The 49,765-nt window shown below is 69.3% G+C and carries 49 protein-coding genes and 1 pseudogene; 20 read left to right on the top strand and 30 right to left on the bottom strand.

All coding sequences use genetic code 11. The features are described from left to right. The 5 genes from ACFVDI_RS20560 to ACFVDI_RS20540 all read left to right on the top strand — a co-directional run. On the top strand, positions 1-1,233 hold a 1,233-nt coding region (locus tag ACFVDI_RS20560), incomplete at its 5' end, for an ATP-binding protein (protein WP_378909258.1). Further along, positions 1,223-1,609 carry a roadblock/LC7 domain-containing protein gene (locus tag ACFVDI_RS20555; RefSeq protein ID WP_008357073.1) on the top strand — a complete coding sequence of 129 codons (387 nt, stop codon included), beginning with the start codon at positions 1,223-1,225 and terminating at the stop codon, positions 1,607-1,609. The genes ACFVDI_RS20560 and ACFVDI_RS20555, both read left to right, overlap by 11 nt. Before the next feature lie 4 nt (positions 1,610-1,613). Further along, complete coding sequence (locus tag ACFVDI_RS20550; protein ID WP_378909254.1) at positions 1,614-1,973, top strand: DUF742 domain-containing protein; 360 nt, start codon at positions 1,614-1,616, stop codon at positions 1,971-1,973. Next, positions 1,954-2,538 carry an ATP/GTP-binding protein gene (locus ACFVDI_RS20545; protein ID WP_378909253.1) on the top strand — a complete coding sequence of 195 codons (585 nt, stop codon included), beginning with the start codon at positions 1,954-1,956 and terminating at the stop codon, positions 2,536-2,538. Before ACFVDI_RS20550 ends, ACFVDI_RS20545 begins: the two co-directional genes overlap by 20 nt. A gap of 32 nt (positions 2,539-2,570) precedes the next feature. Continuing rightward, positions 2,571-3,803 carry a hypothetical protein gene (locus ACFVDI_RS20540; protein ID WP_378909252.1) on the top strand — a complete coding sequence of 411 codons (1,233 nt, stop codon included), beginning with the start codon at positions 2,571-2,573 and terminating at the stop codon, positions 3,801-3,803. A gap of 13 nt (positions 3,804-3,816) precedes the next feature. On the opposite strand, the gene ACFVDI_RS20535 is transcribed toward ACFVDI_RS20540, so the two are convergent. Further along, the gene (locus tag ACFVDI_RS20535; protein ID WP_378909249.1) at positions 3,817-5,415 is read right to left on the bottom strand and encodes an ABC-F family ATP-binding cassette domain-containing protein; all 1,599 of its coding nucleotides are present in this window, start codon (positions 5,413-5,415) and stop codon (positions 3,817-3,819) included. 223 nt (positions 5,416-5,638) lie between these two features. Here ACFVDI_RS20535 and ACFVDI_RS20530 point away from each other — a divergent pair, with 223 nt between their 5' ends. Then, a complete protein-coding gene (locus ACFVDI_RS20530) occupies positions 5,639-6,589 on the top strand; it encodes a neutral zinc metallopeptidase (RefSeq protein WP_378909246.1) in 951 nt (316 codons plus the stop codon). A gap of 9 nt (positions 6,590-6,598) precedes the next feature. Here the strand turns inward: ACFVDI_RS20530 and ACFVDI_RS20525 are convergent, their stop codons facing one another. Then, entirely contained in the window at positions 6,599-7,510 is a 912-nt protein-coding gene (locus ACFVDI_RS20525; RefSeq protein ID WP_378909243.1) for a phosphotransferase, read from the bottom strand. A gap of 90 nt (positions 7,511-7,600) precedes the next feature. On the opposite strand from ACFVDI_RS20525, the gene ACFVDI_RS20520 reads away from it, so the two are divergent. Then, on the top strand, positions 7,601-8,029 hold the full coding sequence (locus ACFVDI_RS20520) for a hypothetical protein (protein WP_378909241.1): 429 nt from the start codon (positions 7,601-7,603) through the stop codon (positions 8,027-8,029). 10 nt (positions 8,030-8,039) lie between these two features. On the opposite strand, the gene ACFVDI_RS20515 is transcribed toward ACFVDI_RS20520, so the two are convergent. Genes ACFVDI_RS20515 through ACFVDI_RS20495 form a run of 5 tightly spaced genes read right to left on the bottom strand, consistent with a single transcriptional unit; the run spans position 8,040 to position 11,127 of the window. Continuing rightward, a complete protein-coding gene (locus tag ACFVDI_RS20515; protein WP_378909238.1) occupies positions 8,040-8,654 on the bottom strand; it encodes an acVLRF1 family peptidyl-tRNA hydrolase in 615 nt (204 codons plus the stop codon). Positions 8,655-8,663: 9 nt separating this feature from the next. After that, entirely contained in the window at positions 8,664-9,026 is a 363-nt protein-coding gene (locus ACFVDI_RS20510) for an MmcQ/YjbR family DNA-binding protein (RefSeq protein WP_378909235.1), read from the bottom strand. 10 nt (positions 9,027-9,036) lie between these two features. Beyond that, entirely contained in the window at positions 9,037-9,585 is a 549-nt protein-coding gene (locus tag ACFVDI_RS20505; protein ID WP_378909232.1) for an ASCH domain-containing protein, read from the bottom strand. A 26-nt stretch (positions 9,586-9,611) separates the two neighbouring features. Then, positions 9,612-10,463, bottom strand: a complete 852-nt coding sequence (locus tag ACFVDI_RS20500; protein ID WP_378909228.1) for a GNAT family N-acetyltransferase — start codon at positions 10,461-10,463, stop codon at positions 9,612-9,614. Between the two features lie 25 nt (positions 10,464-10,488). Next, a complete protein-coding gene (locus ACFVDI_RS20495) occupies positions 10,489-11,127 on the bottom strand; it encodes a maleylpyruvate isomerase family mycothiol-dependent enzyme (protein ID WP_378909226.1) in 639 nt (212 codons plus the stop codon). Positions 11,128-11,361: 234 nt separating this feature from the next. Between ACFVDI_RS20495 and ACFVDI_RS20490 the strand changes: the two genes are divergently transcribed. Next, the gene (locus ACFVDI_RS20490) at positions 11,362-11,703 is read left to right on the top strand and encodes a WhiB family transcriptional regulator (protein WP_378909223.1); all 342 of its coding nucleotides are present in this window, start codon (positions 11,362-11,364) and stop codon (positions 11,701-11,703) included. Positions 11,704-11,766: 63 nt separating this feature from the next. Here ACFVDI_RS20490 and ACFVDI_RS20485 read toward each other — a convergent pair whose 3' ends face one another. From ACFVDI_RS20485 to ACFVDI_RS20450, 8 genes are all read right to left on the bottom strand, one after another. Next, a complete protein-coding gene (locus ACFVDI_RS20485) occupies positions 11,767-12,102 on the bottom strand; it encodes a metal-sulfur cluster assembly factor (RefSeq protein WP_050800687.1) in 336 nt (111 codons plus the stop codon). A gap of 143 nt (positions 12,103-12,245) precedes the next feature. Beyond that, entirely contained in the window at positions 12,246-12,713 is a 468-nt protein-coding gene (sufU, locus tag ACFVDI_RS20480; protein WP_378909219.1) for a Fe-S cluster assembly sulfur transfer protein SufU, read from the bottom strand. Then, on the bottom strand, positions 12,713-13,966 hold the full coding sequence (locus ACFVDI_RS20475) for an aminotransferase class V-fold PLP-dependent enzyme (RefSeq protein ID WP_378909215.1): 1,254 nt from the start codon (positions 13,964-13,966) through the stop codon (positions 12,713-12,715). Before ACFVDI_RS20475 ends, sufU begins: the two co-directional genes overlap by 1 nt. 1 nt (position 13,967) lies before the next feature. After that, positions 13,968-14,726 carry a Fe-S cluster assembly ATPase SufC gene (sufC, locus tag ACFVDI_RS20470; protein WP_328530081.1) on the bottom strand — a complete coding sequence of 253 codons (759 nt, stop codon included), beginning with the start codon at positions 14,724-14,726 and terminating at the stop codon, positions 13,968-13,970. Then, positions 14,723-15,901: a Fe-S cluster assembly protein SufD gene (gene sufD / locus ACFVDI_RS20465; protein ID WP_378909211.1), complete on the bottom strand. Its 1,179-nt coding sequence runs from the start codon at positions 15,899-15,901 to the stop codon at positions 14,723-14,725. The genes sufC and sufD overlap by 4 nt, the downstream gene beginning before the upstream one ends. Beyond that, positions 15,901-17,319, bottom strand: coding sequence for a Fe-S cluster assembly protein SufB (sufB, locus tag ACFVDI_RS20460; protein WP_378909209.1), 1,419 nt, complete (start codon positions 17,317-17,319; stop codon positions 15,901-15,903). Before sufB ends, sufD begins: the two co-directional genes overlap by 1 nt. Further along, entirely contained in the window at positions 17,316-18,047 is a 732-nt protein-coding gene (locus tag ACFVDI_RS20455) for a helix-turn-helix transcriptional regulator (RefSeq protein ID WP_378909205.1), read from the bottom strand. Before ACFVDI_RS20455 ends, sufB begins: the two co-directional genes overlap by 4 nt. 101 nt (positions 18,048-18,148) lie before the next feature. Then, positions 18,149-18,532: a hypothetical protein gene (locus ACFVDI_RS20450; protein WP_378909201.1), complete on the bottom strand. Its 384-nt coding sequence runs from the start codon at positions 18,530-18,532 to the stop codon at positions 18,149-18,151. Positions 18,533-18,601: 69 nt separating this feature from the next. Between ACFVDI_RS20450 and ACFVDI_RS20445 the strand changes: the two genes are divergently transcribed. Next, a complete protein-coding gene (locus ACFVDI_RS20445) occupies positions 18,602-19,207 on the top strand; it encodes a methyltransferase domain-containing protein (protein ID WP_378909198.1) in 606 nt (201 codons plus the stop codon). Between the two features lie 84 nt (positions 19,208-19,291). On the opposite strand, the pseudogene ACFVDI_RS20440 reads toward ACFVDI_RS20445, so the two are convergent. The 3 genes and pseudogenes from ACFVDI_RS20440 to ACFVDI_RS20430 form a co-directional block, all read right to left on the bottom strand. Further along, positions 19,292-19,495, bottom strand: a pseudogene (locus ACFVDI_RS20440) (RtcB family protein); the annotation flags it as partial. 488 nt (positions 19,496-19,983) lie between these two features. Continuing rightward, complete coding sequence (locus tag ACFVDI_RS20435) at positions 19,984-20,454, bottom strand: PPOX class F420-dependent oxidoreductase (RefSeq protein WP_378909194.1); 471 nt, start codon at positions 20,452-20,454, stop codon at positions 19,984-19,986. After that, positions 20,420-21,061: a glyoxalase gene (locus ACFVDI_RS20430; protein ID WP_378909189.1), complete on the bottom strand. Its 642-nt coding sequence runs from the start codon at positions 21,059-21,061 to the stop codon at positions 20,420-20,422. Before ACFVDI_RS20430 ends, ACFVDI_RS20435 begins: the two co-directional genes overlap by 35 nt. A gap of 294 nt (positions 21,062-21,355) precedes the next feature. Here ACFVDI_RS20430 and ACFVDI_RS20425 point away from each other — a divergent pair, with 294 nt between their 5' ends. The 3 genes from ACFVDI_RS20425 to ACFVDI_RS20415 are packed head-to-tail and all read left to right on the top strand — an operon-like array spanning position 21,356 to position 23,950. Beyond that, entirely contained in the window at positions 21,356-22,267 is a 912-nt protein-coding gene (locus ACFVDI_RS20425) for an ABC transporter ATP-binding protein (RefSeq protein ID WP_378909261.1), read from the top strand. Beyond that, a complete protein-coding gene (locus tag ACFVDI_RS20420; RefSeq protein WP_378909186.1) occupies positions 22,260-23,051 on the top strand; it encodes an ABC transporter permease in 792 nt (263 codons plus the stop codon). Before ACFVDI_RS20425 ends, ACFVDI_RS20420 begins: the two co-directional genes overlap by 8 nt. Next, positions 23,048-23,950 carry a heme A synthase gene (locus ACFVDI_RS20415; RefSeq protein WP_378909183.1) on the top strand — a complete coding sequence of 301 codons (903 nt, stop codon included), beginning with the start codon at positions 23,048-23,050 and terminating at the stop codon, positions 23,948-23,950. Before ACFVDI_RS20420 ends, ACFVDI_RS20415 begins: the two co-directional genes overlap by 4 nt. A gap of 39 nt (positions 23,951-23,989) precedes the next feature. Here the strand turns inward: ACFVDI_RS20415 and ACFVDI_RS20410 are convergent, their stop codons facing one another. Further along, positions 23,990-24,538 (bottom strand): hypothetical protein, encoded by a 549-nt coding sequence (locus ACFVDI_RS20410; RefSeq protein ID WP_378909180.1) that lies wholly within the window; start codon positions 24,536-24,538, stop codon positions 23,990-23,992. Positions 24,539-24,661: 123 nt separating this feature from the next. Further along, positions 24,662-25,600: a heme o synthase gene (locus ACFVDI_RS20405; protein WP_378909177.1), complete on the bottom strand. Its 939-nt coding sequence runs from the start codon at positions 25,598-25,600 to the stop codon at positions 24,662-24,664. Between the two features lie 170 nt (positions 25,601-25,770). Here ACFVDI_RS20405 and tkt point away from each other — a divergent pair, with 170 nt between their 5' ends. The 6 genes from tkt (at position 25,771) to ACFVDI_RS20375 (ending at position 33,874) form a co-directional block, all read left to right on the top strand. Beyond that, entirely contained in the window at positions 25,771-27,897 is a 2,127-nt protein-coding gene (tkt, locus tag ACFVDI_RS20400; protein ID WP_378909172.1) for a transketolase, read from the top strand. Positions 27,898-27,900: 3 nt separating this feature from the next. Then, a complete protein-coding gene (tal, locus tag ACFVDI_RS20395; RefSeq protein WP_378909170.1) occupies positions 27,901-29,004 on the top strand; it encodes a transaldolase in 1,104 nt (367 codons plus the stop codon). After that, positions 29,004-30,659: a glucose-6-phosphate isomerase gene (gene pgi, locus ACFVDI_RS20390; protein ID WP_378909167.1), complete on the top strand. Its 1,656-nt coding sequence runs from the start codon at positions 29,004-29,006 to the stop codon at positions 30,657-30,659. Before tal ends, pgi begins: the two co-directional genes overlap by 1 nt. Beyond that, positions 30,656-31,399, top strand: coding sequence for a 6-phosphogluconolactonase (gene pgl, locus ACFVDI_RS20385; protein ID WP_378909164.1), 744 nt, complete (start codon positions 30,656-30,658; stop codon positions 31,397-31,399). Before pgi ends, pgl begins: the two co-directional genes overlap by 4 nt. Positions 31,400-31,547: 148 nt before the next feature. Next, the gene (locus tag ACFVDI_RS20380) at positions 31,548-32,732 is read left to right on the top strand and encodes an endonuclease (RefSeq protein WP_378909160.1); all 1,185 of its coding nucleotides are present in this window, start codon (positions 31,548-31,550) and stop codon (positions 32,730-32,732) included. A 173-nt stretch (positions 32,733-32,905) separates the two neighbouring features. Then, on the top strand, positions 32,906-33,874 hold the full coding sequence (locus tag ACFVDI_RS20375) for a type IV toxin-antitoxin system AbiEi family antitoxin domain-containing protein (protein ID WP_378909154.1): 969 nt from the start codon (positions 32,906-32,908) through the stop codon (positions 33,872-33,874). A 128-nt stretch (positions 33,875-34,002) separates the two neighbouring features. Here the strand turns inward: ACFVDI_RS20375 and ACFVDI_RS20370 are convergent, their stop codons facing one another. The 10 genes from ACFVDI_RS20370 to ACFVDI_RS20325 all read right to left on the bottom strand — a co-directional run bounded on the left by ACFVDI_RS20370 (position 34,003) and on the right by ACFVDI_RS20325 (position 47,153). Beyond that, on the bottom strand, positions 34,003-34,362 hold the full coding sequence (locus ACFVDI_RS20370; RefSeq protein WP_008357153.1) for an RNA polymerase-binding protein RbpA: 360 nt from the start codon (positions 34,360-34,362) through the stop codon (positions 34,003-34,005). 131 nt (positions 34,363-34,493) lie between these two features. Beyond that, positions 34,494-34,724 (bottom strand): preprotein translocase subunit SecG, encoded by a 231-nt coding sequence (gene secG / locus ACFVDI_RS20365; protein ID WP_008357155.1) that lies wholly within the window; start codon positions 34,722-34,724, stop codon positions 34,494-34,496. Between the two features lie 30 nt (positions 34,725-34,754). Then, complete coding sequence (tpiA, locus tag ACFVDI_RS20360) at positions 34,755-35,564, bottom strand: triose-phosphate isomerase (protein ID WP_378909149.1); 810 nt, start codon at positions 35,562-35,564, stop codon at positions 34,755-34,757. Further along, on the bottom strand, positions 35,564-36,787 hold the full coding sequence (locus ACFVDI_RS20355; RefSeq protein WP_378909146.1) for a phosphoglycerate kinase: 1,224 nt from the start codon (positions 36,785-36,787) through the stop codon (positions 35,564-35,566). Before ACFVDI_RS20355 ends, tpiA begins: the two co-directional genes overlap by 1 nt. Positions 36,788-36,825: 38 nt before the next feature. Further along, positions 36,826-37,824 (bottom strand): type I glyceraldehyde-3-phosphate dehydrogenase, encoded by a 999-nt coding sequence (gap, locus tag ACFVDI_RS20350; protein ID WP_378909143.1) that lies wholly within the window; start codon positions 37,822-37,824, stop codon positions 36,826-36,828. A 272-nt stretch (positions 37,825-38,096) separates the two neighbouring features. Beyond that, positions 38,097-39,083 (bottom strand): DNA-binding protein WhiA, encoded by a 987-nt coding sequence (gene whiA, locus ACFVDI_RS20345; protein ID WP_165111064.1) that lies wholly within the window; start codon positions 39,081-39,083, stop codon positions 38,097-38,099. Positions 39,084-39,143: 60 nt separating this feature from the next. Next, the gene (yvcK, locus tag ACFVDI_RS20340) at positions 39,144-40,124 is read right to left on the bottom strand and encodes a uridine diphosphate-N-acetylglucosamine-binding protein YvcK (RefSeq protein WP_378909132.1); all 981 of its coding nucleotides are present in this window, start codon (positions 40,122-40,124) and stop codon (positions 39,144-39,146) included. Between the two features lie 2 nt (positions 40,125-40,126). Next, entirely contained in the window at positions 40,127-40,993 is an 867-nt protein-coding gene (rapZ, locus tag ACFVDI_RS20335; RefSeq protein WP_378909129.1) for an RNase adapter RapZ, read from the bottom strand. Between the two features lie 3 nt (positions 40,994-40,996). Continuing rightward, positions 40,997-43,066, bottom strand: a complete 2,070-nt coding sequence (gene uvrC / locus ACFVDI_RS20330) for an excinuclease ABC subunit UvrC (protein WP_378909125.1) — start codon at positions 43,064-43,066, stop codon at positions 40,997-40,999. Positions 43,067-43,169: 103 nt separating this feature from the next. Continuing rightward, positions 43,170-47,153 (bottom strand): GH92 family glycosyl hydrolase, encoded by a 3,984-nt coding sequence (locus tag ACFVDI_RS20325; RefSeq protein WP_378909122.1) that lies wholly within the window; start codon positions 47,151-47,153, stop codon positions 43,170-43,172. A gap of 177 nt (positions 47,154-47,330) precedes the next feature. Between ACFVDI_RS20325 and ACFVDI_RS20320 the strand changes: the two genes are divergently transcribed. Then, on the top strand, positions 47,331-48,365 hold the full coding sequence (locus ACFVDI_RS20320; protein ID WP_378909118.1) for a LacI family DNA-binding transcriptional regulator: 1,035 nt from the start codon (positions 47,331-47,333) through the stop codon (positions 48,363-48,365). A gap of 60 nt (positions 48,366-48,425) precedes the next feature. Next, positions 48,426-49,709: a pyridine nucleotide-disulfide oxidoreductase gene (locus tag ACFVDI_RS20315; protein WP_378909113.1), complete on the top strand. Its 1,284-nt coding sequence runs from the start codon at positions 48,426-48,428 to the stop codon at positions 49,707-49,709. The last annotated feature ends 56 nt before the right edge of the window (positions 49,710-49,765 follow it).

Here is a 49,765-nt window from a genome sequence, read left to right as displayed (position 1 = left end):
GCGGACGCGTCCGCGGGGTGGCCCGAGGGGGCACCGACTGACGTCTCGGCCGACGCGAGTGACGTCTCGGCCGACGTAGGTGACACCTCGATCGACCCCAGTGACGTCTCGGCCGACGTACGTGACGTCTCGGCTGGAGCGGCCGGACGGGGTGGCGAGGCCGGGATGCGGGTGGCGGTGCTGTCGCTGTCGCGCAAGGTGCAGGCGTCCGCGCACCGGATCCAGGAGGAGTCGACGCGGATGGTGGCCAAGTTCCCGGCCGAGCCGGACGTGCTCGAGGCGGGGATGCGGGTCGACCACGCGGCGGCGCAGCAGGCGCGGCTGGCGCAGAGCATCGCCACGCTGTGCGGGGAGCAGCCCGGGCAGCACTGGCGTGACCCGCTGGCGATCGCGGACGTCGTCCGCGGCGCTGCGGGAAGGATCACGGCCTACCGGCGGGTGCGGGTGGAGGGCGACCCTCCGGTGGCGGTCCAGGGCGCGTACGTCGAGCCGCTGATCCATCTCGTCGCCGAGCTGCTCGCCAACGCGACCCAGTCCTCGCCGCCGGCGACCGAGGTACTGGTCACGATCCGTTCCGTACGCCGCGGGGCGGCCCTCGAGATCGACGACGCGGGCGTCGGCATGGACGAGACCAACCTCGCCTGGATGCGCGAGATCGCCTCGGGCACCCGTCAGGTGCGCCTGCACGACCTCGGCGAGATCCCGCAGACCGGCCTCGCGGTCGTCGGCACCTACGTGCGCCGCCACGGCTTCCGGGTCGATCTGACCGAGTCGGTCCACGGCGGCCTGCGGGTCGCCGTGCTCGTTCCCGAGTCGATGACCACCCCGCTGAGCCCCACGGCCGTCGAGCCGGAGCCGCGTACCCCGGCCTCCGCTCCCGCGTCACAGACGCCGGCCTGGCCGGTCTACGCTGCCGCGAAGGCGCCCGATCCCCTTGCCGGCCAGGAGAAGCAGGAACCGTCGCTGTTCACCTCCGACGGGCTGCCCCAGCGCCGCTCGAAGCGCGGCCAGCGCTTCGCGACCGGACAGCAACCGGTGAGCCGGGTCGTCCCACCACGCCCCGAGCCGACCGCCGAGCAGGCGGGCGCGTGGATGAGCAGCTTCCTCAGCACTCCGGCCACGCCCGCTGCCAGCAGGCCCATCCCACACCAGGCCGTCGATCCCAAGGACGGCAGCATCGCCGCGGAGACCGATTCCGCACCCGAGAACCACTGGAGGAACCATGACCGATGAGAACAGCTGGATGCTGGAGCTGGTCGCGGGAGTACGCGGCGTACGTCATGTCGTGGTCCTCTCCGCCGACGGGCTCGTCCGGGTCCGCACGAGCCACACCCCGCGCGAGGAGGCCGACAAGCTGGCCGCGGCGTGCGCCGGGCTGACCTCGCTCGGTCACGGGATCAGCCGTCAGTTCGGCGTCGACGCCCACCCCCGTCAGGTGATGGTCGAGTTCAACGGCGGCTTCCTGTTCATCCGTGGCGCCGGCGACGGATCCCGGCTCGCGGTGGTCACCGAGATGAGCATCGACCCGGCGCTGGTCGCCCAGCAGATGCAGGCGACCGTCCTGATGATCGGGGAGCGCGCGATGAGCACCCCGAGACGTTCGATCTGAGCCGATGCCCGACGCGCCTGACGACTACGTCGACCACCCGATCCGGTCCTACGTCCGGACCGGCGGTCGCGTCCGCCCGACCCACCGGCTCACCCCGGCGACGCTCCTGGTCGGCCACACCAGCCCGTCGGCCACCCCTGCATCGGTGGGCCGCCAGGAGCGCGAGGTCCTCTCCCAGTGCCTCGGCGTGATCTCGATGGCGGAGATGGCCGTCCATCTCGGCCAGCCGGTCAGCGTGCTCGCGGTGATCGCCTCGGACATGATCGACGCCGGCCTGATCGGCGTGCGCCCCGACAGCGACACCGCCGCCGGCCCCTCCCGCGAAACCCTCCAGAAGGTGCTGCATGCTCTCAACCACCTCTGACAACCACTACCTGGCACCGACGGTCGTCGAGTCGGTCAAGATCCTCGTGGTCGGCTCCTTCGGGGTCGGCAAGACCACCCTGATCGGCTCGGTCAGCGAGATCGAGCCGCTCAGCACCGAGGAGTCGATCACCCAGGCCAGCGAGGGGATCGACGAGGTCGAGGCCACACCGGAGAAGTCGACGACCACCGTCGCGATGGACTTCGGCCGGATCACGCTGACCGACGAGATCGCGCTCTACCTGTTCGGCACCCCCGGGCAGCGCCGCTTCTGGGACCTGTGGTCCGGCCTCGCCGAGGGAGCCGCCGGCGCCCTGGTCCTGGTCGACACCCGCCGCGTCGAAGACTCCTTCGAGGTGCTGGACCAGCTCGAGACGCGTACGTCCCTGCCGTTCGTCGTCGCGATCAACCAGTTCCCGGGCGCGCCGAACTACGAGCCCGACCAGATCCGCGCGGCGCTCGACCTCGACGACGAGACCCCGATCGTGGTGTGCAACGCCAAGAACCGCAACGCCTGCGTCCGAGCGCTCGCCGCTCTCGTGCGCCACGCTCTCAAGACCCACTGACCCGCAACCAGACCCAGACGACAGGCCCCGCGATGAGCGCCACCCGCACCGTACGTCTCGCCGACCTCACCGACCTCGTCCAGGCGCCCGACACCGTCGGGCCACGGGCGCGGGAGGTGCACGAGCAGCTCCGGGCCGAGTGGGGTCCGGTGGCTCCGGGCGAGCTCTCCCCCGGCGTACGTCTCTGGTTCGCGATGGGCTACGCCGAGTTCAGCGAGGTCATCCGTAACGAGGAGGTCTTCTCCCGCAACGGCGACACCTGGAGCGCGGTGCAGGAGGGCAAGATCCTGCCGGACATGCCGATCTACCCCTTCGTGACGACCCGACAGAACTCCTTCCACAACGACGGCGAGCTGCGCCGGCGGCTGCGCTCACCGGTCGACCGTGCCCTCTCCCGGGTCGACGAGCACGGCTACGCCGCGCAGGTACGCGGCATCTGCAACGACCTCGTCGACGACATGCTCGAGCGCGGCGAGGCCGACCTGGTCCAGGACTACGCCGTCCTGATCCCGCTCCTCTCGGTCGCCGCGATGTTCGGCATGGGCCCGGAGGTCGGCGACTCGATGCGCAAGGCCGCGCACAAGGTCCTCGGGGGCGGGCAGCTCGCCCAGGAGGGCGTCATCGAGCTCGCCGTCGAGATCGTGGACCACATCGCCAGGCGCCGGATGGATCCTCGCGACGACCTCACCTCGCACCTCATCGACGACCCCGGTCTGTGGGACGACAACGAGGTCATGGAGGCGATGATCGTGATGATCATCGCCGGCAACGAGCTGACCATCGCGACGATCACCCAGACGCTCCTGCTGATGCTCTCCGACGAGCGCTTCGCGGGCCGCCTGCGCGGCGGTCGCCTCGGCGTCGACCAGGCGATCGAGGAGGTGATGTGGCGCGACCCGCCCTGCTACAACATCACCCCGCGCTTCGCGCTGCGCGACGTCGAGCTCGGCGGTCAGCTGATCCGCAAGGGCGACGCGGTGGTGCCGTGCATCGCCGCGGCCAACCTCGACCCGCTGATGACCGGCGGCGACCCGTGGGTCGAGATCGGCAACCGGGCCCACATGTCGTGGAGCGCCGGCCCGCACTCCTGCCCCGCCCAGCGGCCCGGCACGATCATCGTCCAGGCAGCCGTACGCACCGTGCTGGAGCGCCTTCCCGAGGTCTCCCTCGCGGTGCCGGCCGACCAGGTCGAGCGCAACACCGACTCGCTCTCCTACCGCTACCCGACCTCGATGCCGGTGACGTTCGTCCGCACCCTCGCCTGATGCCGACTCGGCCTCAGGCGAGCGAGACCAGGTCGGCGTACTCCTCGTTCCACAGGTCCTCGACGCCGTCGGGGAGGATGAGCACCTTGTCGGGCTCCAACGCGTGCACGGCGCCCTCGTCGTGGGTGACCAGCACGATCGCGCCCTCGTAGCGGCGGATCGCGTTGAGCACCTCCTCACGGGAGGCCGGGTCGAGGTTGTTGGTGGGCTCGTCGAGCAGGAGCACGTTGGCCGCGGAGACGACCAGGGAGGCCAGCGCCAGCCGGGTCTTCTCCCCGCCGGAGAGCACCCCGGCGGGCTTGTGCACGTCGTCACCGGTGAAGAGGAACGCACCCAGCACGGTGCGGGCCTCGGTGTCGGTGAGCTGAGGCGCCGCGGACTGCATGTTCTCCAGCACCGACCGCTTGGTGTCGAGCGTCTCGTGCTCCTGGGCGTAGTAGCCGACCTTGAGGCCATGACCGGGCACCACGCGACCGGTGTCGGGCTCGTCGACCCCGGCCAGGATGCGCAGCATCGTGGTCTTCCCGGCGCCGTTGAGCCCGAGGATGACCACCCGGGTCCCCCGGTCGATCGCCAGATCGACGGCCGTGAAGACCTCGAGGGCGCCGTAGGACTTCGACAGGTCGTTGGCGGTGAGCGGGGTCTTGCCGGACGGCGCGGGCGAGGGGAACTTGATCGCCGCGACCTTCTCCTGCTGACGCTCGCCCTCGACGCCCTCCATCAGCTTCTCGGCGCGCTTGAGCATCTGCTGGGCCGCGGTCGCCTTGGTGGCCTTGGCCCGCATCTTGTTGGCCTGGTCGGTGAGCGTCTTGGCCTTGTTCTGCGCGTTCATCAGCTCGCGCTTGCGCCGGGCCTCGTCGGTCTCCCGCTGGGTCAGGTACTGCTTCCACGGCATGTTGTAGATGTCGATCACCTCGCGGTTGGCGTCGAGGTGGAAGACCTTGTTGACCGTCTGGGCGAGCAGGTCGTTGTCGTGGGAGATCACGATGAAGCCGCCCTTGTAGGACTTCATCCAGTCGCGCAGCCAGATGATCGAGTCGGCGTCGAGGTGGTTGGTCGGCTCGTCGAGGATCAGCACCTCGGCGCTGGAGAACAGGATCCGCGCGAGCTCCACCCGGCGGCGCTGACCACCGGAGAGCGTCTTGAGGGGCTGGGTCATGATCCGGTCGGGGATGCCCAGCGACTGGGCGATCTGCAGGGCCTCGGTCTCGGCCGCGTAGCCACCGCCCGCGTCGAGCTCGTCGTGAGCGCGCTGGTAGCGCTTCATCGCCTTCTCGCGCAGGTTCGGATCCTCGGAGCCCATCTCCTCCTCGGCGATGCGCATGCGGCGTACGGCATCGTCGAGCCCGCGCGCGGACAGGATGCGGTCCTTGGCGATCACCTCGGGGTCGCCGACCCGCGGGTCCTGGGGCAGGTAGCCGATCTCGCCGGTGTTGGACACCGTTCCGGAGGCAGGCAGATGGTCGCCGGCGAGCACCTTCGTCAGGGTCGTCTTCCCAGCGCCGTTACGGCCCACGAGCCCGACCTTGTCGCCGGGTCCGACTCGGAAAGTGACGTTCTCCATCAAAAGTCTGGCGCCGACGCGGACTTCTAGGTCATGGGCAGTGATCATCGCAGTCGTGGTCTGTCTCGTGAGGGGCTCGGTGCTAGGCGTGTTCAGGGTGTATGGCTCGCAAGGCGGCGACGCGACGGCATACCGGGCTGTCTTCCGAGCGGCGCCAACGCAGCGAGGCGTGCGCCATGGGCGCGCGTAGCGCGCAGCCCCTCACGAGACAGACCACTAGTGTATGGGCGGGGCACTCGGCTCCACACATCAGCACCTCCAGGGGGACAAGATGCGGTTCAACCCGAAGGCCAGACTCGACACCAGCCGGACCTCCGGCGGCGGTGGCGGTGGCGGGTTCGGTGGCGGGGGTGCCAGGATCCCGATTCCCGGAGGCAAGGCCGGCGGTGGCATCGGCACGGTCATCGTGCTGCTGGTCTTCTTCCTCATCACCCAGTGCACCGGCGTCGGCCCGCAGGTGCTCGGCGACGGCGGCTCGACCTCGGTCGGCACCGGCACCTTCGGCGGGCTCGAGGCGGCCGAGGGCGGCGACACCGGCGACTTCGGGTCCTGCCGGACCGGCGAGGACGCCAACACCGACGAGAACTGCGCCTTCGTGGCTCTGGAGAACTCGATGACGGGCTACTGGGACTCCCAGCCCGACCTCACCTCCCGGTTCCGCCCCGAGCAGTCCGTGGTGATCTTCGCCGACCAGGTCCAGACCGGCGGCTGCGGCGCGGCCTCGAGCTCCGTCGGCCCGTTCTACTGCCCGGCCGACGAGACCATCTACCTCGACCCGACGTTCTTCGACTCGATCTTCGAGCAGCTCGGTGGTCAGGACACCACCTTCGTACGCGCCTACGTGCTCGCCCACGAGTACGGCCACCACATCCAGAACCTGCTCGGCACCATGGGCCAGGTCCGCACCCAGCAGGGCCCCGACTCCGACGCGGTCCGCCTGGAGCTCCAGGCCGACTGCTACGCCGGCATGTGGACGGCCGCCGCCGAGAACGACGGATTCGTCGAAGACATCACCGACCAGGACATCACCGAGGGCATCGATGCCGCCAAGACCGTCGGCGACGACCACATCCAGTCCCGGACCACCGGCCGCGTGGACACCTCGCAGTACACCCACGGCTCCTCCGAGCAGCGGATCGCGTGGTTCCGGAAGGGCATGACCACGCCCGACTCGATCGCCGGGTGCGACACGTTCAAGGCGCGGGATCTCGACAGGCCGTAGGCCCCGCCCTCACATCTCGAGCAGCGCCTCCACCAGCGGCGCCTGCTTCTGCAGCGTACGCAGATGGGGTGCGACCGCCGGGTGACGGAACTTCGCGAGCAGCGGACCCTCGCCCGGCGTGACCCTGCTCAGCGCCCACTCGGCGCGGCTGAGCGCGGTGTAGACCGCGCTGATCCGGGCGCCGAGGGTCACCTCGTCGCGGGTCGCGATGCCGGGCGGCAGCCCGAGGACGTACGCCTCCAGCAACGGTTCGAACGACTCCCGGGCGTGCAGCAGGTAGAGCCCGAGATCTCCACCGACGGGGCCGCGACCGAGGCTCGACCAGTCGATCGCGACCAACCGCTCGCCGTCGTCGGTGCGGCCGAGGAGGTTCTGGGGCGCGGGGTCGCCGTGCTGGGCGACCTGGGGAAGCTCGTCGAGGAGGTCGGTGAAGCGACCGCGCCGCTCCCAGAGGGTGTGGGCGATGTCCGCAGCGGTCGTACGCATCATGGTCGGCCAGCCGCCGTTGTACTCCACCCGGGCCATCCGGTCACGGAACTGGTCACGCGCCAGCCAGCGCACCTCGCCGAGGTCCGCGCCGGCGAAGCGTCCCATCGAGAGCGCCGCGAAGAGGCCGGAGTTGGCGGCGTCCTCGACCCATTCGGTGGTCAGGGTGACGCCCTCGTCGTCCTCGGCCACGCTCGTGCGGGCGCAGATCATGCCCGGGGTGTCGTCGACCAGCCCCGAGACCGCGACGTCGGCCGCGCGGCGCCAATAGGCGAAGTGCCGGCGGCGACTCAGCTCGACCGGGTCGTACGTCCCCGGGCGACCGACCCGCTTGACCACGACCGGCTCCTCGCCCACGGCGGTGCGCCAGACCCCCAGTGTGGAGGGTCCGGTGCCTCCGGGGAGGAGGTGCCACCCGGGGTCGGGCTGCCACATGCTTGCCAAAGTAGCGCATCCTCGCAGGTCGTGACCGCATTCACCGCCGGGATGCCACGACGGCGTGATCGGGCCGATATCGTTGAGCCGATGTCCGAGACTGACTACTGCGAGCTGTGTGACCTGCCGAAGTCACAGTGCATCCACGGCCGGCCCCCGGCCCCGCCCGCTCCGGCCCCGGTGAAGAAACCGGCGACCCGGGTGCGCAAGACCACGACGAGCTCGACGGCCTCCGCCCCGAAGGTCGTCACCAAGTCCGCTCCCCGCAAGTGGACCCCACCGGCCGCCTTCGCGCCGCTCATCCTCGAGATCCTCGAGACGGCCGGCGGCTCGATGACCGCCGACGCCGTGCTCGACGAGCTCGAGACCCAGCTGGCCGACCAGCTCCTGCCCGGCGATTTCGAGACCACCCCGGAGGGCGAGCTCCGCTGGCGCTACGCCGCCCGACGCGCCCGCCAGACGCTCCTGAGCGACGGCTCGATGACCAAGGGTTCACCGGGAGTCTGGCAGCTCCCCTGACGCCGAGGCGTCAGGAGTCGGCGTTGAGGACCTCGATCCGCACCTTCTGGGCGTCCTCGATCGCCTGATCGAGCACCGCTCGGTTGGGGTCCTGCACGGCCAGCCACGGTCCCGTCACGGTCATCGACGCCAGCCGCCGGTCCCCGAGCACGTCGTCGACGCCCCCGTGGTCGCCGCCGGTGACGAGCGGGCCGCTCAGCCCGTCGAGGATCCGGGCGGCGTGGTCCGCGGCTGCCTCGTAGGCCGCACTCGCCTGGTTCGCCCGGCGCCTGGCGAAGCGCTGCTGGCTCCAGCCACCGGCCTTGGTCTTTCCCTGGACGTGGCGGCGGCCGATCTTGTGGTCGGCGATCTCGGCGCCACTCATCCGGGCGATCGCGAAGCCGCCCTTGCGCACCAGCAGGATGCCCCACTCCCGCGGAGCAGCCGAGGCGGCGACGAACGCCTCGACCTCGGCCGGACCGGCGTACGTCTTCTCGAACGGGAGCGCCGCGATGAAGGAGGACCCGTCGGCCGCGGTACCGGTCAGTGCCCCGGAGCCGACCGCGAGCCGGGTCTCGCCGTGGCGGGCCGCGAAGTTGTCGACCCAGCGCTGGATCCGAGCGACCGGGACGGCGACGTTGGGCATGGCCGTACGCTACCGGCCCAGGTCGCGCACCAAGCGCTCCGGTGCGATCTGCCGGTAGGCGTCCTCGCAGATCTCGGCGACCTCAGCCCAGTCGACGTCACCGTCGAGCCGCATCCCGACCCAGCCGCGGCCACCGACATAGGCAGGCACGAAGAAGCGCTCGGGATCATCGCCCACGACCTCGTCCTGCACGCCGGGCGCCGCGGCCGCCCACAGATGCGGCTCGTCACGCCCGTGGTGCCCGCGCGGCCAGAGCATCACGAACTGCTTCGTCACGAAGAACCCGGGCGCACCGTGCGTGACCCGCTCGGCGCTCTCCGGGAACCCGAGGCAGATCGCCCGGACCCGGTCGGTCAGCTCCTGCGGTGTCATCCGGCTCGGTTCACTCGGGCTTCGGCCAGATGAGCTCGAAGCGCTCGAGGACGACCGGCATGTCCTCGGCGAAGCCGCGGTCGTGGCCGGCCTCCTCGGAGAAGAAGGTCCGGTGGACCTCGCGCCAGTGCTCCAGGGTGCCGTCACCCTCACCTTCGGCGCGGGCGTGCTCTTCGGAGACCTCGTCGAACGGCACCACGTCCACGGCGGTCGTCACGACCAGGGCCCGCGGGTGGCCGGCGCCGTCGAGGACGATGCCGAGCGTGCCGACGGTCGGGATCGGCTCCTCGGCGGCCTCGTAGTCCCACATCGCCGAGGCGGTCGCGGTCTTGACGCCCTCGAGAACGAGCTCGAGCAGCTCGTTGGACTGCTCGGGCGTGCCTCCGAAGGCCCAGGCCGGCGGCTGCAGCGCCTCCAGCGGCGAGGCACCGAAGTAGCCCGGCGCGGCGCTCAGGTGGGCGTGGTGCTTCACGTCCTCCCAGAACGCGGCGATGTCGGCCTCCTGCTGGGAGTCGAAGGCAGGGGCATCAGGCGCGGGGGTCGCGGCGTCGTCGCTCATAGGCGCCACTCAACCACAAGTTGTGGTCAGCCGTGCCGGGACTCGGCCGACGTACGCGGCGCGGTCGACCGGGCCGTGATCAGACGAGCCTCGACGCGCCAGCCGAGCCCCGCGTAGAGGGCCTCCCCCATCTCGCTGGCGACCAGGAGCCCGTGGACCGCACCGGCCTCCCGGGCGGCCGTGACGAGCAGGCTCATCACCGCGCCGCCCAGCCCGCGGCGCCGGTGGCCGGGGTCGGTCTGGATGCGGTCGGCGACGGCGTCGGTGCCGATGATCGCGATCCGTCCGCCGGCCGCCGCCACGTCGGCATCGTCGTCGGAGCGCACCGTCACGGCGATGACGCCGCCGTCGCGCTCCACCTCGACGCGGTAGCCCTCGGGAAGCTTGCGCAACGCGTGGTCGGCGAGACCGATCGACATCAACGCCTCCTCCGCCTCGCCGGCCACCAGCCCACCCTCGGCGAACCACGGACGTACGCTCCCGGGCGAGTCGGTCACCACCGACAGCCACGCCTCGGGTGTGGCCCGGACCGTGTCGACGAGCCCGGCGAGCGTGTCCGCGTCGTCGGTCGTCACCCACTCGACCCTCCGCTCCGGCTCCCCCACCTCGATGCGTACGCCCCCGGGCACCGCCGCAGGCCGCGGGAAGCCCCGCGCGTAGGCCCACCCCCGCGCCCATCGCGAGACCAGGTCGGGAAGGTCGGCGTTCTGGGCCGCGAGGGCGAGTGCGGCCTGCCGGCCGCGATACCACTCCCCCAGCACCGTCGCGACGAGCACGGCGACGGCCAGCCCGAACGCCAGCGGATCCAGCGTGATCAGCCCGATCACCGCGATCCCCACCGCGGCGATGTACCCGAACCAGATCCGAGGAGCTTCCACGTCCGCGGAGCCTACCCGGCCGGGGCTACCGGGTCGGGCCGACTCGCTCCCGCAGCGTCCCCACCCCCGGTCCGTCCAGATCCGCCAGCGCGACCGACCGGCCGGAGAGCGCCATCGCCAGCGCCTCACTCGGGCCGGTGACCTCCGCTCCCTCGCCCCAGGACCAGTCCTGATCGCTCGCGCGCAGCGCGAGCCCGTCGAGCCGTCCGGCCGGCACCACGCCGAGCGACGCCTGCTTGGTCGGCAGCCAGTCGAGCACGGCACGCCAGTCCTCGAGCGCGACATCGGTGTCGAGGCCGAGCGGCCGGGCGCAGTCGCGCAGGTGGATGCAGTGGTCGGTGAACTGCCCCATCGGACCGACCCCGGGCGCCGGCACCCGCTTGCCCGCGTACGTCCGCAGCAGCCCGGTCAGCTCGGCAACCGGCCGCCGCGCCTGCTCCTCGGCTATCGCCGAGGAGGCCCGGTCGATGGAGCCACCGGCCAGCAACGTACGCCACAGCAGCCGTCCGATCCCGACCGAGAACGGCATCGCGCTGTGGCCCAGCACCTCCCGGACCGTCCAGGCCGAGCACAGGCTCTGCGTCTCCAGCTGGGACTCATCGAGGCCGTCGAAGAAGTCGGCGAGCAGGCGGCGGTTGGCTGCGGTGCGGGCGGCTACGTCCATGCCTCAACCCTGCCAAACAAACCAGTGGCCGCGCAGGGATCCCGTCAGTAGCGTTGAGGTCATGCGCGAGTGCATCAACACCTACGACATCCTGGACTGGCCGGTCCAGGGCGTGGAGTTCACGCGCCCGGAGCCGCAGCAGACGTAGGTGCTCATCGCATCCACCGGGCCGCTCCGATCGACGAGGAGCGGCCCTTTCTCATGTTCAGCAACATTCACCAGGAGGTGAACGAGATGGAGATCATCACACTCTTCGGAGAGGGATTCAGCACCAAGACCTATGAGCTGACGCTGAAGCACCCGACGCCCCGGACCGACGAGTGGGCCTGCGTGGGCGAGGACCCGGAGCTCTTTCACCCCGAGGATCTCACCCAGCTCGCCGAGGCGCAGGAGGTCTGCGCGGGCTGCCCGATGCGGCAGACCTGCCTCGCCCTCGGCATCGACCGGCGGGAGTGGGGTGTCTGGGGCGGTGTCCTCCTGGAGAGCGGCAGACCCCGAGACACCCCCAGAACACCCGGCAGGAAGCCCTACAAGCGCAGCCAGGACGCGATCGCGAAGGCCCGAAGCGTCGCATGAAAAGCGACGTGGGAGTCCCGAGGTCACCCAGTGACCCCAGGACTCCCACGTCGGGGCGAACCCTCAGACGTTGAACCCGAGAGCGCGCAGCATCTCCCGGCCGTCGGGGGTGATCTTGTCAGGGCCCCACGGCGGCATCCAGACCCAGTTGATGTGCACGTCGTTGACCAGGCCCTCCAGCGCGGTGGCGGTCTGGTCCTGGATGACGTCGGTCAGCGGGCAGGCGGCCGAGGTCAGCGTCATGTCGATGACGACGTTGGAGTGGTCCTCGATGTGCAGGCCGTAGATCAGGCCCAGGTCGACGACGTTGATGCCGAGCTCGGGGTCGACGACGTCCTTCATCGCCTCCTCGACGTCCTCGATCTTCAGGCTCGCGCCCTCGACCGTGGACGTACGCATCCCCTGCCACTCCGGGGCCTCGTGACCGTGACCATGGCCGTGACCCGAGTGGTCGTGACCGGCGTGGTCGTGACCGGCGTGGTCGTGACCGGCGTGGTCGTGACCCGCGTGATGGTCGTGTGTGCTGTGGTCCGTCTCAGTCATCACTTCTCCTCGGCGTTAGCCAGGTCGTTGGTGGCCTGCGCTGTGGCGTCTTTCCACGCCATCCACGACAGCAGCGCGCACTTGATCCGGGCGGGGAACTTGGCGACGCCGGCAAAGGCGATGCCGTCCTCCAGAATGTCCTCGTCGGGTTCCACCTGGCCCTTGCCCTGCATCAAGCGCAGGAACTCCTCGTGGACGGCCATCGCCTCATCCACGCTCTTGCCGACGACCAGGTCGTTGAGCACCGAGGCGGAGGCCTGCGAGATGGAGCAGCCGAGGGCGTCGTAGGAGATGTCCTCGATCTTGCCGCCGTCGACGTGGACGCGCAGGGTGATCTCGTCACCGCAGGTCGGGTTGACGTGGTGAACCTCGGCTTCGAAGGGGTCGCGAAGACCCTTCCCGTGCGGGTTCTTGTAGTGGTCCAGGATGATCTCCTGGTACATCGCTTCCAGATTCGCGGCCGTCATCACTGGTCCAACTTGAAGAACGTGCGTACGTATTCCAGCCCCTCGACCAGCGCGTCGATCTCGGCGGGCGTGGTGTAGAGGTAGGACGACATCCGGTTGGAGGCCTGCACGCCGAACCGCTGGTGGGCAGGCTTGGCGCAGTGGTGCCCGGCGCGGATGGCGACGCCCTTTGAGTCGAGCACCTGGGCGACGTCGTGCGGGTGCACACCATCGAGCTCGAACGCGATCGCACCGCCGCGCTGGGCGGCGTCGGCCGGGCCGAGCACGGTCACACCCGGCACACTCGCGAGACGCTCCAGCGCGTAGGCCGTGATCGCCTGCTCGTGGGCGTGGATGTTCTCCATGCCGACGTGCATGAGGTATTCCAGCGCGGCGCCGAGACCGATGGCCTCCGCGATCGGCGGGGTGCCGGCCTCGAACTTGTGCGGGATCGGTGCGTAGGTCGACTTCTCCATCGTCACCGTCGCGATCATCTCGCCACCGCCCAGGAACGGCGGCAGTGCCTCGAGGGCGGCACGCCGACCCCACAGGACGCCGATGCCGGTCGGGCCGACCACCTTGTGACCGGTGAAGACCAGGAAGTCGGGACGCTCCTCCTCCGCCATCGACGTCAGGTCGATCGGCAGCACCGGGGCGGCCTGGGCCGCGTCCACGACGACGAGTGCACCGACCTCGTGGGCCTTCCGGGCGATCTCGGCGACCGGGTTGACGGTGCCGAGCATGTTGGAGACCCAGGTCAGCGTCACGATCTTGGTCGCGGGCGTGATCAGCTCGTCGATGTTCGCGAGGTCCAGGTGGCCGTCGTCGGTGAGCCCGAACCACTTCAACGTCGCACCCGCGCGCTGCGTGGCCAGCTGCCACGGAACGATGTTGGAGTGGTGCTCCATCTCGGTGGTCACGACCACGTCGCCGGCGGTCAGCGGGACCGTGTTGGCGACCAGGTTGAGCGCCTCGGAGGCGTTCTTGGTGAAGATCACCTCGTCGCGCTCGGGCGCACCGAGGAAGCGCGCGACGATGTCACGCGCCCCCTCGAACGCCTCGGTGGCCTCCGCGCCCAGGTGGTGCATCGCCCGAGCGATGTTGGCGTTGTGCCGCTCCAGGTGGTCGACCATGGTGTCGATCACGATCTGCGGCTTCTGCGAGGTGTTGGCGCTGTCGAGGTAGACCAGCGGGGTCTCGCCGCCGTCGAAGGTGCGCTCCAGGATCGGGAAGTCCTTGCGGACCAGATCCAGGTCGGGCAGCAGACCCTTCATGTCAGACCCCTGCCGTGACGTACTTCTCGTAGCCGTTGGCCTCCAGCTCCTCGGCGAGCTCGGGGCCACCCGACTCCGCGATCCGGCCGGCGACGAAGACGTGCACCTGGTCGGGCTTCACGTAGCGCAGGATGCGGGTGTAGTGGGTGATCAGCAGGACCGACTTGGCCTCACGGGCGCGGAAGTCGTTGATGCCCTCGGAGACCACCTTGAGCGCGTCGATGTCGAGGCCGGAGTCGATCTCGTCGAGCAGCGCGAAGGCCGGGTCGAGGATGTCGAGCTGGGCGATCTCGTGACGCTTCTTCTCACCGCCGGAGAAGCCCTCGTTCACCGAACGCTGGGAGAAGGACGGGTCCAGGTGCATCTTGTTCATCGCACCGTTGACGTCCTTGACCCACGTACGCAGCTTGGGGGCCTCGCCGTCCAGCGCCGTCTTCGCGGTGCGCAGGAAGTTGGCGACGCTCACGCCGGGGACCTCGACCGGGTACTGCATCGCGAGGAAGAGGCCGGCCTTGGCACGCTCGTCGACCGACATCTCCAGGACGTCCTCACCGTCGAGGGTGACGGTGCCGCCGGTGATCGTGTACTTCGGGTGGCCGGCGATCGAGTAGGCAAGGGTCGACTTGCCCGAGCCGTTGGGGCCCATGATCGCGTGGGTCTCGCCGGAGTTGATGGTCAGCGTGACGCCCTTGAGGATCTCCTTGGGACCGTCCTCGGTCTCGACCGAGACCTGCAGGTCCTTGATCTCCAGCGTGCTCATGCGTTGTCCTTCGTGATCAGGGTGTTGATGTTCTTGGCGAGCTCGGCCTCGACCGTGCCGGTCAGCTTCTCCTCGAGCTCGGGGACGCCGATCTGGCGGATCAGGTCGTTGAAGAAGCCGTGCACGACCAGGCGCTTGGCCTCGGTCTCGGAGATGCCGCGGCTCTGCAGGTAGAAGAGCTGCTCGTCGTCGAAGCGGCCGATCGCCGACGCGTGACCCGCGCCCTCGATCTCGCCGGTCTCGATCTCCAGGTTGGGCACGGAGTCGGCCCAGGCACCGTCGGTGAGGATGAGGTTGCGGTTCTCCTCGTAGGTCTCGATGCCCTCGGCCTCCTTGCGGATCAGCACGTTGCCGATCCAGACCGCGTGGGCCTTCTCGCCCTGCAGCGCGCCCTTGTAGACCACGTTGGACTTGGTCTTCGGAGCGGTGTGGTCGACGAAGAGACGGTGCTCGATGTGCTGGCCGGCGTCCGCGAAGTAGAGGCCGAGCGACTCCACGGAGCCGCCGGGGCCGGCGTACTCCGCCGAGAAGTCGTGGCGCACCACGTCGCCACCGAAGCTCACCGAGACGTGCTTGAGGTTGGCGTCGCGGCCGACCTTGGCGTGCTGGGTGGAGAGGTGGACGGCGTCGTCGGCCCAGTCCTGGACCGAGACCACGGTGAGGTCGGCGCCGTCCTCGACGACGATCTCGATGTTGTCGGCGACGACGGCGGAGCCCTCGAAGACCAGCACGACGGTCGCCTTGGCGAACTTCTCCGCGACGATCACTGCGTGACCGGCGCCGGCCGTCTCCGAGCCGGTGCCGTGGTGACGGATCACGGTCGCACCCTCGATGACGGTGTCGGTCGGGATCCGCACGACGGTCGCACCGGTGCTGGCCGCCCAGGCCCGCGCCGAGACCCGGTCGGTCGGGACCAGACCCGAGGAGCCGCGTACGGCATCGTCGGCCGCGACGGTCTCGACGGTCACGCCGGCGGCCGCCTCGACCTCCACCTTGGTCGCACCGTCGGCGAACGGGGCGTCGTCGTGGATGTCGTGGAGACGCTTGAGCGGAGTGAACCGCCAGATCTCCTCGCGACCCTTCGGCACCTCGTGGGCCTCGACGTCGAACGATCCCTCCGGGTGGAGGTGGCTCTCGACCTTGTTCATCTCGAGAGCGTCAGCTACTGCCGTCATCAGCCGACGGCTCCTTCCATCTGCAGTTCGATCAGGCGGTTGAGCTCGAGGGCGTACTCCATCGGGAGCTCCTTGGCGATCGGCTCGACGAAGCCGCGCACGATCATCGCCATCGCCTCGTCCTCGGCCATGCCGCGGGACATCAGGTAGAACAGCTGGTCGTCGGAGACCTTCGAGACCGACGCCTCGTGGCCCATCGACACGTCGTCCTCACGGATGTCGACGTAGGGGTAGGTGTCCGAGCGCGAGATCTGGTCGACCAGAAGCGCGTCGCACAGCACGTTGGACTTGGAGCCGTGGGCGCCCTCGTTGACCTGGATCAGGCCGCGGTAGGAGGTGCGGCCACCACCACGGGCCACCGACTTCGAGAGGATGCTCGAGGAGGTGTTGGGGGCGGCGTGAACCATCTTGGCGCCCGCGTCCTGGTGCTGGCCCTCGCCGGCGAACGCGATCGAGAGGGTCTCGCCCTTGGCGTGCTCACCCATCAGGTAGACCGCCGGGTACTTCATGGTCACCTTGGAGCCGATGTTGCCGTCGACCCACTCCATGGTCGCGCCCTCCTCGCAGACGGCGCGCTTGGTGACCAGGTTGTAGACGTTGTTCGACCAGTTCTGGATGGTCGTGTAGCGAACCCGGGCGTTCTTCTTCACGATGATCTCGACGACCGCGGAGTGCAGCGAGTCGGACTGGTAGATCGGCGCGGTGCAGCCCTCGACGTAGTGAACGTAGGAGTCCTCGTCGGCGATGATCAGGGTGCGCTCGAACTGGCCCATGTTCTCGGTGTTGATCCGGAAGTAGGCCTGCAGCGGGATGTCGACGTGGACACCCTTGGGCACGTAGATGAAGGAGCCACCCGACCACACCGCGGTGTTCAGCGCGGCGAACTTGTTGTCGCCGACCGGGATCACCGTGCCGAAGTACTCCTGGAAGATCTCCGGGTGCTCCTTGAGCGCGGTGTCGGTGTCGAGGAAGAGCACGCCCTGCTGCTCCAGGTCCTCACGGATCTGGTGGTAGACGACCTCGGACTCGTACTGAGCCGCGACACCGGCGACCAGGCGCTGCTTCTCCGCCTCCGGGATGCCGAGCTTGTCGTAGGTGTTCTTGATGTCCTCGGGCAGGTCCTCCCAGCTGGTGGCCTGCTTCTCGGTGGACCGCACGAAGTACTTGATGTTGTCGAAGTCGATGTCCGAGAGGTCCGAGCCCCAGGTGGGCATCGGCTTGCGGCCGAAGAGCTTCAGGCCCTTCAGGCGCAGGTCGAGCATCCACTGCGGCTCCGACTTCTTGCCGGAGATGTCGCGCACGACGGCGTCGTTGAGACCACGCTGCGCGGCGGCACCGGCGACGTCGGGGTCGGCCCAGCCGAACTCGTACTTCCCGATGCCCTTCAGCTCGGGGTTGAGCTCCTCGATGGAGGTCATGTCGTGACCTGCTCCTTCTTCTTCGAAACTTCACCGGACCCGGAGGACCCGGGAGGGATGTGCGTCGTGCAGACACCGTCACCGTGGGCGATGGTGGCCAAGCGTTGTACGTGGGTGCCGAGCAGCTTCGCGATCGCCTCCGTCTCCGCCTCGCAGAGCTCGGGGAACTCCTGGGCGACGTGGGCGACCGGGCAGTGCTGCTGACACAGCTGCTCACCCGCGTCATGGCCGTTGATCAACGGCAGCTCCCTGACGGAAGCCGCGTAGCCGTTGGCCGTGAACACGTTCGCGAGCACCTGCGCGGGACTGAGGTCCGTCTCGCCTGCGGCGATCCGGTCCAGCCCCTCCTTGATGAACGACGCGCGGCGCTCCGCGAATTCCCGCACCGCCTCCTCGCCGGCCACCTCGGAGAGGAACCGCAGCGCCTCCACGGCCAGATCGTCGTACTTCTTCTCGAAGCCGTCCCGACCCTGGTCGGTGAGCGCGAAGAGCTTGGCCGGGCGACCCCGCCCGCGCGTGGACGCGGTGCGCGGCTGACGCTGCTCCACCGCCTCCTCCTCGGCCAGGGCATCCAGGTGGCGCCTGACCGCGGCCGGGGTGAGGTCGAGCCTCTTGGCCAGCGTCGCAGCGGTCTGCGGACCGTCGACGAGCAGCGATCGAGCGACCCGCTGGCGGGTGCTCTCCTCGCTGGTCTCTGCGGGCTGCAGAGTGGTCTCGTCGAATTTCACAACACCATTGTGACGTTATTCCCCGACGCGATTCAACGAAGGCAACCCTTACTTGCCCACGGGGCAGCGAGAACGTGTCGTACGTCACCACCGCATCCCGATCAGCCCGTCGGCATCCCGTCGAAGGTCGGGGAGGCCAGGGCCGCGACGCCGACGTAGACGGTGTCGGGCGGTAGCCAGCGGGTGCCGCGGTCGGAGCGCAGGACCGCGCGACCGCGTTCGAGGTCGAAGATGCCGACCCGGATGCGGCCGCCGGAACGCACGACCGCCACCTCACCGCGCCTGGGCCGGCGCGAGTTGATCATCAGGTCGGACCCGGGCGGCAGGCCGCGGGAGGTGAGATGCGCGCCGACGAGACGGTGGATCTGCGGCCCGCCTTCCAGCGCAGGTGCAGGTGATCGCTTCGCAGGCGCCGACGCCGCTCGAGGAGCGACGTCGAACGGCAGCGGTACGTCGGACCGAGATGCACCGCCAGTCGATCTCATGTTCGAAAGCGTACCGGTCGGCGGCGGCACACGGAACCACTCGAGCGCCGGTCGTAGAGACTGTGGCCCATGACCATCAACGACCCCACCGACTGGGAGACCGCCTACGTCCGTGGCACGACCGGCTGGGACCTCGGCGCTCCCCTGGCCTACATCGAGGAGGACGCGGCGCTGCTCGGCGAGCCCGGCACCGCCTTCGCTCCCGGCGCCGGCCGAGGGCACGATGCCGCAGGGTTGGCGGCTGCCGGATGGCGAACGACGGTCGTCGACCTCTCACCCACGGCGGCCGCCCACGCGGCGGAGCACTACCCGGACCTCACCTACGTGGTCGGCGACGCACTCGACGTCGACGTCGTCCTGGACGCGACCGGCGGACCGGTCGACCTGATGTGGGACCACACCTTCTTCTGCGCACTGCCGCCCGCCTGGCGCGGCCGCGTCGGTGAGCTGGCTCGCGCGGTCGTGCGCCCCGGCGGTCGGGTCGCGTCGGGGATCTTCCCCATCGACCGTCCGAGCGATGAGGCCGGCCCGCCGTGGACGTACGTCCCCGAGGACATGACCCGCGCTCTCGGCCCCGACTTCGACCTGGTCCACCTCTCCGAGCCGCGCCGGCTGAACTCGCGCCTGCCGTGGGGCCATCGCCTGGGGATCTGGGAACGTTCCCGAGGGTTGTGAAGCTGAGAGTGACCCATGGGCCACTCCCAGCTTCCGGCCCGCGCCGTGGGACGCGGAGCAGCAGGAGGCCTCGTTGCCGAGCCCGCGGACGACGTAGGAGCCGGTGCCCATCGACCCCGGGATCAGGCCGAACTCGTCGGACTTCGCCGAGATCGCGCCCTTGCGGGTGACCACCAGGTCGACGCCGTCATAGGTCTCCCGGGCGACGTAGTTGTGGTGAGCGTTGACCTCCTGGCCCCACACGACCTCGGGGAAGAAGCGCGCGAAGACGCCCTTGACCGTGGCCATCATGATCCGCCGGTTGAGCTTGGACTGCTCGACGGAGATGGGTCTGTCGGCTTCACCGCCCGAGGCGAACCATTCGTGAGCATGGTGACAGCGAGCCCCGCCATCGCTTCATACGTGTGCAGAGCCATCTTCAGGACGTGCGGCGTCGAACGAACCGCCCGCCCGAACACGCGGGACGGGGTCTTCAACATCATGGGCCTGAACGTTGCAGCAGCCCGCCTCGCCGCTTGGGCGTGGTACTCCGCGGATGTGCTCGCGCTCGAGCGAAAGAGAAGGGCGGCTTCCGCGGTTGCCGCCTGGCGGCCTCCGCCCGAGAAGGCGGGCCGGTACGGAGCCACACGGAAGCGATGGACCACCGAAGAAGATCAAGTGGTCCTCGCCCGCGGTCAAGCTGAGGCCGTACGCCTGCTCGGGCGGAGTGTCTCCAGCGTCTCTGCCCGCAAGTGGCGATTGACTAAAGCCGACTGACACGAGCCACTGCCGCACGCTCAGGCCAATCGGGCGGGGAAGCCGCCGGTGGCGACCGGGCCCCAGCGATTCGGGGTGATCCTGAGGAGGGACTTGCCCTGGTCGACCATGGCCTGGCGGTACTCGTCCCAGTCGGAGTGCTCACCTGAGATGTTGCGGAAGTAGGTGACGAAGGCATCCAATGCCTCCTCCCCCGCGGCGGCGTCGAGCACCTCGGCCGCGCCGTCGACCTGGACCCAGGCGTCGTTCCACTCATCGGAGAGGACCATGACGCTGACCTGCGGGCGGATGCGGGCGTTGCGGGTCTTGGCCCGCTCGGGATAGGTCGCGATCACGATCCGGCCGTCGTCGTCGACGCCGCCGGTGACCGGCGAGAGCTGCGGGGACCCGTCTGCCCGGCTGGTCACCAGGATCATCTGGTGGCGGGGGCGTACGAACTCCAGGAGCCCCTCGAGATCAACGGTCGTGTTCGTCGCGATCGTGCGTGCCATGGTCCCCAGCCTGCCAGGTGAACCCGTCCGGGTCGGTGAAGGCCTCGCCGCCACCGCCCAGGACGATCCCGTACGCAGCATCCGGGTCGAGCGCGACGCCGGTCTCCTTCTCCAGCGCGTGCCGGGGGTAGATCGCGAGCTGGACGGCCCCGGGCGCGGCCTCGAACTCGGCGTACTTGCCGCCGAAGCTCCGCTTCACGCCCAGCCCGCGCTCGGCGTAGAACCGCTTGCTGGCCTTGACGTCGGCGACGCCGAGGAGCAGGACGATGTCGTCGATCTCGCGGGTGGCGGGGCCGCGGTCCTTCTTGGCGGAGGTCGCGACCTTCCAGATCGAGCCGTCGGGCGCCTGGACGATGCCGCCGTAGCCCCAGAACGACTTCTCGACCGGCTTGAGGGAGGTGGCCCCGGCGGCGAGCGCGGAGTCGACGAGGCTGTCGACCGTCGAGGGCTGGCCGACGACCAGCGAGACCGTGAACGGCCGGCCGGTGCCGGTGCCCGGGCCCTGGCGTACGGAGATCTGGTCGGTGAGCCCGAAGGCCTTCTCGTAGAACGCGCGGGCGTCCGTGGTGTCAGTGGCGTCGAGGGTGATGGTCTGAAGAGTGAACATGTCTCGACCCTAGAAATCCGGGGGCCTGTGGGGCTTCTCGATTCCTGACCGCTTGTTTGTTGATCTCCCGAGCAGAAATTGTGTCTGTGACACCGCGTCATGGCCCCGGGGGCATCGCGTCTCATCCTCGCGTTGGCCGTCCTTCGGTGGGAGTTGGGCGGCCAACGTCCTTATAGACAGTTAAGAATCCACGGGATCACAGCTACGCGATTGGGCCCCTGGCGTGCGCCTTCTTAGACTGCCGCCGTGGAATCTTCCGTCGCCAGGCCTGCTGTCGAGGTACGCGACCTGCGCATGACCTACGGCGACAAGACGGCCGTCGACGGGCTCACGCTGAGCGTCGCCGAGGGCTCGATCACGGCCGTGCTCGGCCCGAACGGCGCCGGGAAGACGACCACCCTGGAGACATGCGAGGGCTATCGCCGGCCCCAGCAGGGGACCGTGCGCGTGCTCGGGCTCGACCCGATCGCCGACCGCAAGCAGCTGCTCCCCCGGATCGGGGTGATGCTGCAGGGGCAGGGCGCCTGGAGCGGCGTACGCGCCATGGAGATGTTGCGCCACATCGCGCGGCTCCACGCACACCCGCTCGACGTCGACTCCCTGGCCGAGCGGCTGGGTCTGGGTGAGTGCGGCCGCACCCCCTACCGCCGGCTCTCCGGCGGACAGCAGCAGCGGCTCGGGCTGGCGATGGCCCTGGTCGGCCGGCCGGAGCTGGTGTTCGTGGACGAGCCGACCGCGGGGATGGACCCGCAGGGGCGGCGTACGACCTGGGAGCTGCTGCGCGAGCTGCGCGCCGACGGCGTCACCGTCGTGCTGACGACGCACTACCTGGAGGAGGCCGAGGAGCTGGCCGACCAGGTGCACATCATCGACCGCGGGCGGATGATCGCGTCGGGCACTCCCCTGGAGCTCACCCGCGGCGGTGCGACCGCGACCGTACGGCTGGTAGTCACCAAGCCGTTCCCGCCCGGTGCCCGGGAGTCGCTGCGCAAGGCGCTCGGCGAGGACACCGAGGTCACCCTGCTCGACGAGCGCTCGATGCGGGTCACCGGCAAGGCCGACCCGACCACGCTCGCCAAGGTGAGCCGCTGGTGCGAGGAGAACGACGTCCTCCCGGAGTCGCTGACGCTGGGTCGCCGGAGCCTCGAGGACGTCTTCCTCGATCTCACCGGAGGGCTACTCACCGAGGGGGTCGAGCATGTCTGAGGCGGCCACGGGGACCTTCACCCCCAAGCCCGGCGGCGCCCCGATCACCCGGCAGGTGGTCGCCCAGGCGCTGATGGAGGCGAAGCTGATGCTCCGCAACGGCGAGCAGCTCCTGCTCGCCGTGGTGATCCCGGTGATGGTGCTCATCGGCGGCGTCACCGCCGGCAACGCGATCGAGCTCGACCTCGGCACCGACCGCGCCCTGGTCGACCTCCTGACCCCGGGCGTCCTGGCGCTGGCGATCATGTCGACCTCCTTCACGAGCCTTGCGATCGCGACCGGGTTCGAGCGGCGCTACGGCGTGATCAAGCGGCTCGGCGCCTCCCCGCTCCCCCGGATCGGCCTGCTCGCCGGCAAGGTGCTCGCGCTCGGCTGCGTACAGCTCGTGCAGCTCTTCGTCATCGGCGGCGTCGGCCAGATCCTCGGCTGGACCCCGGCCGCGGGCTTCGGCACCGTGCTCGCCTTCTTCCTCGCCATTGCGATGGGCACCCTGGCCTTCGCCTCGCTCGGGCTCTTCGTCGCCGGCGTGCTGCGCGCCGAGGCGACCCTGGCCGCGGCCAACCTGATCTACCTGCTCCTCCTCGCCGGCGGGGCCGTGGTGCTGCCGCTGACCGCCTACGGCGCCTACGGAGACGTTGCTCGCTGGCTGCCCTCGGGCGCGCTGGGAGAGGCGGTACGCACCGCCTTCCTCGACGGCGCACCGGCCTGGCGGGACCTCGGCGTGCTCCTGATCTGGGCCCTTCTCGGCTCCACCCTCACAGCTAGGACGTTCAAGTGGGAATGACCACCACCGAACCCTCCACCGAACCTGGCCCCTCGGCCAAGGACAAGGTCCTCGGCTGGCTGCGCGCCCACGCGTTCGGTCTGGCGATCGCCAACCTGGTCGCCAACATCGGGATCGTGGTGACCGGTGCGGTGGTCAGGCTGACCGGCTCCGGCCTCGGCTGCCCGACCTGGCCCAAGTGCACCGAGGAGTCCTACGTGGCTCACGAGGCGCTCGGGATCAACGGGGTCATCGAGTTCGGCAACCGGCTGCTGACCTACGTCCTGGCCGCGATCGCCATCACCGTCGTCATCGCCGTCTGGAACCGCCGGGGTGTCATCCGCAACCTGGCGGTCATCATCGCCTTCGGCGTCCCGTTCCAGGGCGTGATCGGCGGGATCACCGTGCTCACCGACCTCAACCCGTACGTCGTCGCCCTCCACCTGCTGCTCTCGATGGCGATGGTCGGACTGTGCGTATGGCTGCTCGACGAGATCCGCTCGCCGGTTCGCGACGCCGCACCGCGGACGGTCCGGATCTCGGCTGTGGTCACCCTCGCCGTCGGCTGGCTCTCGCTCTGGCTCGGCACCGTCGTGACCGGCTCCGGCCCCCACTCCGGCGACCTCGAGTCCCGGCGTACCGGCCTCGACCCGGCGCTGATGTCCCACATCCACGCCTACGCCGTCTACGCGCTCATCACCGCGACCCTGGTCACGCTGTGGCTCGGCCGGAAGAACGCCTACGTCCGCCGGGTCACGATCGTCCTGCTGGTCATCGAGCTGGCTCAGGGCCTGATCGGCTGGGTCCAGTACCTCACCGACCTCCCGGTCGTCCTGGTCGGCTTCCACATGCTCGGCGCCGCCCTCATCTCCGCCGGTCTCGCCCGCGTCCTGGTCTCCACCCGCGCCCACGCCGCCTGACTCGTCGAGGCCGCGGGCCTTCGTTCCGAGACCGACGCGTCAACGGTTCCCTGCGGGACTCACGACTTCACCCTCGTCTGAGAGGAAGCGGCAGGGCAGCAAGTTGACCAGCCCATTCGTCTCCAGCTCTGTAAGGGCGGCGAGCACCTGTGGCATCGCCGCTCTCGATGTCGCCGGGACGTGAGCCGAGGCCGCAGGCGACAGACTCGCCGCGCGACCCGCGGCGCTCAGCATGCGTACGACTCGAACTGCTGGATTCGCCGGCCGTCGCCCGATCTCGCGCTGGATTCGAGCACGAACGGCGGCGATGTCGTGATCGAGTGATGGGCGAATCCCATTGAGGGCCGCCATGCGCTCCTGCCATTCGTAGTCGTCACCGTGGCAGACACTGCGCCATCCGGGCCACACGTCGTCGAGCCATGAGCCCGGTTCTTCCGGATTCAGCCGCGTCATCGACCTCACCCGCTGAAGGGTCGGCCCAGGTCCGTCGGTGAAGACGTCAAAGGAGATCGAGGTAGCTGCCCAGTGGTCGTAGCGGAGATCGATGACACCGTTCTCGACGATTGCCAGGTTCGCCCTGTCCCCCACGCGCACAGCGTACGAGCCAGACGGATCCCGACACTTCTCTTCCCTAGGAATGCCGGGTCAACGAAACGTGGGAGGGCCGGAGTCACCTGGTGACTCCAGCCCTCCCACGTTGGCTATGTGATGTCAGCGGATCAGCGGGTCGACCGCGAGCGCGACGAAGAGCAGGCTCAGGTAGAGGTTGCTCGAGTGGAAGAGCTGCATCGGGCGGATCTTGGTGAGGTCCTCGGTGCCCTTGGCCCGCGCGTGCAGCTGGTGGGCCTGGACGAGGAAGACGGCGCCGAGGGCGATGGCGGCGACCGGGTAGAGCCAGCCGGTGGAGGCGAGGGGCCACATCAGCAGCGAGGTGGCGACCATGACCCAGGAGTAGGCCACGATCTGGCCGCCGACGTGGCGGGCGGACTTGACCACCGGCAGCATCGGGACGTCGACCTGCGCGTAGTCCTCGCGGTAGCGCAGCGCCAGGGCCCAGGTGTGCGGCGGAGTCCAGAAGAAGACGACCATGAACAGGATCAGCGGCTCCCAGTCGACCGAGTTGGTGACCGCGGTCCAGCCGATCAGGGTCGGGAAGCAGCCCGCGATGCCGCCCCAGACGATGTTCTGGGTGGTACGCCGCTTGAGCAGCATCGTGTAGACGAAGACATAGAAGGCGTTGGCGGCCAGCGAGAGACCCGCGGAGAGCCAGTTCACGAAGAAGCCGAGCACCAGCACCGACAGCACGGCCAGCACCGAGCCGAAGATCAGAGCGGCCCGCGGGGTGACCACGTGCCGCGGCAGAGCCCGGCGTCGCGTACGCCTCATCTGCTCGTCGATGTCGCGGTCGTAGACGCAGTTGAAGACCGAGGCCGATCCGGCCGAGAAGATCCCGCCGACGACGGTGGCGGCGACGAGGCCGACGCCCGGGACGCCCTGGGCGGCGAAGAACATCACCGGCACGGTGGTCAGCAGCAGCAGCTCGATCACGCGGGGCTTCGTCAGGGAGACGTACGCCGAGATGACATCGCGCATTGACGCGCGGTCGCTACGCTGGTCGAGGTCGGGGACCGGCTGTTCGACGTGCGTCACTGAGAAGATCCTTCTCGTTCGGGTTGAGGCGTCACATGCGGCTCATACAAGCAGTTCACAGCATGCGGCTCGCAGTCTAACCCGGGGCGTGAGTAGGCTCGGATTCGGCAGCCCCCACGGCCAGCCCAAGAACTTCCCAAGTGGACTCTACGAATTTGAAAAGGCACCTCGTGAGCACCAAACCTGTACTCGAGTGGACCGATCTGGACAGCAAGGCCGTGGACACCGTCCGCGTCCTGGCCATGGACTCCGTGCAGAAGGTCGGCAACGGCCACCCTGGCACCGCGATGAGCCTGGCCCCGGCTGCCTACCTGCTCTTCCAGAAGGTGATGAAGCACAACCCGGCCGACACCGACTGGCTCGGCCGAGACCGGTTCGTGCTCTCCGTCGGCCACTCGAGCGTGACCCTCTACATCCAGCTCTACCTCGGCGGCTTCGGCCTCGAGCTCGGCGACCTGGAAAGTCTGCGCACCTGGGGCTCGCTGACCCCGGGCCACCCCGAGCGCGGCCACACCCGCGGCGTGGAGGTGACCACCGGCCCGCTCGGCCAGGGTGTCGCCAACGCCGTCGGCATCGCGATGGCGCAGCGTCGGCTGCGCGGCCTGCTCGACCCGGACACCCCGGTCGACCAGCCGAGCCCGTTCGACCACAAGACCTACGTCCTGGCCGGTGACGGCGACCTGCAGGAGGGCGTCAGCGGCGAGGCCAGCTCGATCGCCGGCACGCAGAAGCTCGGCAACCTCACGATGATCTACGACGCCAACCGGATCTCGATCGAGGGCGACACCAACGTCGCGTTCACCGAGGACGTCGCCGCCCGCTACCGCGCCTACGGCTGGCACGTCCAGGAGGTCGACTGGACCCACGACGGCACCGGCTACACCGAGGACGTGCCGGCGCTGTTCGACGCGATCAACGCGGCGGCCGAGGTCACCGACCAACCGTCGCTGATCGTGCTGCGTACGATCATCGCCTGGCCGGCCCCCAACGCGCAGAACACCGAGGCCGCGCACGGCTCGGCGCTCGGTGCCGAGGAGGTCGCCGCGACCAAGGAGGTGCTGGGCTTCGATCCGGCCAAGTCCTTCGACGTCGACCCCGAGGTGCTCGCCCACACCCGCAAGCTCATCGAGCGCGGCGAGAAGGCCGAGGCGGCCTGGCGCGCCGAGGAGGCGGCCTGGGCCGAGGCCAACCCGGAGGGCGCGAAGCTGCTCGAGCGGATGCAGGCCGGGGAGCTCCCCGACGGCATCGCCGACGCGCTGCCGTTCTTCGAGGCCGACGCCAAGGGCATCGCCACCCGTGCCGCCTCCGGCAAGGTGATCAACGCCCTCGCGCCGGTGCTGCCCGAGCTGTGGGGCGGTTCGGCCGACCTCGCCGGCTCCAACAACACCACCATCTCCGGTGCGCCCAGCTTCGTGCCGGAGGACCGTTCCACCCACGAGTGGAAGGGCGACCCCTACGCCGGCCGCGTGCTCCACTTCGGCATCCGCGAGCATGCCATGGGTGCGATCCTCAACGGCATCGTGGCCCACTCGCCCACCAAGGCCTTCGGCGGCACGTTCTTCCAGTTCTCCGACTACATGCGCGGCGCCGTCCGCGTCGGGGCGCTGTCCAAGCTTCCGGTGATCCACGTGTGGACCCACGACTCCGTCGGCCTGGGCGAGGACGGCCCGACCCACCAGCCGGTCGAGCACCTCGCCGCGGTCCGGGCCATCCCGGGCCTCGACGTGGTCCGGCCCGCCGACGCCAACGAGACCGCCGCCGCGTGGCTCGAGGTGCTCAAGCACCACGACCGCCCCTCGGCGCTCATCCTGACGCGTCAGGCGCTGCCGACGTTCCCGCGCGGAGTCGACGCCGAAACCGGTGAGCACTGGGCGACCACGGAGGGTGTGGCGAAGGGTGGTTACGTACTCCTCGACTCCCCCACCGGGACCGTCGACGTCGTGCTGCTCGGCACCGGCTCGGAGGTGCAGTACGCCGTCGCCGCCCGCGAGGAGCTGGCGAAGGAGGGCATCGGTGCCCGCGTGGTCTCGCTGCCCTGCCTGGAGTGGTTCGACGCCCAGGACCAGGACTACCGCGACTCGGTGATCCCGCCCAGCGTCAAGGCGCGCGTCAGCGTCGAGGCCGGGGTGAAGCAGGGCTGGCGAGAGTACGTCGGCGACGCCGGTCGCATCGTCTCGCTGGAGCACTTCGGCGCCTCGGCGTCCGGAGCGCTGCTGTTCAAGGAGTACGGCTTCACCCCTGAGGCGGTCGTCACGGCCGCGAAGGAGAGCCTCGCCGCCATCAACAAGGGAGCATGAAATATGTCTGACCGTCTCAAGGCGCTGGCCGAGGCCGGCGTGTCCATCTGGCTCGACGACCTCTCCCGCGAGCGGATCGAGACCGGCAACCTCGCCGAGCTCGTCAAGGAGAAGTCCGTCGTCGGGGTGACCACCAACCCGACCATCTTCGCCGCCGCCATCGCCAACGGCGAGCGCTACGACGAGCAGCTCCGCTCGCTGGTGGCCGAGGGCAAGAACGTCGACGAGATCATCTTCGGCCTCACCACCCGGGACGTACGCAACGCCTGCGACATCCTCGCGCCGGTCGCCGAGGCGACCAAGGACGACGGTCGGGTCTCGATCGAGGTCGAACCGACCCTGGCCAACGACACCGACGCGACGATCGCCTCCGCCAAGGCGCTGTGGGCCGAGGTCGACCGCCCCAACGCGCTGATCAAGATCCCGGCAACCCTCGAGGGCCTCCCGGCGATCACCGCCGTGATCGCCGAGGGCATCTCGGTCAACGTGACCCTGATCTTCTCGGTCGAGCGCTACCGGGCGGTGATGGACGCCTACCTGACCGGTCTCGAGCAGGCCAAGGCCGCAGGCAAGGACCTGTCCTCCATCCGCAGCGTCGCCTCGTTCTTCGTCTCCCGCGTGGACACCGAGATCGACAAGCGGCTCGAGGCCATCGGCACCCCCGAGGCCAGCGCGCTGCTGGGCAAGGCCGCGGTGGCCAACGCCATCGCCGCGTACGCCGCCTTCGAGGAGGTGCACGAGTCCGAGCGCTGGACCGCGCTGGCCGGTGAGGGCGCCAACGCCCAGCGGCCGCTGTGGGCCTCGACCGGTGTCAAGAACCCGGACTACCCCGACACCCTCTACGTCACCGACCTGGTCGTCGCCGACACGGTCAACACCATGCCGGAGAAGACCATGGAGGCCTTCGCCGACCACGGTGAGGTCAAGGGCGACGTCGTCACCGGCAAGGGCGCCGAGGCCGCCGCCGTCTTCGAGTCGCTGCGCTCGGTCGGGGTCGACCTCGACGACGTCTTCGAGGTGCTGGAGACCGAGGGCGTGGACAAGTTCAAGGCCTCCTGGGTCGAGCTCGTCGACACCGTCAAGGGCCAGATCGAGGCGGTGAAGTAGTGAGCGGAGGCCCGGTCGACGCCACGACGACGGAGGCTTGGAAGGCACTCACCGAGAGACGGACCGGCTTCGAGCCCGATCTGCGCTCGTGGTTCGCCGACGATCCCGGCCGGGCCTCACGCTTCACCTTCGAGGCGGCCGACCTCCACGTCGACCTCTCCAAGAACCTCCTCACCGACGAGCTCCTGGCCGACCTGCTGGCACTCGCCGAGCAGGTCGGCCTGGAGGCGCGGCGTGACGCGATGCTCGCCGGCGAGCACATCAACGTCACCGAGGACCGCGCGGTGCTCCACACCGCCCTGCGGCTTCCCGCCGACGCGTCCCTCACCGTCGACGGCACCGACGTGGTGCCCGCGGTCCACGAGACCCTGAAGAAGGTCTACGCCTTCGCCGACCGGGTCCGGTCCGGGGAGTGGAAGGGCGTCACAGGCGAGCGGATCCGCACGGTCGTCAACATCGGCATCGGCGGCTCCGATCTGGGCCCGGTGATGGCCTACGAGGCGCTGGAGCCGTTCCGCCACCCCGAGATCGAGTGCCGGTTCATCTCCAACATCGACCCGACCGACGCGGGCATGAAGCTCAAGGGGCTCGATCCGGAGACGACGCTGTTCATCGTCTCCTCGAAGACCTTCTCGACGCTGGAGACGCTGACCAACGCCCGCCTGGCGCGCTCGTGGCTGCTCGACGCCCTCGGCGACGACGTGGACGCCGCCGACGCGGTGAAGAAGCACTTCGTCGCCGTCTCCACGGCGCTGGACAAGGTCGCGAACTTCGGGATCGACCCGGAGAACGCCTTCGGCTTCTGGGACTGGGTCGGCGGCCGCTACTCCGTCGACTCCGCCATCGGCACCTCGCTGGCGATCGCCGTCGGGCCCGAGGCCTTCGCCGAGTTCCTCGGTGGGTTCCACGCGATCGACGAGCACTTCCGCACGGCCCCGCTCGAGCGGAACGTGCCGGCGCTGATGGGTCTCCTGAACGTCTGGTACGTCAACTTCTTCGACGCTCAGACCCACGCCGTGCTGCCCTACTCCCAGCTGCTGCACCGGTTCCCTGCGTACCTGCAGCAGCTGACCATGGAGTCCAACGGCAAGTCGGTGCGCTGGGACGGCACCGCGGTCACCTCGGCGACCGGTGAGGTCTTCTGGGGCGAGCCCGGCACCAACGGCCAGCACGCGTTCTACCAGCTGATCCACCAGGGCACGCGGGTCATCCCGGCCGACTTCATCGCGTTCGCCAACCCCGCCTATCCCCTCGCGGACGGCGACATCGACGTGCACGAGCTGTTCCTGGCCAACTTCTTCGCCCAGACCCAGGCGCTGGCCTTCGGCAAGACCGCCGAGCAGGTGCGCGCCGAGGGCACCGCGGAGAACATCGTCAACGCTCGGGTCTTCTCCGGCAACCGGCCGACCACGTCGATCATGGCTCCGTCGCTGACCCCCGGTGTGCTGGGTCAGCTGATCGCCCTCTACGAGCACATCACCTTCACCCAGGGTGTGGTGTGGGGCATCGATTCCTTCGACCAGTGGGGCGTCGAGCTCGGCAAGCAGCTCGCCCTGCAGATCAGCCCGGCCGTCTCCGGTGACACCGAGACCGCCGAGCAGCAGGACACCTCCACCCAGTCCCTCATCGCCTACTACAGAGAGAAGCGCACGTGACGACCCGCGACGGTCATCCCGAGTCACTCATCGAGGTCCACGACACCGCCGAGGCACTGGCCACGGCGGTCGCCGGGGAGTTCCTCAGCCGCCTCGCCGACCTCCAGGCCGCCGGCGACGTACCCACCATCGGACTCACCGGCGGCACCATCGCCGAGGCCATTCACCGCGAGATCGCGCGCCTCGCACCCGAGTCGGGCGTCGACTGGGGCGCGGTCGAGTTCTTCTTCGGCGACGAGCGCTACGTCGCCGCCGACTCCCCCGACCGCAACGCCGGTCAGGCCCGCGCCGCGTTCCTGACCGACGTCGGTGTCCCGGACCACCGCATCCACGAGATGCCCGCCACCGACTCCGGCCTGAGCGTCGATGAGGCCGCGGCGCGGTTCTCCGAGGACGTACGCAGCCACGGCTCGGGCGGCTTCGACATCCTGATGCTGGGCGTCGGCCCCGACGGCCACATCGCCTCGCTCTTCCCCGGCTTCCCGCAGCTCGAGGCGAAGGGCGCGATCGCCGTCGGCGTCACCGGCTCCCCCAAACCCCCTCCCGAGCGGATCACCTTCACCTTCGAGGCCCTCCGACGGTCCTCGACCGTCTGGTTCCTGGTCAGCGGCGAAGGCAAGGCCGAGGCGGTCGCCAAGGCCCATGCCGGCGCCCCGATCAGCGAGATCCCCGCCACCGGCGTCATCGGCACCAACGAGACGACCTGGTTCCTGGACCGCGCGGCCGCGTCCAAGCTCTGACCCCCTCCCGACTCGGCGCGACTGTCCCACCCAGGAGCGCCGAGTCGGCGCAAATGTCTCGGGAACTCCGTTACCCATGTTGCTAACGGCAGGTAAATCTTTCCCGCAGCGGGTTCCGCGGGCACCTGCCGACTGCCACCATCCGAGCATGTCCTTCAGCGCCTCTCGGCGGCTGCGCCTCACCCTGGCCAGCCTCGTTGCCCTCGCCCTGGCGAGCTTCATGGCGGTCGTCATCACGACTGCCCCGGCCCAGGCGGCCACGATCACCGTATCCACGGCGATCGCCACCCAGAACGGCTCGACAGCCACGGTGCGCGGCTACGTCGTCGGCCAGCCCACCGCGACGAACACGGTCGTGACCAGCAACTATCCCAACGACTACGCGCTCGCGATCGCCGACTCGGCCTCGGAGACCAGCACGTCCAAGATGCTCTACGTGCAGATCCCCGACGCCTTCCGCAGCTCCTGGGGCCTGCGCTCCAACCCGACCCTGAAGGGTCGCCAGATCGATGTCACCGGCACCCTGACGGCCTACTTCTCCCACCCTGGGCACAAGAACGCCACCGCGTTCGCGTTCGCCGGCTCCACGCCGACCCCGACCCCCACCCCGACCACCAGCCCCACGCCGGACCCGAACATCCCGGCGGGCTACTACGATTCCGCCGCAGGCCTGTCCGGCTCGGCGCTGAAGTCGGCGTTGCACAACATCATCGACGGCCACACCACGATGTCCTACAGCGCGGTGTGGGAGGCGCTGAAGGTGCTCGACCAGGACCCGAACAACTCGGCGAACGTGATCGAGTTCTACTCCGGCGTGTCCACGCCGAAGACCAACAACGGCGGCGACGCCGACAACTGGAACCGCGAGCACACCTGGCCACAGAGCCACGGCGACTTCGGCACCAGCAACGGCCCTGGCACCGACGTGCACCACCTGCGGCCCGAGGACGTCACCGTCAACTCCACCCGGGGCAGCAAGGACTTCGACCTCGGCGGGTCGGCCGTCGCGGAGTGCAGCGACTGCTGGACCGACGCCGACTCCTTCGAGCCCCGCGACAGCGTCAAGGGCGACCTGGCCCGCGGCATCCTCTACATGGCCGTGCGCTACAACGGCGACGACGGCTTCGCCGACCTCGAGGTCAACAACTCCATCAACGGCTCGACCAACTACCTCGGCAAGGTCTGCGTCCTCCTCGCCTGGCACAGCGCCGACCCCGTCACCACCGCCGAGCAGGCGCGCAACAACAAGATCTACTCGACCTACCAGCACAACCGGAACCCGTTCATCGACCACCCGGAGTACGCCCAGTCCGTCTTCGGTGCATCCTGCTGACCAAACCCCCGCCGAGTCGGCGCGTCTGTCCCACGCAGAGGCGCCGACTCGGCGCGTCAGTCCCGCTCGAACTCGTCGAGTCGGCGTATCAGCCCCATCTTGTCCACAGACTTTTCCACAGGCCGCCGACGACCGGTGGCGCGATCCGAGGACGCGCTCCCAGACTCTGACGCATGGACATCGACGAGATGCTGTTCAGCGGAAGCCTCGGGAGCGCCTTCCCGTTGCCGGCGACCGAGCCGTTCACCTTCAAGATGGCCCGCGAAGCCGGAATCTCGCGGAGGCGGCTCGGCACGCTTCTCGAGAAGGGCCTCGTGCGTCGCCCCATCAAGGGGGTATATCTGGCCACCGAGGCGGGCGACTCTCTCGCCGTTCGCGCTGCATGCTTGAGCCTGGTCGCGCCCGCCGACTGCATCGTCGTCGACCGACATGCCGGCTGGCTCCTCGGCGCCGAGATGATCCTCGCCCCTGGAGAGCACATCAGTCTTCGACCACTCTCGTTCTTCCGTCCGTCCGGCCGCGGCCGTCTTCGCAACGACATCGTCAGCAGCGGCGAACGCGACGTGGCGGACAGCGAGATCGACGAGATCGGCGGCCTGAGGGTCACCACTGCGCTGCGTACGGCCTGGGATCTCGGTCGCGTCCGCTGGCCTGACGAGGCGATCGCCGGAGTCTCGATGATGCACCGGCTCGGTGCGTACGAGCCTGAGGAGTTCATCGAGGGGATCGAGCAGTTCCGCGGTCAGCGATGGGTCACCACGCTTCGCGCGATCGGTCCGCTGGCGGACGGCCGGTTCGAGTCACCGCCAGAAGCGGTGCTGGCTCTGCGCTGCCATCAAGCGCGGTTCCCCATGACGCCGCAGGTCGAGGTCTCCACCGCGACCGGAGAATTCGTCGCCCGTCTCGATCTGGCGAATGAAGACCTCCTCGCCGCCGTCGAGTACGACGGCGCGGAGTGGCACTCCTCCCCCGGCCAGCAGGTACGTGACCGGGAACGGCGCCTGGAGGTGTGCGGAGAGGGATGGCTGGTCGAGGCGTTCACGAAGAGCGATATCTTCACGCGGACCGGCGACGCCGACGTACGCATCCGGCAACTGCACCATCGGGCGCTCCGCCGACGCGGAGGACGGCTGGCGAGCTGAACGGGACAGTAGCGCCGACTCGTTCGCTTCAGACGGGACTGACGAGCCGACTCGGACGTCTCCGGCGGGACAAATGCGCCGAGCCGGCGCTTCTGCGTGGAGCAGAAGCGCCGACTCGGCGGGGGGTTTCAGAAGATGATCTCGCCGGACTTGCGGCGGGAGCGGAGCAGGGCGATGGCCTCCTCCAGGATGTCCTCGGCCTCGGCGTCGGAGCGGCGCTCCTTCACGTAGGCGAGGTGCGTCTTGTAAGGCTCGATCTTCGGCGCCGGGGGCGCGTTCTCCTCGTCGAGACCCGCGGGGAGCCCGCACTTGGGGCAGTCCCAGGAGTCCGGTGGCGTCGCCTCGACGGCGAAGGTGATGACCGAGCGATGTGCGTTGGCGCAGAAGTAGGTGACGGCCTTTCGCGGCGCAGCTTCGCCGCGCTCCGCCTCACCCATCGGCCCAGCACCGACCCGGGAGCCCCGAATCGCGTTCCCTCCACCTGCCATGGTGCTGCGGTGTCCTCTCTCAACTTAAGTTCGCAGCCCCGAGAGGCCACTTTGGGGGATCGGACGGCAAAATCTCCGTCCAGCGTCGAATGAGTTTAGACGCTATCGCGCGTGCGCTGAAGGGGAATGTTTCAGTAGGCCATCAGCAGGCCGAGCGCGATCACACAGGCGAACCAGATCACACCGATACCGATGGTGAGCCGGTCGAGGTTGCGCTCGACGACCGAGGATCCACCCAGCGAGCTCGAGACGCCCCCGCCGAACATGTCGGAGAGGCCGCCACCGCGTCCCTTGTGGAGCAGCACGAGCAGGATCATCAGCGCGCTCGCGATGACCAGGATGATGGTGAAGAGAAGTTCCACGTCTGAAATCCTATCTAGAGGCCCTGAAACCTACAGCACCGGTAGGTCGTAGTAGCGCGAGATCGCCGCGAAGTCCTCCACTGAGAGGCTCGCACCGCCGACGAGCGCACCGTCGACGTCGCTCTCCTGCATCAGCGCGGCCACGTTGTTGGGCTTCACGGAGCCGCCGTAGAGGATGCGTACGCCGCCGGCGACCTCGGCCCCGTAGACCTTCTCGAGCCGCTCGCGGATGCCGGCGCAGACCTCCTGGGCGTCCTGCGCGGTGGCGGTCTCCCCCGTGCCGATCGCCCAGACCGGCTCGTAGGCGATCACCACCTCGGCGACCTCGGCGTCGGTGAGACCGGCCAGCGAGGCCTCGGCCTGGCCGGTGCAGTGGTCGAGGTGATTACCGGCCTGACGGATCTCGAGACCCTCGCCGACGCAGACGATCGGGGTGATCTTGTGCTTGAGCGCGATCTTGGCCTTCTGGGCGACGATCGCGTCGGTCTCGCCGTAGTGCTCACGACGCTCGGAATGGCCCACGATCACATAGGAGCAGCCGAGCTTGGCCAGCATCGAGGCCGAGACCTCGCCGGTGTAGGCGCCGGACTCGTGGGTCGAGACGTTCTGCGCACCGTAGGTGATCCGCATCTTGTCGCCGTCGACCAGTGTCTGCACCGAACGGATGTCGGTGAACGGCGGGAAGACCGCCACCTCGACGGCTCCGAAGTCGTGACGCTTGTCGGAGAGCGTCCAGGCGAGCTTCTGGACCAGCACCACCGCTTCTTGGTGGTTGAGGTTCATCTTCCAGTTGCCCGCGATGAGCGGGGTGCGGCCCGCGGCCGGCTTCTTGGCCGCCATCAGCCGATCCCTCCGATCACGGTGGTCTCCTCGAGCACGGCGACGCCCGGAAGGGTCTTGCCCTCCAGGTATTCGAGCGAGGCACCGCCACCGGTCGAGATGTGGCCGAACTGGTCGTCGGCGAACCCGAGCTGGCGGATCGCCGCGGCCGAGTCACCGCCGCCGACGACCGAGAGGCCGTCGACCGTGGTGAGCGCCTGGGCAACCGTGCGGGTGCCCTCGGCGAACGCGGCCTGCTCGAAGACGCCCATCGGGCCGTTCCAGAAGACGGTCTTGGCGCCCTCGAGAGCGGCCGCATAGGTCTGGGCCGACTCCGGGCCGATGTCGAGCCCGAGGGACTCGGCCGGGATCGCGTTGGCGGCGACCACGCGGGCAGAAGCCTCGTCGCCGAAGGAGTCAGCGACCACGACATCGGTCGGCAGCAGGATCTCGACGCCGATCTCCTCGGCCCGCTCGAGGTAGCCGAGCACGGTGAGGATCTGGTCTTCCTCGAGCAGCGACTGACCGACCTCGTAGCCCTGCGCCTTGAGGAAGGTGAAGACCATGCCGCCACCGATGAGCAGCTTGTCGGCCTTGCCGAGCAGGTTGTCGATCACGCCGAGCTTGTCGGAGACCTTCGAACCGCCGAGGACGACCACATAGGGGCGCTCCGGGGTCTCGGTGAGTCGCTTGAGCACCTCGATCTCGGCGGCCACCAGGTCGCCCTGGGCGCTCGGGAGCAGCTTGGCCACGTCGTAGACCGAGGCCTGCTTGCGGTGGACCACGCCGAAGCCGTCGGAGACGAATGCGTCTGCCAGGGCGGCGAGCTCGGCGGCGAAGGTCGCCCGCTCGATGTCGTCCTTGCTGGTCTCACCGGCGTTGAAGCGTACGTTCTCCAGCAGGGCCACCTGGCCGTCGCCGAGGCCGCCCACGACCGCGCTGGCCGAGTCGCCGACGGTGTCGGTCGCGAAGGCGACCTCGGCACCGAGCAGCTCGCCGAGGCGCTTCGCCACCGGCGCCAGCGAGTAGGCCGGGTCCGGCTCACCCTTGGGGCGACCGAGGTGGGCGACCACCACGACCCTGGCACCGGCGTCGGCCAGCGCCTTGATCGTGGGCACCGAGGCACGGATCCGACCGTCGTCGGTGATCGTGGTGCCTTCCAGCGGGACGTTGAGGTCGGAGCGCACGAGAACTCGCTTGCCCGCGACTCCCTGCTCGATGAGCTGCGTGAGATTCAGAGACATAACGGGCTAGACACTAACCTGTGGCGAGCGCCGCTGGGTCACAGGCTCGCGCCAACGTACGCCACCAGGTCACCGAGCCTGTTGGAGTAGCCCCACTCGTTGTCGTACCACGCCGCGACCTTGACCTGGTTGCCGATCACCTTCGTCAGCGGAGCGTCGAAGATCGAGGACGCCGGGTTGGTCACGATGTCGGAGGAGACGATCGGGTCGGTCGAGTAGACGAGGTACTTCCCGTCGGCGGCCTTCTCCATGATCGAGTTGATCTCCTCGACCGAGGTCTCGCGCGAGGCCTCGAAGGAGAGGTCGACGATCGAGCCGGTCGGCACCGGCACACGCAGCGCGTAGCCGTCGAGCTTGCCCTTCAGCTCCGGCAGCACCAGGCCGATCGCCTTGGCGGCACCGGTCGAGGTGGGCACCACGTTGAGCGCGGCCGCGCGAGCACGACGCAGGTCCTTGTGGATGTTGTCCTGCAGGTTCTGGTCGGCCGTGTAGGCATGCACCGTGGTCATCAGGCCCTGGTTGATGCCGATGCCCTCGTGCAGCGCCTTCGCCAACGGCGCCAGGCAGTTGGTGGTGCAGGACGCGTTGGAGATGACCGTGTGGGCCTCGGGGTCGTAGACGTCCTCGTTGACGCCGAGGACGATGGTGGCGTCCTCGTTCTTCGCCGGGGCGGAGATGATGACCTTCTTGGCGCCGCCGTTGTCGACGTGGGCGCGGGCCTTGGTCGCGTCGGTGAAGAACCCGGTGGACTCGATCACGACGTCGACGCCGAGGTCGGCCCACTTGAGGTTGGCCGGGTCACGCTCTGCGTACGCCTTGATCTCCTTGCCGTCGACGACGATCGCGTCCTCGGTGGCGGACACGTCGGCGCCGAGCGGGCCGAGGATCGAGTCGAACTTCAGCAGCGTCGCGAGGGTTGCGTTGTCGCTGAGGTCGTTGACCCCGACGATCTCGATGTCGAGGTCGGAGGCGCGCACCGCGCGGAAGAAGTTGCGGCCGATCCGGCCGAACCCGTTGATGCCTACTCGAACTGTCACGTGGACTCCTGGTTCGCGTCGAAAGATTGTGCGCGGGATCACCCGCTGACGCCGACACTACCCAGCGCCTCTGGACAGCGGGAGACTGGGTTGGATCGTTCCAAAAGACGGACGAGTAGCAATGGGCCGTCGGAGACTCATGCGTACCCCTGCGCCGCCAGGGCACGCACTCGGCGACGCAGGACGCACACCTGATTCTCCGCCAGCCCAAACGGCCCGAGCCCCTCGGATAGGCGAGGGGCTCGGGCCGTTTTCAGAGTGTGAAGGTGTTCCTAGGCGTCTTCGGCGAGCATCTCCGCTGTCAGCGAGGCCTCGGTGTCGGGCACGCCCAGCTCCTCGGCGCGCTTGTCGGCCATCGCCAGCAGCCGGCGGATCCGGCCCGCGATGGCGTCCTTGGTCAGCACCGGGTCGTGCAGCTGGCCGAGCTCCTCGAGCGAGGCCTGCTTGTGCTCCAGACGGAGCTTGCCGGCCTGGCGCAGATGGTCGGGGATGTCGTCGCCGAGGATCTCCAGGGCGCGCTCGACGCGAGCCCCGGCAGCGACCGCGGCACGCGCCGAACGGCGCAGGTTGGCGTCGTCGAAGTTGGCCAGCCGGTTGGCGGTGGCGCGCACCTCGCGGCGCATCCGGCGCTCCTCCCAGGCCATCAGCGACTCGTGGGCGCCGAGGCGGGTCAGCAGCTGGCCGATCGCGTCGCCGTCACGGATCACGACGCGGTCCACGCCGCGCACCTCGCGGGGCTTGGCGGAGATGCCGATCCGACGGGCGACACCAACCAGGGCCAAGGCCGACTCCGAGCCCGGGCAGGTCACCTCCATCGAGGAGGAGCGGCCCGGCTCGGTCAGCGAGCCGTGGGCCAGGAACGCCCCGCGCCAGGCGGCGACCGCGTCGCAGGCCCCACCCGAGACGACCGCAGGTGGAAGACCCCGCACCGGCCGGCCGCGCTGGTCGAGAAGGCCGGTCTGGCGCGCCAGCGCCTCACCGTCCTTGACCACACGCACGATGTAGCGGCTGCCCTTACGAAGACCGCTCGCCTGGATGAGAGCCACCTCTGCCTCGTGACCGAAGACGTCGGCGATGTCTCGCTTCAGCCTCCGTGCCGCCAGACCGGTGTCGAGCTCAGCCTCGACCACGATCCTGCCGGCCACGATGTGGATCCCCCCAGCGAACCTCAACGTCGAGGCAACCTCTGCCTTGCGGCAGCATGTCTTGGTGATCTGAGTGGAGGCCAGCTCGGCCTTCACCTGTCCCGTCATCGCCATGCGGGAGAGTCTTTCATTGTTGTCAACGACCCTCGAATCGGTTCCACCTCAGAGGTCGCGCTAGCCCGCCCCGATCACCCGAGCGTACGCAGCCGCCAGCCGCTCCGGGTCGTGGCGAGGGGTCCCGTCGCCGACGGCGACGTCGGCGACCTCGACCTGCGCACCGCACTTCTCGGCCACCCTCGACAGCTCGTCGAGACCGTCGAGGGAGGAGTCGACGAGGACGGTGTGGATGCGGAGGTCGGGGGCGTGCTCGAGGAGGACCGAGAGGTGCTCGGCGGGGCCGAAACCGGTCGTCTCCCCCGGCTGCTCACCGAGGTTGAGCACGACGACGATGTTGGCGGTGGTCGCGACCAGCGCCTCACGCAGCGCACGGACCATCAGGTGCGGCAGGACCGAGGTGAACCAGGAGCCGGGGCCCAGGAACACCCACTCCGCCTCGCGGATGGCCGCAACCGCGTCGGGGGCGGCCGGCGGGTTGTCGGGGATGAGCCGGATCGACTCGATCATCCCGTCGGTGCTGGCGACCTCGACCTGACCCTGCACCGAGGTGAGGGCTTCAGGAGAGCCCGGCACCAGGCCGCGTACGTCGGCGACGATGTCCATCGGCACCAGCGCCATCGGTAGGACGCGGCCCTTGGCGCCCAGCAGGCGGCCCACCCAGTCGAGGGCCTCGACATGGTCGCCGAGCTGCTCCCACAGGCCCACGATGAGCAGGTTGCCGAGGTTGTGGCCGCGCATCTCGCCCTCGCCGGCGAAGCGGTGCTGCAGCACCTGCGCCCAGGTGTCGTCCCAGCGGTCGGCGCCGCACAGGGCGGCCAGCGCCATCCGCAGATCGCCGGGAGGCAGCACGCCGAACTCGCGACGCAGCCGGCCGCTCGAGCCGCCGTTGTCGGCGACCGTCACGATCGCGGTGAGCTTGTCGACGGTCAGGTCGTCGACCAGCAGCCGCAGCGCGCTCAGCGACGCATGCAGCCCGTGCCCTCCCCCCAGGGCGACGACGGCCTGGGCATCTGCCCCGGGTCGGTCGGCCCCGGCCACGCTCACTCCCGCCCGAGGTCTCGGTGGATCGCCTTCGCGTCCAGGCCGGCATCTCGCAGCCGCCTGGAGATCTCCTCAGCCATCGCCACGCTGCGGTGCTTGCCACCCGTGCACCCGATTGCCACGCGCATGAACCTCTTTCCTTCGTGGAGATAGCCCTTGGTCACGCCGATGAGCACCGGAACATACCCGCTCAGGAACTCCTCCGCACCAGGGCGTGAGTAGACATAGGCGGCGACGTCGGGATTGTCGCGTCCGTTGCCGTCCTTCAGCTCGGGAACCCAGTGAGGGTTCGGCAGGAACCGCATGTCGGCCATGAAGTCGGCGTCGACCGGGATCCCGTACTTGAACCCGAAGCTCACCACCGACACCTTCAGGGTCGTCCGCTCCGGGGTGCCGAACGCCTCCGCGATCCGGGCGGTGAGCTGGTGCACGTTGAGCTGGGTCGTGTCGATGACCAGGTCGGCGGCGCCGCGCAGGCTGGCCAGCACCACCCGCTCGCGCTCGAGCGCGTCCAGCAGCCGCTCGTTGCCCCGCTGCATCGGGTGGGGCCGCCGGGCCGCCTCCTGCCGGCGCACGAGCGTGTCGTCGGCGGCGTCGAGGAAGACCAGTGTCGTGCGCCGCCCGGTGGCCTTCTTGGCCACGATCTCCTCGAGCTCGGCGAAGAACGACCCCGAACGTACGTCGGTCACGACCGCCACGGGCTGCTCCGGGCCCCGGGCGGCGTCGACCCGCTCGACGACCTGCGGGAGCAGGCTCGGCGGCAGGTTGTCGACGACGTAGTAGCCGAGATCCTCCAGCTCCTTGGCGGCGGTGCTCCGCCCGGCACCGGTCATGCCGGTGATGACGACGACCTCCCCCTTTTGCATGACCTACTCCTCGATGATCTCGCCGGTGGTGACGTTGACGCCGCTAACCTTGCCATTCCTCGCCGTCTGCTCCACAGCGGTCTTGATCGCTGTCGCGGTGGCGCGGCCGATGCCGGGCACCAGGGCGATCTCCTCGGCGGTCGCGGCGCGGAGCTTCTTCAGCGACCCGAAGTGCTTCATCAGGGTCTTGCGGCGCACCTCGCCGAGCCCGGGCACGTCGTCGAGCAGGCTCTCCACCATCGACTTCGACCGGCGGCCGCGGTGATGGGTGATCGCGAACCGGTGCGCCTCGTCACGGACCCGCTGCAGCAGATAGAGGCCTTCCGAGGACCTCGGCAGGATCACCGGGTCCTCCTCGTCCGGCACCCAGACCTCCTCCAGGCGCTTGGCCAGGCCGACGACCGGGATGTCGTCGATGCCGAGCTCGGCGAGCGCCCGTTGGGCAGCCGCCACCTGGGGCGCGCCGCCGTCGACGACGACCAGGCCCGGGGCGTAGGCGAACTTGCGGGGCCGGCCGGTCTCCGGGTCGACCAGCATCGGCCCGTTGGCCCCCTCGACCTCCGTCGAGACGATCGAGGTGGACTGCTGCGCGCTTCGCGCGCTTACTCCCTCGCTCGGCACGGACGGACGAGCAAGCTCGCCGTCCGGCCTCGCTCCGGTCGTCTCGTCGAGCAGCCGCTTGAACCGCCGGGTGATCACCTCGTGCATCGCCCGGACGTCGTCGGAGCCGTCCTGGCCCTTGATGATGAAGCGGCGATACTCCGACTTGCGGGCCAGACCGTCCTCGAAGACGACCATGCTGGCCACGATCTCGGTGCCCTGCAGGTGGGAGATGTCGTAGCACTCGATCCGCAGCGGCACCTCGTCGAGCTCGAGCGCCTCCTGGATCTCCTCCAGCGCCCGGTTGCGGGTGGTCAGGTCGCTGGCCCGCTTGGTCTTGTGGAGCGCCAGGGCCTGCTCGGCGTTCTTCGCCACCGTCTCCTGCAGGGTCTTCTTGTCGCCGCGCTGCGGGACCCGGATCCGCACCTTCGCCTTGCGGACGTCGGAGAGGAGTTCCTCGAGGGTCTCGTGGTCAGGCGGCAGCGCCGGGACCAGGATCTCGCGCGGGATCGCCGAGCCCGCCTCACCAAGCTCAGCCTCGCCGGCGTAGAGCTGGAGCAGGAAGTGCTCGACCAGGCCGGCGGTGTCGGCGTCGTCCATCCGGTCGGCGACCCAGCCGCGCTGACCCTTGATGCGGCCGCCGCGTACGTAGAAGATCTGCACACCGACCTCGAGCGGGTCCTCGGCCAGGGCGATCACGTCGGCGTCGGCACCGTCGCCGAGCACCACGGCCTGCTTCTCCAGGGCGCGCTGCATCGCGGCCAGGTCGTCACGCAGCCGCGCGGCCTTCTCGAAGTCGAGGGCCTCGGACGCTGCGTACATCTCCTTCTCGATCCGCTTCGTGAAGGTCGTCGTGTGGCCGGCCATGAAGTCGCAGAAGTCGTCGACGATCTCACGGTGCTCCTCGGGCGAGATGTTGCCGACGCAGGGCGCGGTGCACTTGTCGATGTAGCCGAGCAGGCAGGGGCGGCCGATCTGCTGGGAGCGCTTGAAGACGCCATTGCTGCACGAGCGCATCGGGAAGACGCGCAGCAGGATGTCGACGGTCTCGCGGATCGCCCAGGCGTGGCCGTAGGGGCCGAAGTATCTGGTGCCCTTGCGCTTGGCGCCGCGGCCGACCATCACCCGCGGGAACTCCTCGGAGACGGTGACCGCGAGCCACGGGTAGGACTTGTCGTCGCGGTACTTGACGTTGAACCGCGGGTCGAACTCCTTGATCCAGGTGTATTCGAGCTGGAGGGCCTCGATGTCGTTGTTGACCGTGGTCCACTCGACGCTGGCCGCGGTGGTGACCATCGTCGCCGTGCGGGGGTGCAGCGACGGGATCGGCTGGAAGTAGTTCGCGAGCCGCTGGCGCAGGTTGATCGCCTTGCCGACATAGATCACCCGCCCCTTGGGGTCGCGGAACCGGTAGACCCCGGGCTGGGTGGGGATGTCTCCAGCTTTGGGGCGATAGCTCTGCGGATCGGGCACGTACCAACCCTAGTAGCGGGCACCGACAGTCCCGTTGCAGGCAGGACGGGCGATGCCCGGCCGGATGGATCCGGCCGGGCATCGTCGTGCCGTCGAGCAGGCGTCAGCCCAGCAGCTCCACCTCCGAGAGCGTGATCGGCTCCGCGGCCGACCCGGTGAACTCGATCCGGATCCGGTTGAACCTCGACTCCGACTCGAGCTTGAACGGACGGGTGGCCTGCTGCCACTCGAACGTCTCGCCCGAGCGCTGGTCGAGGACCTTCCAGTCGGTGCCGTCGTTGGACCCCTTGACGACCCAGCCGCTCGGCGAGCGGCCGTCGGCGCCGTTGGTGAGGGTGTAGAACGACACCGGCACCTTGGTCCCGGAGAACCGGTACTCCACCCAGCCGTCGCCGGCCACGGTCGTCTGCGTCCCGGAGTCGTTGTCGACCAGCGTCTCGCCGTCGTTCCCGCTGGCCGTGACCGTGCCCTTGCCGGCACCCGACTTGTCCGCGATCGGCCTGGCCGGCTCCGAGCCGGTGGTCAGCGACGGCGGCACCGAGCTCGCCGAAGTGCCCCAGCGCGACGGCTTCGAGCCCATGTCGAACTCGATGGTGCCGCCGTCGGCGAGCTCCTTGTGGGAGACGTACGTCTTGTCCCAGGCCTTGCCGTCGATGGTGACGCCCTGCACGTAGATGTTCTCCGTGGAGTTGTCGGGCGCCTTGATCACCAGGTCCTTGCCGCCCTCGAGGTGGAGGGTGGCCTCGGTGAACAGCGGCGAGCCGAGCACGAGGTTCTCGCTGCCCATCTGGAGCGGGTAGAGGCCGAGAGAGGCGAACAGGTGCCACGCCGAGGTCTCGCCGTTGTCCTCGTCACCGGCGTAGCCCTGCCCGATCTCGGAGCCGGTGTACATCCGGCGCAGGGTCTCGCGAACGATCTCCTGCGTCTTCCAGGGCTGGCCGGTGTAGGTGTACATCCACGGGATGTGGTGGCTGACCTGGTTGGAGAAGCCCCACTGCCCCATGCGTACGTCACGGGCCTCACGGATCTCGTGGATGATGCCGCCGTAGGAGCCCGGGTACTCCCCCGTCTCCGGGGTCGCGAAGAAGGTGTCCAGCTTCTTCGCGAGCCCGCCGCGACCGCCGTAGAGGTTGGCCAGGCCCTGGCCGTCCTGCGGGGTGTGGAAGGCGAAGTTCCAGCCATTGGTCTCGGTGTAGTCGTGGTCGCTGCCCCACACCAGCGGGTTGTAGTCCGCCGGCGACTTCTTGAAGGTGCCGTCGGCGTTGCGGCCCTGGAAGAAGCCCACCTTGGTGTCGAAGGTGTTGACGTAGTTGCGGGCCCGGCCGAGGAAGTACTCCGACTCCTCCCGCAGTCGCTTCCGCTCCGCCGAGGAGATCCCGTCACGCTCGGCGAGCTTCGCGGCCATGTTCCCGATGCCGTAGTCGTTGATGTAGCCCTCGAGCCCCCAGGACACACCCTCGCTCACAGCAGCGGGCGTGTAGCCGAGGAAGACCGAGGTCTGCATGCCCTTGCGGCCGACGTTGGAGTTGGTCGCGGAGCCCGGTGGACGGACCGTGGCATTCTTCACGGCGGCCGCGTAGGCGGCCTCCGCGTCGATGCCCTCGACACCCTTGACGTACGCGTCGGCGAAGGAGACGTCCGAGCTGGTCCCGGTCATCAGGTTGGCGTAGCCCGGGGAGGACCAGCGCGAGATCCAGCCGTTGTCCTTGTACTGCTGCACGAAGCCGTTGACCATCTCAGCGGCCTGGCTCGGCTCCAGGAGCGAGTACGCCGCCCAGGTGGTGCGGTAGGTGTCCCAGAAGCCGTTGTTCACATAGACCTTGCCGTCCACGACGTCTGCCCCGGTGTGGGTGGGCGTGGTGCCCGGCGGGTTGGTGTCACCGGAGGTGGACTGCACGGCGTGCTTCCACACCGGCGCGTCCTCGGTGCCGGTGTTCTCATGGCCCGAGTTGGGGTAGAGGAACAGGCGGGCGAGGTTGGAGTAGACGGTCGTCTTCTGGTCCTTGGTCGCCCCCTCGATGTCGAGGACGTCGAGCTTGTCCTGCCACAGCGCCTTCGCCCTCTCCTTGACCGTGTCGAAGGAGTCGTCGGCGACCTCGAGCTCGAGGTTCCTCTTCGCCTGGTCGATGCCGATCAGGCTGGTGGCGATGCGCATCGTCACCGTGCGGTCCGTGCCGGCGTCGAACGCGAGATGGCCCTGGACGTCGGGGCGTTCGCCGGTGGCGTACTTGCCCCCGCCGATGACGGGCTGGTCGAAGGTCGCGTAGACGTACATCCGGGTGGCGCCGTTGGACAGGCCGCTGCGGGTGTCGGTGAAGCCCTGCAGGGTGCCCGCGGCCGGGTCGAGGGTCAGCCCGCCGTTGTTGTTGACGTTGTCGAACACCAGCCGCGCGGAGTCGCCGGGGTAGGTGAACCGGAACACGGCGGCGTGGTCGGTCGGGGCGATCTCGGCGCTCTGACCGTTGTCGAAGCCGACCTTGTAGTAGTAGGGCCGGGCGGTCTCGTTGTCGTGCTCGAAGGTGAGTGCGCGTGCCTTGCGGCCCGGGTCGGGAACGCCCTCGGCGGAGGACGGCATCACCTGGAAGGTCTGCCGGTCACCCATCCACGGGCTGGTCTCATGGCTCAGCGTCAGCGCCTGCAGGCTGGTCCGGTTCTGAGCGTCGTTGTCCTGGTGGTAGCGGTAGAACCAGGACAGCGAGCCGGCGTTGGTCATCGGCGCCCAGAAGTTGAAGCCGTGCGGGACCGCGGTGGCCGGGATGTTGTTGCCCCGCGAGAAGCTGCCGCTGGACTGGGTGCCACGGGTCGTGACGGCGTAGTCCACGCTGCTGGTGATCTGCGGCTCCTCCGGGGAGGCCGTGATCGCGATGTCGTCGTACCAGCCACGGAACTTCGTCGGGCCGCTCGGCGCGTCGACGGCGACCAGGATGCGGTCGATCGTCCTGCCCGCCGCGACCTCGCCGATGACGGAGGTCTTCTTGTTCCACTGGTTGGTGTAGAGCGACTTCGACTCGCCCTGACCCTTCGGCGACAGTACGTAGCCCTGCGCATCGAGCGCGCCCAGCTCGGAGAGCAGGGTGCCGTCGGTGAAGGCCAGGTCGACCGCCGTGTAGGTGCTCGGGTAGCTCAGGTCGCCGTCGATGAACTCCGGGAAGACCAGGTAGGACAGCTCGGTCTCCTTGCCGACCGGGATGTCGACGTCGAAGACGCGGTTGTAGGAGTGGCCCTTGTCGGCCGTGATCTTGCCGGCGTACTCGAAGGCGTGCACCCCGGTGAAACCGACCTTCGACTTCGCGGCGTACGCCGAGGCGGGGCCGTCGTCGGGGTGGCTGGTCATGTTCTTCAGCGGCGGCGGTGGCTCGGAGCCGTCGGAGAGCTGCCACTCGGCGAGCTGGATGATCCCGCCGCCCTGGTTGGCGGAGATGTCGATGCGGTAGTGGGAGTAGGCCTGCGGGGAGGCGATCTCGAACTCACGCGTCTGGAAGCGCTCGTCCCAGGACTGGCCGGTGCGGGTGTCGACCGTCGTCCAGGTCTGGCCGTCGGTGGATCCCTGGATGACCCAGTCCTTCGGGTCACGCTCGGCCGCGTCGTTGGCGGAGGTGAGGGCGTACCTGACGACCTTGACGGGCTGGTCGAGCCGGATCTGCACCCAGCCGGTCGCCGCGAAGGTGAGCCACTTGGTGTTGATGTCGCCGTCGACGAGCTCGGCCGCGCCCTCACCGGAGCCGGTGTTCTCGCCGCTGGCGGTCACGCCGGTGATGTGCTCGGAGATGTCGCCGGGGATGCCGAAGGCGTCGGGTCCGGCGACCCCTTCGGTGCGGGCGTTGCCGTCCTCGTCGGTGTCGACGAGATCGGCCCAGGTCGGCTGTGGGTCGTCCTCCTCGAAGGAGGTCTCCCAGTCACCGCCCTCCGCGGCCCCCTGGGGGTCGGCGGTGTCGCTCTTCGGCGCGGACGGCTCGGGGGCCTCAGGGGTCGCGAACGCGGGTGCGGTGCCGCTCGTCCCGACCATCAGTGCCGCGGTGGCGGCGATCATCGCGGCCAGGCGGGCAGCCCGGCCTCGGGTTCTGGGTGGTGAGTCCCAACGGTGCATCGGTGTGATCTCCTTCACATGGGGGCCACCCCAGATGGAACCGTGGGATGACAACGTTGTCAACGCGTTTGTGAAGGTTTTGTGCGGCAGGTTTCGCTCGCTGGCGTGATCTGGATCAATATGCGAGATGTGTCGGGACATCGTTGTCACGCTCAGATCTACGTCTACGCTGAGCACGTGGCATCACCCCCGTCCGACCAGACCCGTCAGCAGCGCCGCCCGACCATGAAGGATGTCGCGGCGGCTGCCGGGGTGAGCCTGAAGACCGTGTCGCGCGTGGTCAACGGCGAGTCCAACGTCAACGACGACCTCCGGGCGTCGGTGCTCGAGTCGATCGCCCAGCTCGGCTTCCGGCGCAACGCCAGCGCCCGCGACCTCCGGCAGGGACGGTCCGGCACCGTAGGGCTGCTGCTCGAGGACGTCGCCGACCCGTTCTACTCGATCCTGTCGCGTGCCGTCGAGGACGTCGCCCGCGAGCACGGGACGATGGTGTTCGCCGGGTCGTCCGCCGAGGACGCCGACCGGGAGCGCGAGCTAGCGCTTGCGTTCTGCGAGCGACGCGTCGACGGCCTGATCATCGTGCCGGCAGGCACGAGCCACTCCTATCTCCTCCCTGAGATGCAGGCAGGGATCCCGGTGGTGTTCGTCGACCGCCCGCCCGGCGACATCGAGGCCGACATGATCCTCACCGACAATCTCGGTGGCAGCCGGCGCGGAGTGGAGCACCTGCTCTCCCACGGGCACCGCCGCATCGGCTTCATCGGCGACGCGCCCGAGATCTACACCGCCGGCGAGCGGCTGCGCGGCTACCGCGAGGCGCTGGAGTCCGCCGCGATCGCCTTCGACGAGGAGCTCGTCACCCAGGCACCACCGTCGCCCGCCTCGACCGCCGCCGCACTAGACCGGCTCCTCGCCGGACCGTCGCCGGCGACCGCGCTGCTGTGCGGCAACAGCCGCACCACCGTCAGCGTGCTGCGCGAGCTCGCCCGGCGCTCGACACGGTTGGCCCTGGTCGGGTTCGACGACGTCGAGCTCGGGGACCTCCTCCAACCCGGGCTCACCGTCGTGGCACAGGATCCCGGCGCCATGGGCGCTGCCGCCGCGCGACTGCTCTTCCAGCGGATCGCGGGCGACACCGCGGGACCACCCCAGACGGTCACCGTCGGCACCCGACTGATCCCCCGTGGCTCCGGAGAGCTCTCCGCTCCCTGAGTCTGGGGAAATCAGCCGCTCCACCCTGGGTTTTAAAGTCTAGTGGCCTAGTATGGTTATGTGCCTTGTCGTGACCGCTACGGATACGCGCTGACCACCAGTGACGAAGCCGCCCTGGCCTACTCCCAGGGGCTGCTCGACGTGCTTCGCCTGCGTGACGGCGCGCTTTCCTCGTTCGCGGCCGCGATCGTCCTGGACCCGACCTTCGCGCTCGGCCACGCCGCGCTCGCCCTGCTCGGACACGAGATGTGCGCCCCGGTCGACGTCGACGCGCGCCTGCGGCAGGCCCGGCTCCACGCCCAACGAGCGACCGAGCGGGAGCGCAGCCACGTCCACGCGATCGATGCCCACATCGGCGGCGACCCGCGGCCGCTGATCGACCATCTGGCCGCTTTCCCGCGTGACGCGCTGCTCCTGTCGACCGCGGTTCCGACCATCACCTTCGCCGGGGCCACCGAGGTGCCCGAGGAGGCGTGGGCGATCGTGGAGCGCGCGGCGCCCGCCTACGGCGACGACTGGTGGTTCGCCGGCCTCCTGGCTTTCGTACGTCAGGAGCAGCGCCGCTTCGACGACGCGATGTCGCTCTCCTGTGCCTCGCTGGCGGTGGAGCCCGGCGCCGGCCACTCCGCCCATGCCCGCGCGCACGCGCACTACGAGACCGGCGACCACGAGGCCGGCCTCTCCTGGATGTCGTCGTGGGTGCTCGGCGACGGCGCCGAGATCGACTCGCTCTCTCACTTCGTGTGGCACGCCGCGCTCCACGAGCTCTCGCTCGGCGACCTGGACGCCGTACGCCGCCGCTACGAGACCCAGCTCCAGCCCGGCCGTGCGCTGGGCTGCCGGGCCCTGGTCGACTCCGGCTCGCTGCTGTTCCGTTGGGCCCTCACTCCGGGCGCACACGACGTCCCCGACATCGCCGAGGTCGTACGCGTCACCGGCCGCGAGACGATGATCCGGCCCGCCACACCGTTCCTGGCCATGCACACCGCGGTCACCCACCTCGCCACCGGCGACGCCGGCGCGCTCGACGAGCTGAGGTCGTGGGCTGCCGGGCACGTACACCCGACGATGGCCACCGTCGTCGCCCCGCTCGCCGAAGCGCTGGGCCTGATGGCCCGCGACGAGAACTCCGCCGCCGCCGACCGGCTCGCCGCGCTCGCGCCCTCGATCCGCCGGCTCGGCGGCTCCGACGCGCAGCGGGAGATCATCGAGGAGGCTCGCATCGCCGCCCTGCTCCGTGCCGACCGCTGGGACGAGGCAAGGGTGCTCCTCGATACCCGCCTCAGCCGACGACGCTCGCCGCGCGACGAGCTGTGGCGGGCACAGGCGCTCGCGCGGACCTGATCCGTCGAGGGGCCTCTGCCGAGACGTCGCTCCGGTCGGTCGAGACGTCACGTACG

This window comes from Nocardioides sp. NPDC057767 (assembly GCF_042798275.1).
Taxonomy (GTDB): domain Bacteria; phylum Actinomycetota; class Actinomycetes; order Propionibacteriales; family Nocardioidaceae; genus Nocardioides.
Note: the sequence above shows the minus strand (reverse complement) of the source record. Positions and strands in the feature narration are given on the sequence as shown.

What these genes read in the sequence shown, in the direction of transcription:
- ACFVDI_RS20505 (WP_378909232.1), bottom strand. Translation starts at nt 9,585, where the DNA reads ATGAGCGACGACGCCGCGACCCCCGCGCCTGATGCCCCTGCCTTCGAC.
- sufD (WP_378909211.1), bottom strand. Translation starts at nt 15,901, where the DNA reads ATGACGGCAGTAGCTGACGCTCTCGAGATGAACAAGGTCGAGAGCCAC.
- ACFVDI_RS20510 (WP_378909235.1), bottom strand. Translation starts at nt 9,026, where the DNA reads ATGACACCGCAGGAGCTGACCGACCGGGTCCGGGCGATCTGCCTCGGG.
- ACFVDI_RS20515 (WP_378909238.1), bottom strand. Translation starts at nt 8,654, where the DNA reads ATGCCCAACGTCGCCGTCCCGGTCGCTCGGATCCAGCGCTGGGTCGAC.
- ACFVDI_RS20380 (WP_378909160.1), top strand. Translation starts at nt 31,548, where the DNA reads ATGTCCTTCAGCGCCTCTCGGCGGCTGCGCCTCACCCTGGCCAGCCTC.
- ACFVDI_RS20450 (WP_378909201.1), bottom strand. Translation starts at nt 18,532, where the DNA reads ATGAGATCGACTGGCGGTGCATCTCGGTCCGACGTACCGCTGCCGTTC.
- sufU (WP_378909219.1), bottom strand. Translation starts at nt 12,713, where the DNA reads ATGACGGCCGCGAATCTGGAAGCGATGTACCAGGAGATCATCCTGGAC.
- ACFVDI_RS20475 (WP_378909215.1), bottom strand. Translation starts at nt 13,966, where the DNA reads ATGAAGGGTCTGCTGCCCGACCTGGATCTGGTCCGCAAGGACTTCCCG.
- ACFVDI_RS20415 (WP_378909183.1), top strand. Translation starts at nt 23,048, where the DNA reads ATGACCACCACCGAACCCTCCACCGAACCTGGCCCCTCGGCCAAGGAC.
- ACFVDI_RS20485 (WP_050800687.1), bottom strand. Translation starts at nt 12,102, where the DNA reads ATGCGTACGTCCACGGTCGAGGGCGCGAGCCTGAAGATCGAGGACGTC.
- ACFVDI_RS20535 (WP_378909249.1), bottom strand. Translation starts at nt 5,415, where the DNA reads ATGATCACTGCCCATGACCTAGAAGTCCGCGTCGGCGCCAGACTTTTG.
- tal (WP_378909170.1), top strand. Translation starts at nt 27,901, where the DNA reads ATGTCTGACCGTCTCAAGGCGCTGGCCGAGGCCGGCGTGTCCATCTGG.
- tpiA (WP_378909149.1), bottom strand. Translation starts at nt 35,564, where the DNA reads ATGGCGGCCAAGAAGCCGGCCGCGGGCCGCACCCCGCTCATCGCGGGC.
- ACFVDI_RS20445 (WP_378909198.1), top strand. Translation starts at nt 18,602, where the DNA reads ATGACCATCAACGACCCCACCGACTGGGAGACCGCCTACGTCCGTGGC.
- ACFVDI_RS20555 (WP_008357073.1), top strand. Translation starts at nt 1,223, where the DNA reads ATGACCGATGAGAACAGCTGGATGCTGGAGCTGGTCGCGGGAGTACGC.
- ACFVDI_RS20425 (WP_378909261.1), top strand. Translation starts at nt 21,356, where the DNA reads ATGACCTACGGCGACAAGACGGCCGTCGACGGGCTCACGCTGAGCGTC.
- rapZ (WP_378909129.1), bottom strand. Translation starts at nt 40,993, where the DNA reads ATGCAAAAGGGGGAGGTCGTCGTCATCACCGGCATGACCGGTGCCGGG.
- ACFVDI_RS20530 (WP_378909246.1), top strand. Translation starts at nt 5,639, where the DNA reads ATGCGGTTCAACCCGAAGGCCAGACTCGACACCAGCCGGACCTCCGGC.
- ACFVDI_RS20490 (WP_378909223.1), top strand. Translation starts at nt 11,362, where the DNA reads ATGGAGATCATCACACTCTTCGGAGAGGGATTCAGCACCAAGACCTAT.
- ACFVDI_RS20520 (WP_378909241.1), top strand. Translation starts at nt 7,601, where the DNA reads ATGTCCGAGACTGACTACTGCGAGCTGTGTGACCTGCCGAAGTCACAG.
- whiA (WP_165111064.1), bottom strand. Translation starts at nt 39,083, where the DNA reads ATGGCGATGACGGGACAGGTGAAGGCCGAGCTGGCCTCCACTCAGATC.
- sufC (WP_328530081.1), bottom strand. Translation starts at nt 14,726, where the DNA reads ATGAGCACGCTGGAGATCAAGGACCTGCAGGTCTCGGTCGAGACCGAG.
- ACFVDI_RS20545 (WP_378909253.1), top strand. Translation starts at nt 1,954, where the DNA reads ATGCTCTCAACCACCTCTGACAACCACTACCTGGCACCGACGGTCGTC.
- ACFVDI_RS20435 (WP_378909194.1), bottom strand. Translation starts at nt 20,454, where the DNA reads ATGGCACGCACGATCGCGACGAACACGACCGTTGATCTCGAGGGGCTC.
- ACFVDI_RS20540 (WP_378909252.1), top strand. Translation starts at nt 2,571, where the DNA reads ATGAGCGCCACCCGCACCGTACGTCTCGCCGACCTCACCGACCTCGTC.
- ACFVDI_RS20550 (WP_378909254.1), top strand. Translation starts at nt 1,614, where the DNA reads ATGCCCGACGCGCCTGACGACTACGTCGACCACCCGATCCGGTCCTAC.
- ACFVDI_RS20525 (WP_378909243.1), bottom strand. Translation starts at nt 7,510, where the DNA reads ATGTGGCAGCCCGACCCCGGGTGGCACCTCCTCCCCGGAGGCACCGGA.
- ACFVDI_RS20375 (WP_378909154.1), top strand. Translation starts at nt 32,906, where the DNA reads ATGGACATCGACGAGATGCTGTTCAGCGGAAGCCTCGGGAGCGCCTTC.
- ACFVDI_RS20420 (WP_378909186.1), top strand. Translation starts at nt 22,260, where the DNA reads ATGTCTGAGGCGGCCACGGGGACCTTCACCCCCAAGCCCGGCGGCGCC.
- ACFVDI_RS20430 (WP_378909189.1), bottom strand. Translation starts at nt 21,061, where the DNA reads ATGTTCACTCTTCAGACCATCACCCTCGACGCCACTGACACCACGGAC.
- ACFVDI_RS20370 (WP_008357153.1), bottom strand. Translation starts at nt 34,362, where the DNA reads ATGGCAGGTGGAGGGAACGCGATTCGGGGCTCCCGGGTCGGTGCTGGG.
- sufB (WP_378909209.1), bottom strand. Translation starts at nt 17,319, where the DNA reads ATGACCTCCATCGAGGAGCTCAACCCCGAGCTGAAGGGCATCGGGAAG.
- ACFVDI_RS20355 (WP_378909146.1), bottom strand. Translation starts at nt 36,787, where the DNA reads ATGTCTCTGAATCTCACGCAGCTCATCGAGCAGGGAGTCGCGGGCAAG.
- ACFVDI_RS20325 (WP_378909122.1), bottom strand. Translation starts at nt 47,153, where the DNA reads ATGCACCGTTGGGACTCACCACCCAGAACCCGAGGCCGGGCTGCCCGC.
- ACFVDI_RS20495 (WP_378909226.1), bottom strand. Translation starts at nt 11,127, where the DNA reads ATGGACGTAGCCGCCCGCACCGCAGCCAACCGCCGCCTGCTCGCCGAC.